Annotated in this window: 43 protein-coding genes and 1 rRNA gene (1 of these 44 running past the window's edge); 19 read left to right on the top strand and 25 right to left on the bottom strand. The window is 28.9% G+C overall.

Annotated elements, in window-relative coordinates:
* Window positions 1-1,351 (bottom strand): 16S ribosomal RNA (locus tag AMN80_RS01715); the annotation flags it as partial.
* A 295-nt stretch (window positions 1,352-1,646) separates the two neighbouring features.
* Here AMN80_RS01715 and AMN80_RS01710 point away from each other — a divergent pair.
* Entirely contained in the window at window positions 1,647-2,948 is a 1,302-nt protein-coding gene (locus AMN80_RS01710) for a M23 family metallopeptidase (protein ID WP_075520287.1), read from the top strand.
* Here the strand turns inward: AMN80_RS01710 and AMN80_RS01705 are convergent, their stop codons facing one another.
* From AMN80_RS01705 to AMN80_RS01685, 5 genes are read right to left on the bottom strand one after another with little or no spacing between them, the layout of a single operon-like run.
* Complete coding sequence (locus AMN80_RS01705; RefSeq protein WP_075520286.1) at window positions 2,949-3,269, bottom strand: DUF4167 domain-containing protein; 321 nt, start codon at window positions 3,267-3,269, stop codon at window positions 2,949-2,951. It lies immediately after the preceding gene.
* Window positions 3,270-3,276: 7 nt separating this feature from the next.
* On the bottom strand, window positions 3,277-4,116 hold the full coding sequence (gene prmC, locus AMN80_RS01700) for a peptide chain release factor N(5)-glutamine methyltransferase (protein ID WP_075520285.1): 840 nt from the start codon (window positions 4,114-4,116) through the stop codon (window positions 3,277-3,279).
* The gene (prfA, locus tag AMN80_RS01695; protein WP_075520284.1) at window positions 4,113-5,189 is read right to left on the bottom strand and encodes a peptide chain release factor 1; all 1,077 of its coding nucleotides are present in this window, start codon (window positions 5,187-5,189) and stop codon (window positions 4,113-4,115) included. The genes prmC and prfA overlap by 4 nt, the downstream gene beginning before the upstream one ends.
* Window positions 5,190-5,192: 3 nt before the next feature.
* The gene (gene ispG / locus AMN80_RS01690) at window positions 5,193-6,293 is read right to left on the bottom strand and encodes a flavodoxin-dependent (E)-4-hydroxy-3-methylbut-2-enyl-diphosphate synthase (RefSeq protein WP_075520283.1); all 1,101 of its coding nucleotides are present in this window, start codon (window positions 6,291-6,293) and stop codon (window positions 5,193-5,195) included.
* Complete coding sequence (locus AMN80_RS01685) at window positions 6,290-7,510, bottom strand: aspartate kinase (RefSeq protein ID WP_075520282.1); 1,221 nt, start codon at window positions 7,508-7,510, stop codon at window positions 6,290-6,292. The genes ispG and AMN80_RS01685 overlap by 4 nt, the downstream gene beginning before the upstream one ends.
* A gap of 64 nt (window positions 7,511-7,574) precedes the next feature.
* Between AMN80_RS01685 and ubiG the strand changes: the two genes are divergently transcribed.
* Window positions 7,575-8,303 carry a bifunctional 2-polyprenyl-6-hydroxyphenol methylase/3-demethylubiquinol 3-O-methyltransferase UbiG gene (ubiG, locus tag AMN80_RS01680; RefSeq protein ID WP_075520281.1) on the top strand — a complete coding sequence of 243 codons (729 nt, stop codon included), beginning with the start codon at window positions 7,575-7,577 and terminating at the stop codon, window positions 8,301-8,303.
* Here ubiG and AMN80_RS01675 read toward each other — a convergent pair.
* Window positions 8,300-8,728, bottom strand: a complete 429-nt coding sequence (locus tag AMN80_RS01675; protein ID WP_075520280.1) for a DUF1178 family protein — start codon at window positions 8,726-8,728, stop codon at window positions 8,300-8,302. The genes ubiG and AMN80_RS01675 overlap by 4 nt on opposite strands.
* The gene (gene argJ / locus AMN80_RS01670) at window positions 8,729-10,030 is read right to left on the bottom strand and encodes a bifunctional glutamate N-acetyltransferase/amino-acid acetyltransferase ArgJ (protein WP_075520279.1); all 1,302 of its coding nucleotides are present in this window, start codon (window positions 10,028-10,030) and stop codon (window positions 8,729-8,731) included.
* A gap of 68 nt (window positions 10,031-10,098) precedes the next feature.
* Between argJ and secA the strand changes: the two genes are divergently transcribed.
* Window positions 10,099-12,534, top strand: coding sequence for a preprotein translocase subunit SecA (gene secA / locus AMN80_RS01665; protein ID WP_075520278.1), 2,436 nt, complete (start codon window positions 10,099-10,101; stop codon window positions 12,532-12,534).
* 47 nt (window positions 12,535-12,581) lie between these two features.
* Here the strand turns inward: secA and AMN80_RS01660 are convergent, their stop codons facing one another.
* On the bottom strand, window positions 12,582-13,694 hold the full coding sequence (locus AMN80_RS01660; RefSeq protein ID WP_075520277.1) for an acetyl-CoA carboxylase carboxyltransferase subunit alpha: 1,113 nt from the start codon (window positions 13,692-13,694) through the stop codon (window positions 12,582-12,584).
* A gap of 107 nt (window positions 13,695-13,801) precedes the next feature.
* On the opposite strand from AMN80_RS01660, the gene AMN80_RS01655 reads away from it, so the two are divergent.
* Complete coding sequence (locus tag AMN80_RS01655) at window positions 13,802-15,958, top strand: malate synthase G (protein WP_075520276.1); 2,157 nt, start codon at window positions 13,802-13,804, stop codon at window positions 15,956-15,958.
* Here AMN80_RS01655 and recR read toward each other — a convergent pair.
* From recR to kdsB, 5 genes are all read right to left on the bottom strand, one after another.
* Window positions 15,955-16,551 (bottom strand): recombination mediator RecR, encoded by a 597-nt coding sequence (gene recR, locus AMN80_RS01650; protein WP_102133614.1) that lies wholly within the window; start codon window positions 16,549-16,551, stop codon window positions 15,955-15,957. The genes AMN80_RS01655 and recR overlap by 4 nt on opposite strands.
* Window positions 16,552-16,554: 3 nt before the next feature.
* A complete protein-coding gene (locus AMN80_RS01645; protein ID WP_075520274.1) occupies window positions 16,555-16,872 on the bottom strand; it encodes a YbaB/EbfC family nucleoid-associated protein in 318 nt (105 codons plus the stop codon).
* The gene (dnaX, locus tag AMN80_RS01640) at window positions 16,865-18,538 is read right to left on the bottom strand and encodes a DNA polymerase III subunit gamma/tau (RefSeq protein ID WP_075520299.1); all 1,674 of its coding nucleotides are present in this window, start codon (window positions 18,536-18,538) and stop codon (window positions 16,865-16,867) included. Before dnaX ends, AMN80_RS01645 begins: the two co-directional genes overlap by 8 nt.
* Before the next feature lie 143 nt (window positions 18,539-18,681).
* On the bottom strand, window positions 18,682-19,512 hold the full coding sequence (gene pheA / locus AMN80_RS01630; protein WP_075520273.1) for a prephenate dehydratase: 831 nt from the start codon (window positions 19,510-19,512) through the stop codon (window positions 18,682-18,684).
* Window positions 19,509-20,255, bottom strand: coding sequence for a 3-deoxy-manno-octulosonate cytidylyltransferase (gene kdsB, locus AMN80_RS01625; protein WP_075520272.1), 747 nt, complete (start codon window positions 20,253-20,255; stop codon window positions 19,509-19,511). Before kdsB ends, pheA begins: the two co-directional genes overlap by 4 nt.
* 94 nt (window positions 20,256-20,349) lie before the next feature.
* On the opposite strand from kdsB, the gene AMN80_RS01620 reads away from it, so the two are divergent.
* Window positions 20,350-20,895, top strand: coding sequence for a c-type cytochrome (locus AMN80_RS01620; RefSeq protein WP_075520271.1), 546 nt, complete (start codon window positions 20,350-20,352; stop codon window positions 20,893-20,895).
* On the opposite strand, the gene argF is transcribed toward AMN80_RS01620, so the two are convergent.
* From argF to AMN80_RS01605, 3 genes are read right to left on the bottom strand one after another with little or no spacing between them, the layout of a single operon-like run.
* Window positions 20,887-21,816: an ornithine carbamoyltransferase gene (gene argF / locus AMN80_RS01615; RefSeq protein WP_075520270.1), complete on the bottom strand. Its 930-nt coding sequence runs from the start codon at window positions 21,814-21,816 to the stop codon at window positions 20,887-20,889. The two genes, AMN80_RS01620 and argF, sit on opposite strands and share 9 nt — an antisense overlap.
* Window position 21,817: 1 nt before the next feature.
* Window positions 21,818-22,984, bottom strand: coding sequence for an aspartate aminotransferase family protein (locus AMN80_RS01610; RefSeq protein ID WP_075520269.1), 1,167 nt, complete (start codon window positions 22,982-22,984; stop codon window positions 21,818-21,820).
* Complete coding sequence (locus AMN80_RS01605) at window positions 22,981-23,793, bottom strand: ABC transporter permease (protein WP_075520268.1); 813 nt, start codon at window positions 23,791-23,793, stop codon at window positions 22,981-22,983. The genes AMN80_RS01610 and AMN80_RS01605 overlap by 4 nt, the downstream gene beginning before the upstream one ends.
* Before the next feature lie 123 nt (window positions 23,794-23,916).
* Between AMN80_RS01605 and AMN80_RS01600 the strand changes: the two genes are divergently transcribed.
* A complete protein-coding gene (locus tag AMN80_RS01600; RefSeq protein ID WP_075520267.1) occupies window positions 23,917-24,408 on the top strand; it encodes a GcrA family cell cycle regulator in 492 nt (163 codons plus the stop codon).
* Window positions 24,409-24,641: 233 nt separating this feature from the next.
* On the opposite strand, the gene AMN80_RS01595 is transcribed toward AMN80_RS01600, so the two are convergent.
* Complete coding sequence (locus AMN80_RS01595) at window positions 24,642-25,604, bottom strand: complex I NDUFA9 subunit family protein (protein ID WP_075520266.1); 963 nt, start codon at window positions 25,602-25,604, stop codon at window positions 24,642-24,644.
* A gap of 25 nt (window positions 25,605-25,629) precedes the next feature.
* Between AMN80_RS01595 and AMN80_RS01590 the strand changes: the two genes are divergently transcribed.
* From AMN80_RS01590 to AMN80_RS01530, 13 genes are all read left to right on the top strand, one after another.
* A complete protein-coding gene (locus tag AMN80_RS01590) occupies window positions 25,630-26,235 on the top strand; it encodes a ribonuclease D (RefSeq protein WP_075520265.1) in 606 nt (201 codons plus the stop codon).
* On the top strand, window positions 26,235-27,215 hold the full coding sequence (locus AMN80_RS01585) for a KpsF/GutQ family sugar-phosphate isomerase (protein ID WP_075520264.1): 981 nt from the start codon (window positions 26,235-26,237) through the stop codon (window positions 27,213-27,215). The genes AMN80_RS01590 and AMN80_RS01585 overlap by 1 nt, the downstream gene beginning before the upstream one ends.
* On the top strand, window positions 27,216-27,815 hold the full coding sequence (gene lptC, locus AMN80_RS01580; RefSeq protein ID WP_075520263.1) for an LPS export ABC transporter periplasmic protein LptC: 600 nt from the start codon (window positions 27,216-27,218) through the stop codon (window positions 27,813-27,815).
* A complete protein-coding gene (locus AMN80_RS01575) occupies window positions 27,802-28,578 on the top strand; it encodes an ATP-binding cassette domain-containing protein (protein WP_075520262.1) in 777 nt (258 codons plus the stop codon). Before lptC ends, AMN80_RS01575 begins: the two co-directional genes overlap by 14 nt.
* A gap of 6 nt (window positions 28,579-28,584) precedes the next feature.
* Window positions 28,585-29,910 carry a 3-phosphoshikimate 1-carboxyvinyltransferase gene (gene aroA / locus AMN80_RS01570; RefSeq protein WP_082256534.1) on the top strand — a complete coding sequence of 442 codons (1,326 nt, stop codon included), beginning with the start codon at window positions 28,585-28,587 and terminating at the stop codon, window positions 29,908-29,910.
* 114 nt (window positions 29,911-30,024) lie between these two features.
* Complete coding sequence (locus tag AMN80_RS01565) at window positions 30,025-31,752, top strand: S1 RNA-binding domain-containing protein (RefSeq protein WP_075520261.1); 1,728 nt, start codon at window positions 30,025-30,027, stop codon at window positions 31,750-31,752.
* A 15-nt stretch (window positions 31,753-31,767) separates the two neighbouring features.
* The gene (locus AMN80_RS01560; protein ID WP_075520260.1) at window positions 31,768-32,055 is read left to right on the top strand and encodes an HU family DNA-binding protein; all 288 of its coding nucleotides are present in this window, start codon (window positions 31,768-31,770) and stop codon (window positions 32,053-32,055) included.
* A complete protein-coding gene (pyrF, locus tag AMN80_RS01555) occupies window positions 32,045-32,716 on the top strand; it encodes an orotidine-5'-phosphate decarboxylase (RefSeq protein WP_075520259.1) in 672 nt (223 codons plus the stop codon). Before AMN80_RS01560 ends, pyrF begins: the two co-directional genes overlap by 11 nt.
* Window positions 32,713-33,330, top strand: a complete 618-nt coding sequence (locus tag AMN80_RS01550; protein ID WP_075520258.1) for a phosphoribosylanthranilate isomerase — start codon at window positions 32,713-32,715, stop codon at window positions 33,328-33,330. The genes pyrF and AMN80_RS01550 overlap by 4 nt, the downstream gene beginning before the upstream one ends.
* A complete protein-coding gene (locus tag AMN80_RS01545) occupies window positions 33,327-34,559 on the top strand; it encodes a pyridoxal-phosphate dependent enzyme (protein ID WP_075520257.1) in 1,233 nt (410 codons plus the stop codon). The genes AMN80_RS01550 and AMN80_RS01545 overlap by 4 nt, the downstream gene beginning before the upstream one ends.
* On the top strand, window positions 34,559-35,356 hold the full coding sequence (gene trpA, locus AMN80_RS01540; RefSeq protein WP_075520256.1) for a tryptophan synthase subunit alpha: 798 nt from the start codon (window positions 34,559-34,561) through the stop codon (window positions 35,354-35,356). Before AMN80_RS01545 ends, trpA begins: the two co-directional genes overlap by 1 nt.
* Window positions 35,353-36,282 (top strand): acetyl-CoA carboxylase carboxyltransferase subunit beta, encoded by a 930-nt coding sequence (locus AMN80_RS01535; protein WP_075520255.1) that lies wholly within the window; start codon window positions 35,353-35,355, stop codon window positions 36,280-36,282. The genes trpA and AMN80_RS01535 overlap by 4 nt, the downstream gene beginning before the upstream one ends.
* On the top strand, window positions 36,233-37,498 hold the full coding sequence (locus AMN80_RS01530) for a bifunctional folylpolyglutamate synthase/dihydrofolate synthase (RefSeq protein ID WP_075520254.1): 1,266 nt from the start codon (window positions 36,233-36,235) through the stop codon (window positions 37,496-37,498). The genes AMN80_RS01535 and AMN80_RS01530 overlap by 50 nt, the downstream gene beginning before the upstream one ends.
* Here the strand turns inward: AMN80_RS01530 and trxA are convergent.
* From trxA to hisS, 7 genes are all read right to left on the bottom strand, one after another.
* On the bottom strand, window positions 37,495-37,812 hold the full coding sequence (trxA, locus tag AMN80_RS01525) for a thioredoxin (RefSeq protein ID WP_075520253.1): 318 nt from the start codon (window positions 37,810-37,812) through the stop codon (window positions 37,495-37,497). The genes AMN80_RS01530 and trxA overlap by 4 nt on opposite strands.
* Window positions 37,813-37,878: 66 nt before the next feature.
* On the bottom strand, window positions 37,879-39,309 hold the full coding sequence (locus AMN80_RS01520; protein ID WP_075520252.1) for an exonuclease domain-containing protein: 1,431 nt from the start codon (window positions 39,307-39,309) through the stop codon (window positions 37,879-37,881).
* A gap of 98 nt (window positions 39,310-39,407) precedes the next feature.
* Window positions 39,408-40,091, bottom strand: coding sequence for a hypothetical protein (locus tag AMN80_RS01515; RefSeq protein ID WP_075520251.1), 684 nt, complete (start codon window positions 40,089-40,091; stop codon window positions 39,408-39,410).
* Between the two features lie 35 nt (window positions 40,092-40,126).
* A complete protein-coding gene (locus AMN80_RS01510) occupies window positions 40,127-41,176 on the bottom strand; it encodes a DNA recombination protein RmuC (protein WP_075520297.1) in 1,050 nt (349 codons plus the stop codon).
* A gap of 7 nt (window positions 41,177-41,183) precedes the next feature.
* Window positions 41,184-41,867 carry an ATP phosphoribosyltransferase gene (gene hisG, locus AMN80_RS01505; protein WP_075520250.1) on the bottom strand — a complete coding sequence of 228 codons (684 nt, stop codon included), beginning with the start codon at window positions 41,865-41,867 and terminating at the stop codon, window positions 41,184-41,186.
* Window positions 41,860-42,912: an ATP phosphoribosyltransferase regulatory subunit gene (locus AMN80_RS01500; protein ID WP_075520249.1), complete on the bottom strand. Its 1,053-nt coding sequence runs from the start codon at window positions 42,910-42,912 to the stop codon at window positions 41,860-41,862. The genes hisG and AMN80_RS01500 overlap by 8 nt, the downstream gene beginning before the upstream one ends.
* Window positions 42,890-44,218, bottom strand: partial view of a histidine--tRNA ligase gene (gene hisS, locus AMN80_RS01495; protein WP_075520248.1) — the 3' portion only. It continues 6 nt past the right edge of the window; the window shows 1,329 of its 1,335 coding nt (coding positions 7-1,335); its start codon lies beyond the right edge, outside the window; its stop codon occupies window positions 42,890-42,892. Before hisS ends, AMN80_RS01500 begins: the two co-directional genes overlap by 23 nt.

Genomic DNA, 44,218 nt, shown 5'->3' with positions numbered 1-44,218 from the left:
TGACGGGCGGTGTGTACAAGACCCGGGAACGTATTCACCGCGGCGCGCTGATCCGCGATTACTAGTAATTCCAGCTTCATGTACTCGAGTTGCAGAGTACAATCCGAACTGAGGCATTTTTTTAGGATTTGCTTAACGTCGCCGTCTTGCTTCCTATTGTGAATGCCATTGTAGCACGTGTGTAGCCCAACACGTAAGGGCCATGAGGACTTGACGTCATCCCCACCTTCCTCCAGCTTATCACTGGCAGTTCTTTCAGAGTGCCCAACTAAATGATGGCAACTAAAAGTGAGGGTTGCGCTCGTTGCGGGACTTAACCCAACATCTCACGACACGAGCTGACGACAGCCATGCAGCACCTGTGTTTCGTCCGGCCGAACCGAAAACTTTAATCTCTTAAAGTCGCGACGAACATGTCAAGTGTTGGTAAGGTTCTGCGCGTATCTTCGAATTAAACCACATGCTCCACTACTTGTGCGGGTCCCCGTCAATTCATTTGAGTTTTAACCTTGCGGTCGTACTCCCCAGGCGGTGTGTTTATTGCTTTCGCTGCGACACTGAAAATAAATTTCCAACGTCTAACACACATCGTTTACGGCATGGACTACGAGGGTATCTAATCCTCTTCGCTACCCATGCTTTCGTTCCTCAGTGTCAGTAATGATCCAGAAAGCTGCCTTCGCAATCGGTATTCTTTCTAATATCTACGAATTTCACCTCTACACTAGAAATTCTGCTTTCCTCTATCATACTCTAGCTAAAAAGTTTTGATGGCAGTTCCAGAGTTAAGCTCTGGGATTTCACCACCAACTTTTTTAACCACCTACGAACTCTTTAAGCCCAGTAATTCCGAACTACGCTAGGTCCCTTCGTATTACCGCGGCTGCTGGCACGAAGTTAGCCGGACCTTCTTATTCGGGTACAGTCATTTTCTTCCCCGACGAAAGAGCTTTACAACCCAAAGGCCTTCTTCACTCACGCGGCATCGCTGCATCAGGGTTTCCCCCATTGTGCAAGATTCCCTACTGCTGCCTCCCGTAGGAGTTTGGGCCGTGTCTCAGTCCCAATGTGGCTGATCATCCTCTCAAATCAGCTATTGATCATTGTCTTGGTAGGCCATTACCCCACCAACAAACTAATCAAGTGCAGGCTCATCCAATGGCGCATAAAGCTTTCTCTGTAAAGACTTATGAGGTATTAGCACAAGTTTCCTCGTGTTATTCCTCACCATAGGGAAGATACCTACATGTTACTCACCCGTCTGCCACTAAGTATTGCTACTTCGTTCGACTTGCATGTATTAGGCGTGCCGCCAGCGTACGTTCTGAGCCATGATCAAACTCTCAAGTTTAAAAACGGCGCACACTAGCTTCCATATAAATCTAAGAATAAATTTATATGTGTTTGAAGTGTGTACGACAAATTTTGGTAACCTTAACCGTCCACACTTCTCTTCTTAAATTTCACGTTTAAAATAGCTAATTAGGTAAAACCTAATAATAACAATAATTTTATTGTTTGGAAAAAATGCTTATAGTACAAATTACTACTAAATCAAGAATTATGATCAAAAATATAACTAAAAATATCAGTAAAAACGGGCTTTTTTGATGTCAAAACTAGTTATAATAAAATAATTAAAAAAAATGGATTTTATTCAACTAAAAATTGTTAGTTTTTTAAAAAAAAATATTGAGATTTTTTTACTAATATTTCTACTTATTATCACAATCTTTATTACACAAATATACAATTTTAACACTAAAAAAATTCAAAAAGATTATATCGATATTTTAAGAAATTCATATTTTAAAAAAACGGTAAATTATTTATTCTCAAATTTAAAACCTAAATTTGTAAATATTGAACATAAAATAAAAAGTGGAGACTCAATTATAAATATCTTGAATGATCTTTCAGTAAACGAGAAAGAGGTACAAAAAATTTCTAAAATAGTAAATGATAATAATGCGCAAAACTTAATTCAAAATCAAACACTAAAACTTACATTAGAAAATACTTTAAATTTAAGAGAGGTATCTAGTATGTTAATACCAATAAGTAAGTCAAGAAAATTAGAGATATATAAAGATGTGGAGAATAATACTTTTTTTGAAAGAGAAATTATAACAAATTTACAAAAAAAAATAATTTTAAAAGAAGGTGTTATTAAATACAGTTTATACAGAAGTGCAACTAAAGAAAACATTAACTCAAATATTATAATAGAATTTGCAAGACTTTATGGATTTCAAGTTGATTTTCAAAGAGACATACGAAAAAATGACTCTTTTCAACTTGTGTATGAAATTTTTGTTGACGAAAATGATGAGATCTTTGAGACTGGAAATATTATATATGCTAATTTAATATTACGAGGACAAAATAACCAACTATATTATTTTCCCAAAAAGAATTTTGATGGACATTACGATGAAAACGGTAAGAGCATCAAAAAAGCATTGATGAAAACTCCAATTAATGGAGCTAGATTATCTTCGTCTTTCGGGATGCGAAAACATCCAATACTTGGTTATAATAAAATGCATAAAGGAACAGATTTTGCTGCACCGGAAGGAACTCCTATTATGGCTTCAGGTGATGGTGTAATAATGAAAGCTGGATGGTGTGGTGGTGGTGGAAATTGTGTTAAAATTAAACATAACAAAACCTATCAAACTATTTACGCTCACATGAAAAATTTTTCAAAACTTGCGATACCTGGTAACAGAATTAAGCAAGGACAAATAATTGGATATGTTGGTTCAACTGGTATGTCGACAGGACCTCATTTACATTATGAAGTGATAGAAAATGGAAAAAAAATTAATTCCCAACTTCTTAAATTACCATCAGGAAAATCTTTGGTTGGAAGCAATAGAGAACACTTTGAAATAGTTAGAATAAAGACAGATGTTCTGAAGTCTGATCTCGTTTCAAACTTTTAGTTAAACTACGTGAGTAGTTTGTGATTTTTCTTTTTGTTTTTCTTTTTGTTCAATTGAGATCCTTAAAAAATGATCCGCATATTGAAAATAATTTTCTGAGAGAATTTTATCTCCATTAGAAAGAGCTTCTCTCGCTAGCTCGTTATACTTTAATATCAATTTATCTACATTGCCATTATTTCTATTATTCATTCTTCTAAAGCCGTTTTCTCTATTACCAAATTCTGGATTTGACCTATTGAAACCATTAGATCTTTTAAATGACCTGTCTTGCATACTCCTGTTCCTAATTCTTTTTTGATTATTTCTGAAAGTTTTCATTTTTATACTATTGTAATTTTGTACATACTATGCATCTGTCATTATTTGATAGGTCTTTAATTATTTTGTTAATATAATAATTTTTATTTTTTAATATTTTAATCACTTTGTATTTTTGATTACTGCCAATTTCAATAATTAATTTTCCGTTAACTTTTAATAACTTCGAAGATTTTATTATTACCTTCGACAATATTTCAATTCCATTGACCCCTCCATTCAAAGCTTTCAATGGTTCATATTCACTTACACCCAAATACTTCAATTGATGCTTGTCAATGTAAGGAGGATTACTAATAATTAAATCATATTTTCCTGTATTAAAATTGTCAACATCTGTTTTTAAAATTTTTATTCTATTTTTTATGTGATGTAATTTTGCGTTAGTTTCAGCTATTTTCACAGCTTTTTGACAACAATCTATAGCTATAGCAGAACAATTTTTTCTATCTTTTAAAATAGATATTATCAAACATCCTGATCCTACTCCAATTTCTAAAAGTCTTTTTTTCTGATTTTTTTCGATAATGCTTAAGGTTTCTTCTATTAAATGTTCTGTTTCTGGTCTTGGGATAAGTACGTTCTTATTTACATAAAATTCATTTTTCCAAAACTCTTTTTTTTTCAATATATAAGCAATAGGTTCTTTGGCTTCTCTTCTTTTTAATTTTGACATAAACTTTTTATAACTACTTAAGCTTATTGATTGTTTAAGATTTAGTAGTAATTTTTCTTTTGAAATATTTAAACTAGCTGATAGTAAGAGCTCTGTGTCTATTTTATAACTATTTATTTTTTTTAATTTTAACAAGTTATATCCAATATCAAGTGCCTTAAAAAAATTCATTTTTCTAAAATTTTAAGTTCTTCTTCTTGTGCCCGCAAGTTCAGACTATCAATAATTTCATCAAATATTTCCCCTTCCATAAATTCTTCTAATTTATGAAGTGTAAGATTTATCCTATGATCAGTAACTCTACCCTGCGGAAAATTATAAGTTCTTATTCTTTCCGATCTATCTCCGGTGCCAATTTTACTTTTTCTATCTTTGGATCTTTTGTCTTCTAATTTTTTTCTCTCAAACTCATAAATTCTAGATCTCAAAATTTTAAGGCCTTTTTCTTTATTCCTTATCTGTGATTTTTCATCTTGCTGGCTTACAACTATCCCTGTTGGTATATGTGTGATTCTAACTGCAGAGTCAGTGGTGTTTACACTTTGACCTCCAGGTCCACTACTTCTAAAAACATCAATTCTTAAATCTTTATCATCAATTCTAACATCAACCTCTTCCGCCTCAGGTAAAACAGCAACCGTAGCAGCAGACGTATGAACCCTTCCTTGAGTTTCTGTTTCAGGAACTCTTTGCACCCGATGAACTCCACTTTCAAATTTAAGTGAAGAATAGATATTTTGCCCCTTGATGCTGGCTATAACTTCTTTTAATCCACCTGCATCACTCTTTGAAATACTTATTAATTCTAACAACCATTTTTTTTTATTACTTACTTTTTCGTACATTTTAAATAAATCTGCAGCAAATAAACTTGCCTCTAAACCGCCCGTGCCAGCTCGGATTTCTATTATTGCATTTTTTTTGTCGGCATCGTCTTTTGGAAGTAAAAATAATTTTAATTTTTTTTCATTAAATAATTTTTTTTTATTAAGCTCCTCTAACTCAGTTTTTGCTAAATCCCTTATTTCTTGTTCAGTTTCATTGTCACTTAAAATTTTCTCTAGATCACTTACCGTTTCGTCAAAAGACAAATATTGTTTAGCATTAATTAAAATTTCATTTAAATCAGAATATTCTTTAGAAATTTTGGCATAATTCTTTTTATCTATCTTATCTGAGGACAATTTGCTCTCTAATAACTCATGTCTAGAGATAATTTCTCTTACTTTATCGACTGGTATCATTATTTACTTTTTGTTAAGTATTTCTGCTTCTTTTTTTTCTACTAGAGAAACTACTTTGGATATGATTTCGTCATTTTTAATTTTTTTACTTTGGATGCCATTAAGGTATAACATATTGCTATCTTTGCCACCGCCAGTTATGCCTATTTCTGTCTGAGATGCTTCTCCAGGACCATTTACAACACATCCAATTATAGAGAGTGTTATGGGTGTTTTTATATGAGCCAATTTTTCCTCAAGTGTTTTTACAGTTTTTATGACGTCAAAACCTTGTCTCGCGCAAGAAGGACAAGAAATTATTTTAACTCCTCTAGATCTTAAATTTAAAGACTTTAAAATTTCATTTCCTATTTTAATTTCTTTAACAGGATCGTCTGATAGAGATACCCTAAGAGTATCGCCTATTCCCTCTAATAATAAAACACCAAGACCAATTGATGATTTTACACTTCCTGGAACAAAACTACCAGATTCCGTAATACCAAGATGTAAAGGATAAACTGTTTTTTTTGATAGTTGTCGGTACGCTGCTACTGATAAAAAAACATCAGAAGATTTTACGCTTACTTTAATTTGATCAAAATTATTATCTTCTATCAATTTTATATTTCTTAAAGCGCTATCAACCAGAGCCTCTGGACAAGGTTCTTTATATTTTTCTAATATATCACGCTCTAAGGATCCGGCATTAACACCTACTCTTATTGAACAATTATTATATTTCGCTGATTTAATAATTTCTTTTAACTTGCTATCGTCGCCAATATTACCAGGGTTTATTCTTAAACATTTGGCACCATTATCAGCAGCTTCTAGAGCTCTTTTATAATGAAAATGAATATCTGCAATTATTGGGACATCCGAATATTTACATATCTCTTTAAGGGATTTAGTAGACTCTTCATCAGGGCAAGACACTCTCACCAAGTCAGCACCTTCATTAACAAGCTCCTCTATCTGTTTTATTGTAGAGATGGTGTCAGTAGTAAGTGTATTTGTCATTGATTGAACAGATATGGGATTTGATCCCCCAACTTTAACTTTTCCAACATTAATTTCTTTGGATCTTCTTTTAATAATGTCTCTGTAGGGTCGTAAGCTCATAAATTGTGATTCAATTTAAATTCTTGGTGAAGTATTTCAACAGATTTTTTCAGATTTTTTTTGTTAATTAGAACAGATATCTTGATTTCGGATGTAGATATTACCTCTATATTTATATTTTTTTTTGCCAAAGCCTTAAACATTCTATAAGTAACCCCAGGAGTAGTTATCATTCCAACACCGACTATAGATACTTTTGATACATTTTTATTTACTATCAAATTTTTGAATTTTATTGATTTATTGTTTTGTAAAAGTTTTTTAGTTTTAATTAAATCTTCCAAATTAATAGTGAATGTCAAATCGGTTTCTCTGCTATTAGCCGATATATTTTGAACAACCATATCAACATTAATTGAATTTTCGTAAAGAGGTTTAAAAATAGATGCCGCTACACCTGGTTTGTCCTTAACTCCTATCAGAGTTATTTTTGCATCGTTTTTAGTAAAAGAAATTCCTCTTATTGTATTTTTATTAATTATATTTTTTTTTTTTGTAATTGTCGTTCCTAATTTTTTTGAAAAAGTAGATCTTACGTCAACTTCTATTCTATTGAGTCTAGCCTCTTGTATTGAAGCTGGCTGCATAACTTTTGAACCTAGTGACGCCATCTCTAGCATCTCCTCATAAGATATTTTATCAATTTTTTTTGCGGCCTTTGTTAGATTTGGATCTGTTGTAAACACTCCTTCAACGTCAGTATAAATTATACATTTTTCAGCATCAAAGAATTTTGCACATAATATTGCGCTTGTGTCTGAGCCACCTCTTTCAAGTGTTGTAATTCTAAAGTCAGAGTTTACTCCCTGAAATCCCGTAACTATTGGCACACCACCTGATTTAAGATAATTAATTATTTTTGTTTTTTGTATTTTTATTATTCTAGATGCATTATAGTTTCCCCTTGTTATAATCGGCAATTGCCATCCTAACCAAGATCTGGATTTATATCCAAGTTCGTTGAGTTTGCCGGCTATTAAAGCACATGAAATTTGCTCACCAGTTGATAAAATAACGTCTTTTTCGTCATTAGGAAAATTTTCAGATATTTTTTTCGTTTTGTCTAGCAATTCATTTGTAACTCCACTCATTGCTGAGGATACAACAATTACTTTGTATTTTTTTTTAACATATGAAGTAATTATCTTCGCAACTTTGACAATTTTTTTTAAGGTACCTACTGAAGTTCCACCAAATTTTAAAACAATTATTTTCATTGATATATTTAATTTAAATTTTATATTTAGATAAATATTATCATAATTAAAAAGTCAACTATCAATGAAAAATATTACTGTTAATAAAAAGGAAATTGATAAATTTTCAAAATTAGCCACTGAATGGTGGGACCCCAATGGAAAATTCAAACCTTTACATAAGTTTAATCCAATTAGGTTAAATTATATAAAAGAAAGTATAAAAGAAAAATTCGGAAAAAAAAAAGAACCTACCGTTTTAAAAAGTGTTAAGATTTTAGATATTGGGTGCGGTGGCGGTCTCCTATGTGAACCATTGTCAAAATTAGGAGCTCGAGTTGTTGGTATAGATGCCTCAGAAAAAAATATCAAAATTGCTAAAACTCATGCAAAAAAAAATGACTTAAAAATAGATTATTATTGCGCATCTCCAGAAAACTTTATTTCTAAAGAAAAGTTTGATGTTGTGTTAAATATGGAGATTGTAGAGCATGTGGAAGATGTTAATTTCTTTTTAAAAGAAAGTTCAAAGTTTTTAAAAAAAGATGGAATTATGTTTGTTGCAACTTTAAATAAAACTCTAAAATCTTACATCTTTGCAATATTGGGTGCTGAATATATTTTAAGATGGTTACCAATTGGCACCCATGATTGGAACATGTTTATAGAGCCTAATAAACTTGAGGAAATTTGTGAAAAAAATTCTTTAACTTTAGATGAGTTACATGGAGTTAAATATAATCTTTTTTCTGGTAATTGGAATCTATCTTCAGACGATAATGTAAATTACATCGCAAGGTTTAAAAAAACTTAATTTTTTTTATTTTCTATCCAGGGAAATATTTGGGTTTCTATGCCTTCGTCTTTTAACTCACTTATCTGTTTTTTTGTTGCATTGCCATATATTCCTTTGGTATTTGTTTTACTATTGTAATGAAGCGATCTAGCTTTATATGCAAAATCATCACCCACATTTTCAAAATTATCCCTAATGAAATTTTGAAATTCCAAAATTTTTTTTTGAATTTTTAGGTTTTTTTTATTTTTAAATTCGTTCTCTTTTTTTTGTTTTAAGTTCAATATGTTAGGAGCCATTAAAGTTTTTTTTATGTCTTTTGAATTACAAAAATGACAATCTAAAATATTTTTACTTTTCAATTTTTCAAATTCTGAAGAGGATGAAAACCAACTATCAAATAATTTGTCACAATTATTACATTTTAATCTATATTTTATCATTTAGCTTCTATAGTCAGAATTTATTTCAATATACTTCTTCGTAAAATCCATAGTATAACAAGTAAAATGTTTTTTTCCTGAGTTTATCTCTAGTATAATTTTTATTGTTTCATTTTTCATATATTCTTTTAGATCTTGCTCTGAATAATTCTTAGAAACCTGACCTTTTTCAAAAACCTTATAATCGCCAAACATTAAATTTACTGAATTTATATTAAATTCAACTTCTTTTTTTCCAGCGGCCATCATTATCCTACCCCAGTTAGGATCTTCTCCAGCAATAGCAGTTTTTACTAAAGGAGAATTAGCAATCGAAAAGGCTATTTTTTTTGCATCTTCCTCATTTTTACATTTAAGCACATCTATCTGAATAAATTTTGATGCTCCCTCACCATCACTAACGACTCTTTTAGCTAAGTTTAATAATACACTATTAACTCCTCTGTCAAATTCTTTTAATTTTGGGTCGTTTATATTTTTAATATATTTGTTTTTAGATTTTCCTGTTGAAAAAATTGTTATCATGTCATTTGTACTTGTGTCTCCATCACATGAGATTGCATTAAATGTATTATTAATATTCTTCTTTAAAATTTTTTGTAAAACACCTGAGGATAAATTTGCATCAGTGAAAATGTATGCAAGCGTAGTTGCCATATTTGGAAAGATCATTCCAGAACCTTTAGCAATACCATAAATCTTTATTTTCGTATTCCCTATTTTACATTCCTCCATCGCCAACTTGGGTTTTAAGTCTGTTGTTAAAATACTCATAGCAGATTTTATCCATAAATATTTATTTTGAGTATATTTAATCTTTTCTACGAGATCTTTTATTGATGATTTAATTTTTGTAAGCGGAAAAGGCTCTCCTATAGTTCCAGTACAACCAAATATTATATCTTTAGATGTGATTTTTACAGGATTATCCTCATCAGATTTTTGTTTAAGTGTTAATAGTCTTGCAGTTTCCTCTGAAATTTCTTTTAGGGAATTGTAACCTTTTGTGCCTGTTAAACAGTTAGCGTTTCGTGCATTAACTATTAAAGCTTTTATTTTTTTTCCTTTAATAGATAAATTCCATTTAATGTTTTCTGAAATTACTTTTGATTGTGTATAAACAGAAGCATACTCAGCTCCATCTCTAAAATAAAATAGTACTAAATCGTCCCTATTTGTATTGTATAGATTTGCTGAAGTAACAGAAATTGACAAACCATCAATATGATCCAAATCCTGAAAGTCTGCCATTTTTGACCTGTCTTTTTTAGAAATCAAGAAATTGCTTAAATTTATGGCCATAATATTTAAATTTATAGTTTAATAACTATATAATTATTTAATTATTAATGTATATGAAAAATTAACAAATGCTTAATCCTATTAGTTTTATTAGTAAAATTTTCAAAAGCAGCAATCAAAATGAAATTGATAAAATTCAATATCTTTTGAAAAAAATTAATAATTTAGAAGACGAAATTTCAAAATTAGAAGACAAAGACTTTCCTGAAAGAACTAAGCTTTTAAAATCTAAAATTGCTAAAGATTCTATAAATGATGAAATAATGTGTGAAGCTTTCGCCTTAGTTAGAGAGTCCTCAAAAAGACAAAGGGGGGAGAGACATTTTGATGTTCAGATACTTGGTGGGATAGTTTTACATCAAGGCAAAATCGCAGAAATGAAAACTGGTGAAGGAAAAACTATTACTATCGCATTAGCAGCATATTTAAATTCATTATCTGGCAAAGGTGTACATATTGTAACTGTTAATGATTATTTGGCTAAAAGAGACTGTGAAAATATGTCGAAAATTTATAACTTTTTAGGAGTGAGTTGTGGATATATTAACAACAATCAGGATGACGAAGAAAGATTAAAAAATTATTCTTACGATATAACTTATGCAACTAACAGTGAGCTAGGTTTTGATTATTTAAAAGATAATATGAAACTTTCATTAAATCAAATAATTCAACGAAAGCATTATTATGCAATTGTAGATGAGATTGACTCTTGCTTGATTGATGAGGCAAGAACACCATTAATTATTTCTGGACAGGCTGAAGATACTAGTAAACAGTATAAAGCTATAAACAAATTTATTAAACAATTATCAAATTCTGATTATGAAATAGATGAAAAAGATAGAACCATAATGCTAACTAATACAGGTATAGACAATGTAGAAAATATTTTGAGCAAGACCGGAATACTAAAAAATAATAATTTTTATGATCCTTCAAATCTTCATATAGTACATCATGTAAATCAAGGTTTGAAAGCGAACTTTATTTTTAAAAAAGATAAGGATTATGTTGTTGTAGATCAAAAAATCAAAATCATAGACGAGATATCAGGTAGAATATTAGAAGGAAGAAGATATGCTGATGGTCTACATCAGGCTATAGAGGCAAAAGAAAACGTTAAAATTGAAATAGAAAACCAGACTCTTGCATCTATTACTTATCAAAATTATTTTAAATTATATAATAAACTAGCTGGTTGCACTGGAACAGCATTAACTGAGAGTCAAGAGTTTTTTGAAATCTATGATTTAAAAGTAGTTTCAATACCAACAAATAAAAAAATGATTAGGAATGATCATAATGATAAAATATTTAGAACTGAGAACGAAAAAAAGAGTGCTATTGTAGATTTAATTTTAGAATGCAATCAAAAAGGTCAACCAGTTTTAGTTTTCACATCAAGCGTTGATAAATCAGAAGTTTACTCTAGTCTTTTAAGAAAAAAAAACATTGAACACAAAGTTTTAAATGCAAAAAATCATGAAAAAGAAGCTGAAATAATTGCAAATGCTGGCAAATTAAATTCAGTAATAATAACTACTAGTATTTCTGGTAGAGGTGTAGATATTCAGCTTGGTGGTAAAAAAAGTAGCTTGAATGAAGTTAATAATACTCTAACAACCGATGAAAAAGCAAAAGTTAAATCTCTAGGCGGTTTGTATGTAATAGGTACGGAAAGAATGGAGTCCAGAAGAGTTGATAATCAAGCCAGAGGAAGGTCAGGAAGACAAGGAGATGAAGGAAATTCTATCTTTTTTGTAAGCCTTGAAGATGACTTAATGAGAATATTCGGTTCTGAGTCTATCAATAAAATGTTAGAAAAACTTGGACTTAAGGACGGTGAAAGTATTGACCACCCGTGGATTAACAAAGCACTGGAAAGAGCGCAACAAAAAGTAGAAGCACGGAATTTTGATATCAGAAAGTCGCTCCTAAAGTTTGATAATGTCCTTAATGATCAAAGACAAGTAATTTTTAGTCAAAGAAAAGAGATTCTAAGTACTAAGGAAATAGATAAATTTATAAATAAATTACTAGATGATGAAGTTGACGAGCTACTTAAAAATAAAGATAAAACATTGAATCTTGAAAAGGATAAAGTTTTGAAAAGCAAATTTGAGGTTTTACTCCAAAATAATGACATAGAATACCTAAATAAAATTTTTTCATCTAATCGAAGTGAAGCAAGTCAAGCTATTAAAGATAAATTTTTTGAAAAAAGAAAACTAAGAATTTCTATTTTATCAGATATTGGTAACAACGATTTAGAGAAAAAAATATTTTTACAGATTATTGATTTAAATTGGAAAAACCATATTCAGTATTTAGAGCAATTAAGGCAAGTGATTGGTCTAAGATCTTATGGGCAAAGAGATCCATTAGTTGAATATAAAAAAGAGTCTTTTAACTTGTTCGAAAATTTATTAGCAAAAATTAGACAAGACGTAATATTTCTATTACTTAATATTAAAATTGTTAATCAAAGAAAACAAAAGTAATTATAAATTTGAAGCTACCAGAAAAATGTAAAAAATGCTGCGGTTTTTTAGCTAAAGTATAATAACGATAAAAACAAAAATAAAATTGTAAAAACTAAAGAAATAATTATAACTTTTTTATTTAAAATTTTATTTTTCACATGTAGTATTTTATTTTTATTGCTAGAGAACAAATCATCAGAAGATAAAGTATTTTTGGAAATGGCTTTTTCTCTTCCAATATTTAAAAACTTACTTTTTTTTTGTTCTATTATTTCTTCCCTAGACATTGCCGATAATTCACTTAAACTTCTACTTATTGAAGTTTTTAGGTCTTTAAGAATTTGATCTTTATCTCTGTGAGCTCCACCACTCGGCTCTAAAATTATTTCATCAATTATTTTTAATTTTAATAAATCTTTAGATGTAAGCTTCATTGCCGTTGCTGCCTCTAAAGTTTTTTTTGGATCTCTCCACAGAATAGAAGCGCATCCTTCTGGGGAAATTACTGAATATATAGCATTTTCAAACATTAATATTCTATTTGAGGAGGCTAAAGCAATTGCTCCCCCCGATCCTCCCTCTCCTATAATTATTGAAATTGTTGGTACTCCTAATGATAAAGAACACTCAATTGATTTAGCTATCGCTTCTGCTTGACCTCTTTCCTCAGCACCAACGCCTGGATAAGCGCCTGGTGTATCTATAAAAATTATAACTGGTAGTCCAAATTTATCTGCAATTTTCATTAGTCTTATAGATTTACGGTATCCTTCTGGCTTCATCATCCCAAAGTTTCTCTCAATCCTAGTGTTTAAATCATCACCTTTTTCTTGTCCAATAACTATAACAGAGTGCCTCTCAAAATTTGCAAGTCCAGTTATTGAAGATTTGTCCTCACCAAACAATCTATCTCCTTGTAAAGGAAAAAAATTTTCAAATAAATTATCTATAAAAAATTTTGATTTAGGCCTGTCCTCATGTCGAGCAACCAAAGTTGTTTGCCAAGGGTCAAGATTTGAATAAACATCCCTGAGTTTTTTATCCAGATCTGATTGTAATTTGTCAATTTTACCAGTATCAACAGTTGATATGCCCTCATTGTTGTAAGGATCTTGTAATTTTTCTATCTCTAATTCAATATCTTTTATATCGTTTTCGAAATTTAAATAGTTTTTCATGTATAATAATATTCATTATATTATAAAAAAAGGCAACAAAATGATCATGACAATATTATCAGAAATTATCCTTGTAAATATTGAATTAAATAAAATATTATAAAACGATGGATAAAATAAAAAATAAATATAAATCTGTAGGAAGATTATTTGTAAGTAAGAATTTATATAATTTTGTCCTCAATGAGCTTTTAAGAAAAACCAAAATTAAACCAAAACAATTTTGGTCTGGTTTAGAAAAAACTTTGTATAATTTAAGAGAAAAAAACGAAAATTTAATCAAAATAAGAAAGGATCTTCAAAATTCGATAAATTGGTGGCATTTAAGAAATAAAGGAAAAAAATTTAATCTTAACAAATACAAAAAGTTTCTTGTAGAAATTGGATACTTAAAGAAAAAAACTACTAACTTTAAAATTCAGACTAAAAATGTTGATGATGAAATTGCAAGGATACCTGGTCCACAGTTAGTAGTTCCCGTATCTAATGCCAGATACGCTCTAAATGCAGCAAATGCTAGATGGGGAAGTCTGTATGATGCACTTTATGGGACTGACGCAATTGGTTCGGAAAAATTAGACAACAGATACAATCCTGTAAGAGGTGGAAAAGTAATTAGATACTGTAGAGAATTCCTTGATGAAATATTTCCATTGAAAAATGGATCCTGGAAGAAAGTTAACACTTTAAAGATAATCGCAAACAAACTTGTGTTAAAAATTGATAATAAAAATATTAAACTTAAAAACATTAAACAATATAAAGGACATAGATCAGACAAAAAAAAATTAAAAGGGGTTTTATTGGTCAATAACAATCTACATGTTGAGTTAATTATAAATCCTTATGCTTTTAGTGCTAATAATGATCCTATAGGTCTTAGTGATTTAGTAATAGAGTCTGCAGTTTCCACAATTATAGACCATGAAGACAGTGTAGCAGCTGTTGATGCTGAAGACAAAGTCTTAGGATACAGAAACTGGTTAGGACTAATGAAAGGTGACCTTAAAGTAAAATTTGAAAAATTAGGAAAAAAATATGAAAGATTTTTAAATTCAGATAGAAACTATATTTCTTCAAATGGAAAAAATCTTAGATTGCATGGAAGAGCTTTATTACTAAATAGAAATGTTGGACATTTAATGAAGACCCCTGCTATCCTTTTTTCAGATAAATCCCCAATTCCGGAAGGAATTTTAGATGCATTCATGACATCAGCTGCTTGCCTTCACGATTTAAATAGAAAAAAAAATTCCAGGACAGGTTCTATCTATATTGTGAAACCTAAAATGCATGGTCCAGATGAAGTATCATTTGCCGATGAAATATTTTCTAAAGTTGAAGATGTTTTAAATCTTAAAAGAAACACAGTGAAGATTGGCATAATGGATGAGGAAAGAAGAACAAGCTCAAATCTTAAGGAATGTATTAAGAGAGTAAAAAAAAGAGTGGTTTTTATTAACACAGGATTTCTTGATAGAACTGGAGATGAAATGCATACATCAATGGAAGCAGGCCCTATGATGAAAAAAGGTGATATGAAAAATTCGAAATGGATCAAAGCATATGAAAATAATAACGTAAAGATAGGATTAGAGTGTGGTTTTTCAGGAAAAGCCCAAATTGGAAAAGGTATGTGGGCAGCTCCAGATAAAATGCAGAATATGTTAGTGCAAAAAATTAATCATCCAAAATCTGGTGCAAATTGTGCTTGGACACCGTCACCAACTGCAGCAACCTTGCATGCTATGCATTATCATAAAATAAATGTTTTTGATGTTCAAAAAAAAATTAAAAATAAAATAAAATTCGATTTAAACGGATTACTATCTATACCTATCATACAAAATCCAATTTGGAATGTAGATGATATCAGAAATGAGTTAGAAAATAATTGTCAAGGAATTTTGGGTTATGTTGTAAGATGGATTGATAGTGGAGTTGGCTGTTCAAAAGTTCCTGATATCAATAATATTGGATTAATGGAAGATAGGGCAACTTTAAGAATATCCTCACAACACATTTCTAATTGGCTTCATCATAACATATGCACTACGTTTCAAGTTTTAGAGACATTGAAGAAAATGGCCAAAATAGTAGACGATCAAAATAAGAATGACTCAAACTATGAAAAGATGTCAAAAAATTTTGAAAAATCTATTGCTTTTAAAACGGCATGCGATTTAATATTTAAAGGTAAGGATCAACCATCTGGTTATACAGAACCATTATTACATTATAACAGATATTTAAAAAAAAATTAAAGCTCTGTTCTATTTTTAAATGCAGAAAATAATGTACCATCATCCAAACTTTCTATTTCACCGCCTACTGGTAGACCTTGAGCTAATTTAGAAATTTTTACATTTAAATTTTTGAGAGTTTCTTCAATATAATAAGCTGTAGTTTGACCTTCAACTGTTGCACTTGTAGCTACAATAACCTCCTCAATATTTTGCTTTTTAACTCTCTCGATTAGAGATTCTATAAGTATTCTTTGATTTTTATCTACACTCCCAGAGATTGTCCCACCAAGAATGTGGAAATAACCACTAAATATATTAGTACTTTCGATACTCCATTGATCTGCAATATTTTCAACTACACAGATCTTTGAAAATTTTTTTTGTAAGTTCCTACAGTTATTACATTCGTCTTTTGAGGATTTTAATACTCCACAATAATTACATCTTGATATATTTTTATAAACATCCAATAAAGCATTTATCGTAGGTTTCATTAACTCATTTTTGTTATTTATTAATTTTAATATAATTCTTTTTGCAGACTTAGGGCCTAATCCTGGAAATTTAGATACAGCCTTTATTAGATCCTCAATTTCCTTAAGTTCCATAATTTTTTATAATGGCCATTTGAAACCTGGTATTCCAAAGCCTCCTGTTACTTTTGAAAGTTCATCAGAGGTCTTGGATTTAAGATTATTTTTTGCATTATTGTGTGCTGCAATTATTAAGTCTTCTAACAAAGACTTATCATCTTTAAACAGTCTATCTGAAATAAATAAATTTTCAATTTCACCATCTCCATTTAAAACTACAGTAACCTCACCTCCACCAGAAGATCCCTCGGCTTTAATATTTTTAATTTTCTCCTGACTTTCTTTAACTTTTGATTCTATCTCTTTTGCTTTTTCTAAAATTTTATTAAAGTCAGTCACTACTATCTTCCTTTATATCTTTAATATTAACAATTTCTAAGTCTGGAAATAAATTGATTGCTTCTTTAAATAATTCAGAATTTTTTAAATCATCTAATTTATTATTATTGTTTTGAACTTCCATTTCTTTCATAGTTTTTAATCCAGTTTTTTTTGATAACGTTATAATCCATCTCTCTCCTGTCCAGTTTAGTAGTTTAGTTGTTAAATTTTTAATAAAATTTTTATTTAGATTATCATTGAATGAAATTTCAATATTATTATTTTTGAAGCTAATTAAATTAACATTATTTTCTAATTCATACTTTAGCTCGATCTCCTTTTTGGAAACACAAACTGATATTAAATCAGAAAAAGAATTTATCTCTGTTTTATTTGAGATCTTTTTATCATCTATCGAAATTTTTTCCTCTTCTTGAGAAGAAAATTTAATTTGATCAATTGTTTTATTATTGTTTATATCTTTATATAAATTCTTTACATAATTTTCATTTATTTGATCTTTATTTTTATTCCCATCATTTGATAATATTGAATTATCTGATGTGCCCAAAACTTCTTTTTTTAAATACATCAATCTGATTAAAAACATTTCCACAGCCAAATGTTGGTTAGAGACCAAATTGATTTCACTTAATATATTGACAGAATATTCCCAAAATAAAAGTAATGATCTATTATCAACACTATTTGATAAATTCTTTATTCTTTCAAAATCTGAGTCTGTAAAATCTAAAGATGAACTTAAATTATCTATATTTTGGTTGTTTTTTAAATAATATATTATCTCAAGAAAATCGTTGATAAACAATTTTGGTTCTACTCCTTGATTATAGATATTCTTATATAATTCTAAAACTTTTTTCTCATTACCTTTAAATATTTCAATAATCAGATCTAAAAGGTAACCTTTACCAAAGTAACCAAAAATTTTTTGTACTGACTTTAAGTTAAGTTTTTTGCCGTTATCGTTATCACTTAAAAATACCCTGTCGAGTAAAGACAAAGAATCTCTAACAGAACCTTCTGATATTTTTACTACGAGTTTTAATATTTCTTCATCTAATTCCTTTTTTTCTAACAAAGTTACTTTTTTTAAGAAGGTTAATAATTCATCAAAACTGATTCTCAATAAATCGAATCTTTGGCATCTGGAAAGCACTGTTACAGGTATTTTGTTAACTTCAGTAGTTGCAAAAATAAATTTTAAATACTCTGGTGGCTCCTCTAGAGTTTTCAATAAAGCATTGAATGCTTGCTTGCTGAGCATATGAACTTCGTCAATTATAAATATTTTATACTTAGAAGATGTTGGTCCGTATCTTGAAAATTCAATAAGGTCTCTAACATCATCTACACCTGTTTTGCTTGCTGCATCCATTTCAAGAACATCAATATGCCTCGACTCACTGATTTGAGAACAATTACTGCAACAATTATTTAAGCAATTATTTTTTTTTGGATCTGCACAATTAAGTGCTTTCGCTAAAATTCTAGCAATTGTAGTTTTTCCAACACCTCTAATACCTGTGAATAAAAATGCGTTAGGAATTTTGTTTAATGAAATAGATTTTCTTATTGTTTCTACAATTATACTTTGACCAACTAGCTCATCAAAAACTTGAGGTCTGTACTTTATTGCTAATACTGTTTTGTTAGTGCTCATTTCAAAGGGACCAACCAACCTGGAGAATACTCATTACCCTTGCTCTTTTTCAAGTCTGGGGGAGTTTATGGTAATACCACCTGATTGGCCCCAATTTATTATAACAGTTATATTTTCTAGTCTACAATAAAAGTTTTGAAATATTAAATATTTCTGTAATCGCTTGCTTCATAAACACCAAGTATATCCAGATTGACTGTGTGGAAACCTAGTTCTTCTAAAGATTTCTGGATTTTTGGATCTTCAATGTGGCCGTACATATCACAAATAAACAAATATTGTTCAAAACTATTTTGGTCTGAAAAGCTCTCTAACTTACTTAAATTAACATTGTTGGTTGCAAAACCACCTAGACATTTGTACAAGGCAGCAGGTTTATTTTTGACTTTAAATATACAACTTGTAATATAATTTTTATTTTCAAATTCTGGATGAGATTTCTTCTTGCCCATTATTAAAAATCTGGTCACATTACTTCGATTATCCTCAATATTTTTTTTTACAATTTTTAAGTCATAAATTTTAGCAGCAAGTTCTGATGCAATAGCAGCTTCACTGTGAATTTTTTTTTCACTAATATACTTTGCGCTACCTGCAGTATCGGCAGCAATTATAGGTTCAAATTTATTGGAATTGATTAATTTTCGACATTGAGAAATTGCTTGAGAATGTGACCTCACTGACTTAACGTTTTTAAGTTCATTATTTTTTAAAATCATTAAATTGTGTTTTATTTCCTGAAAATGTTCCGCGTAAATTTGTAGTTTGTATTTATTAATCAAATACTGAATGTCAGCAACCCTTCCTGCTATAGAATTTTCTACTGGTATTATTGTTTTATGTTCTTCATTTTCATTACAATGCTTAAAACAATCTTCAAAAGTATTATAAGCTACGAACTCATATTCTGGATAAATTTTCTTCGCAGCTAAATGGGAATAGGCACCGGGAGATCCTTGATAAACAATTTTCATAATTTCTTGATTTTATATTCCATAATTTTTTTTATTTCCACATAATCCTCAACTGTATCAATACCAAAAAACTTATTTTTACTATATACAACATCAATATTAATACCATTTTCAATAGCTCTTAACTGTTCAAGTCTATGTTTAATTTCATTCTTGGATTGTTTTAAATTTACAAATTTTTTTAAAATGGATGTCCTAAATTGATAAATCCCAATATGACCATAAATATTTTTTTTGGAATGTTTGCATTTCCTTAAAAATTTTTTTGCTCTAGATATTTTTTTTTTTTCTATGTTGTTATTGGTAATTACTTTAACAATACTTTTATCTATAAAATCAACCTTGTTAATTTTGTTTCCGAGCGTACCAATATCTGAATTTTTTGAAATTATATTATTATTTAAATTAACAATATCTTTAGGATTGATAAAAGGTTCATCTCCTTGAAGGTTAATAATATATTCACAATTGAATTTTTTACTGATTTTTTTATATGCTTCAAATATTCTATCTGTGCCAGTTTTGTGTTTTTTTTTGGTTAAAATAAATTTACCTTTTATTTTTAAAATCTCATTTGCAATTTCCTTATCTCCTGTGGCTACATAGACCTCGCCAACTTTAGACTCTATTGCTCTTTTATAAACATGCTGAATTATTGATAAATTGCCTATTTTTAGCAAAGGTTTATTAGGAAGGCGAGTTGCGCTTAATCTTGATGGTATTATAACGATAGTTTTAGACATAAATTGTAAAATTTGTGCGTCTATGAGACGCAAACTTTTTTTTAATTAGCATTTTTTTCAATTAACATGTTATACGTTATTTATACACAGAATAATGGACTCGTTTGAGATAAACAAAATTATTGCTTCAATACTACTCGTAGCACTATTAATAATTGGTATTAGTAAAATTTCAAATATCATATTTAAAGTAGATAAATTAGATAGCTCTGCTTATAAAGTAGAGCTTCCCGATGATGGTGCCAAACAAATAAGTGAGGAAAGTACCATGAAAGCTGATGATAAAGTTGATATCTCGGCTCTTATGGCGTTAGGTGATATCACTCATGGTGAAAAGGTTTTTAAAAAATGTTCAGCTTGTCATTCAATCGAAGCCGGTGGAGGTAATAAAATCGGACCAGCATTATATAATGTGGTAGGTAGAAAAATTGCAGCTGTGGGAGATTATAAATATTCAAAAGCATTAGTCGAATACAAAAAAAATTGGTCTTTTGAAGAACTTAACGGTTTTTTGATAAAACCCCAAAAATGGATCAAAGGTACAAAAATGGCTTACGCTGGATTAAGAAAAGAAAAAGATAGAGCTTCAGTTATTTTATATCTAAATAAATATTCAGATAATCCACTACCTTTACCTTAATTTTCCAAAACAATATAATAATATACTTTTTTGGACGTGAACTCTATTTAAAGCTTGTTGCCAAACGCAAGATCTTTTACCTAAAAAAATTTCATCTGTAACTTCATTACCACGAGGTAAGCAATGTAAAAAAATACAATCTTTTTTTGCATAGCTAAATAATTTCTTGTCAATTTTAAAGTTTTTAAATTCTTTTAATTTTTTTTTTTTATTAACTTTATCATTAAGAGATATAACTTTATCAGAAAATATTACATCAGCATTTAAAGCTGCTTTTTTTGGGTCTTCATAAATATATATTTTTTTCTTATTTTTTTTAACCCAATCTAAAACATCTAAATTTGGTTTAAACTTTTTAGGGCAGCCTATTCGTAAATTAAATGAAAATTTTACAGAGGCTGCAATTAAACTATTTAAAACATTATTTGAGTCTCCAATCCAGCAGATATCTAAATTTGAAATAGATTTTTTTTTAATTTCTTCAACTGTGAAGATATCTGATAGTACTTGTGTTGGATGAGACGATGGGCTTAAACCATTAATTACTGGTATTGATAAATATTTTTTGAAATTTTCTACTTTTTCATCATCATCAGTTCTAAGCATAAATCCATCACCATATGTAGACAAAATTTTAGCTGTATCTGCTATACTTTCTCCCCCCTGTCCAAGATGTAGTTCATTTGATCTCAAAGTAATTGTACCACCACCCAATTGTTTGATCGCTAAATAAAAACTTAGTCGAGTTCTTAAACTTGGTTTTTCAAACATCTGTACTAATATTTTACCTTTAAGAGGAGATCCTTTATCAACTTCTAATGTATTTAATGTCTTTCTTAAATTTTTTCTTTTTTTAGCATCTAAGATAATTTTTCTGAGATCTTTGGTTTTAATATCTTTTAAATTTATAAAATGATTCATCTTACTTAAGATCTTTACAAACTTTGGAGATGATTTTTACTGCAATGTCTATTTCTTTTTTTTTGACATTTAAAGGGGGTAATATTCGAATAACATTCTCAGCAGCACGAATAGTTAATAATCTATGGTCCATTAATTTTTTTATAAATAAAGTTGGATTATTATGAAGTTGAATACCAATCAATAATCCTCTTCCTCTTATTTCTTTTATGATATCTGGGTGTTTAGATTTAATATTATTCAATTTTTCTAAAAAATATTTAGACAATTTTTTTATGTTATTTAAAAAACTTTTTTTTGAAACTATATCCATAACTGTATTGCCAACAGTCATAGCTAAAGGATTTCCTCCGAAGGTTGAGCCATGAGAGCCAGCAATCATGCCTGATGCAACTTTTTTGTTCATTAAAACTGCTCCTATGGGAAATCCTCCTCCAATTCCTTTAGCAATTGGAACAATGTCTGGTTTTACCTTGGATTTTTCAAAAGCAAAAAAATCACCAGATCTTGCTACTCCACATTGTACTTCATCAAGAATTAATAAAATTTTTTTTTTATTGCACAATTGTCTTAATTCTCTCAAACACCAATCAGGTATCACTTTAATTCCTCCCTCTCCCATAACAGTTTCCACCATTATTGCGGCAGTATTCTTGTTTATTTTTTTTTTTAAAGAATCATGATTTCCAAATCTAAAATGGTCAAAACCTGGTATTTTAGGACCAAATCCCTCTGTCATTTTTTTTGATCCACTAGCAAAAATTGCAGCCAATGTTCTTCCATGAAATGAATTCTTTACACATAATATTCTATTTTTTTTTGGTTTTCCTATTGAATAAAAATATCTTCTTGCAACTTTAACAGCAGCCTCAGTTGCCTCCGCACCACTATTTTGAAACATTACAAAGTCTGCAAAAGTTTTTTTACATAGCTTTTCAGCAAGTTTTTCACCTTCTGGAATTTGAAAAGCATTTGAAACATGCCAAAGCTTCTTGGATTGGATTTTAATTGTTTTAATAAGTTTAGGGTGTGAATGTCCCAAAGAATTTACAGCTATACCCTGAACAAAATCAAGATATTTTTTTTTGTCAGTTGAAAACAAATAACTGCCTTTTCCAAATTTAAAAGAAATTTTTTTTCTATTATAATTTTTTGCTAAATAACTCATGATTTTATTTTATAACCTTTTTTGTATAAATAATATGCAGTACACCAGAAGATTAAATTAAAAAATAGTAAATACAATAACCCAAATATTGTTGACCCATCGCTAGTTCCTATCATAGAGAATCTTAATCCATCTATCATATGAAAAAAAGGGTTGTAATTACTGATTGATTTCAAGAAATCTGGTAATCTTTGGATTGAGTAAAATGCACCAGATAAAAAAGATAACGGTACTATAATAAAATTAGTAACTGTCGCCATATTATCAAATTTTTCTGCCCAGATACCAGCTATGAAACCTAATGAGCCCATAAAAAAAGATGAAAATATTAAGAAGGCAAAAAAATAATAATAATTTAATACTTTTACATCTACCAATAAGTTGAAGCAAATTATTGATGCTATACAAATAATAAATGATCTTGTAACTGATGCCAAAACAATAGCCAAGGTAACTTCTGCAGCAGACAATGGACTTCCAATTAAATCAACAATATTTCCCATAACTTTACCCATTAGTATAGACGATGAGGAGTGTGAGAAAGCTTGTTGGATTACTTGCATGGATATAAGTCCAGGGGCTAAGAATTCTATAAAAGGTAAGCCTAAAACCACCCCCCTATCATCACCCCATGCAATAGATATTACAATCAAAAATAGAATTCCTGTTAACACAGGTCCTGCAATTGTTTGACCAAACACAATTAAAAATCGTAGAGTTTCTTTTTTGTATAAAGAATAAAAACCTATCCAATTTATTAATCCAAATCTTCTTTTTCCAATTTTGTATTTACTATTTAATTCAACCATAAATATAATTGTTAATAATTTAAAAAAATTTTTAGAAAATAAAATATTATGCTTGTTATAATATTAAATTTACCTAAGCTATATATTGTATCTAACTAATATAAAATAACAAAATATAGTTTAATGAGTTGGACAGATGAAAAAGTTAATAAGTTAAAAGAACTTTGGGGTAGAGGTAATACAGCAAGTCAGATCGCTGAAATATTAGGTGGAGTCAGCAGAAACGCTGTGATTGGTAAAGCGCACAGATTAAATTTATCAGGAAAAATTTTTACAAAAAAAGGGTCATCTAACCAGTCAAAAAATAAAACAAAAAATTTGCAATTAAATAAAAAAGCACGAAGAGGAAAATTCAAATCTTTAGTTATTGAAAAAGATTTTGAGCCGGAAAATCCAAAGCAACTTGAGGAACTTGATGAAAATTCTTGCAAATGGCCCATAGGACACCCTAACGAAGAAAATTTTTATTTTTGTGGAAGGACTTCATTAAAGGATTTTTCTTATTGTAAGCTTCACTTGTTATACGCATTTCAACCAAAAAATAAAAAGGAAGAAATTGTTGATAAAGATAGTGAGGTGCCAAAATTTATTCAAAAAAAAATTAAGTCAGCTTAATAATATTTTTTCACGGCACTAAACTCTTTTTATCGATTAATTAATTCTATAAAGATTTATTTATTTTTTTTTTCAATCGATACATGTTTTGAAGATTTGTTATTACGTTTTAATTTTATTAACTTATTATTATTTTTTGCCTTTAAGCCTATTTTAACCCCAATCAATCCCAAATACAAAACAAATAGTAAAATAAAAAATACAATAATGTAAACAAACCAAGCAATCATTTTTTAATCAATATTTTTTTTTGCATATTGTCCCGTTTCTTTCCAAGTATAACAATATTTTTCTACCTCTTCCTCAAAATTTAGCTTAAAGTTTTTGCCTATATCAAAGTTAGTTTTGTATTTTCCTGACGGGACATTATGGTAATAAAGTAATTTTATTTGATCCTTCGTGATCAGTGGTTTAGGTAAAATCTGAAAAAAAGTTGCCATCACATTTGCAATGAATATTGGTACTGGTACAAATAATCTTTTTTTTTCAATCAATTTGAGTAATTTTTCAACAATTTGTTTAAAAGTTAATTCCTCAGGTCCAACCACCTCTATTGTTTTATCTTTGATAATATTGATATCGTTTTCAATTAAGTCTAAAATTAAATTACATAAATCGATACAATGTAAAGGCATAAATTTAGTTTTGCCCCCGTAATATAAGGGGAAAATCGGTGACAAGTTGAGTAAACCCATTAACATGGTTGTAAAATTATCATCAACAGAATAAACGATAGATGGTTTTAAAATAATTGCGTCTTTAAATTTTTCCCTGACTGCAATTTCACCTTTTAATTTGCTCGATGCATATTTTGAATTTACTGCATTTTCAATACCTAAGGCAGAGAGATGAATAAATTTACTTGTTCTATATTTTTTACAAATCTCAGCTAAGATATTTGGAAACTTTTCATGTATATTATTAAAATTGTTTGGGCCTTTCTCAAACAAAATACCAACTAAATTTATGCATACATCTGCTTTCTTTATAAGTTCCTCAATTTTTTCGAGATTAAAAATGCTTGTTTCTACAATATCTAGATAGCCTGGATTTCCTTGTGTTTTTAATACATAGCCCTTTTGATGTAAATTTCTTGTGACAGCAGTAACTTTTAGATTTTTCTTGGTGAGCCCTCTAATTAAGTTTCTACCAATTTGACCACTGGCGCCAAAAATTAGACAATTTTTTGGTTTCATATATAAACTAATTATAAATGTTATTATGGATGTAAAGCTTCACAAAAATGATTTACCAAAAGATTTAGAATTTGGCAATAAGATTGCTATAGATTGCGAATTTATGGGACTAAATTTTATGAGAGATAAATTATGCCTTGTTCAAATCTCCTCTGGTAACTCTGATGCCCATATAATTCAATTGGATAGGTCTAAATATGATGCCCCAAATTTAAAAAAGATTTTATCAGATAAATCGAAAATCAAAATATTTCATTATGCTAGATCTGATTTGGTTTTTATTAAAAAATATTTAAAAATTAATGTTGATAATATTGAAGATACCAAACTTCAATCAAAACTTATTAGGAAATATACCGATAAACATGGGTTAAAAGACTTAGTTAAAGAATTTATTGGTTTGGACATTAGCAAGCAGTATCAAAGTTCAGATTTTGGAGGTGAGTTATCATCTGCTCAAATTAAATATTGTGCAAATGATGTTGTATATTTACATAAAATAAATGATGCTCTAAATAGAATGCTTATTAGAGAAAATCGTATAAATCTTTATAAAGATTGTTTAAAATATTTAAACACTAGAGTAAATTTAGATTTGGAATGTTTTCCTGATGATATCTGGTCACACTAATGCAAAGTAATAAATTTAAGAAAATTGCTCAAGAAGTTATTTTATATGAAATAAAATCTTTGCAAAAATTAAGGCGATCAATTGGTAAAAATTTTTATAAGGTAATAGAGGCTATAACTAATTGTAAAAAGGGTAAAATAATATTATCAGGTGTTGGAAAATCAGGAATAATAGCAAAAAAAATATCCTCTACACTTTCATCCGTTGGAACTCCTTCTTTTTTTGTTGATGCTAGCTCATGTTCCCATGGTGACTTAGGTCAAATAAGCTCTAATGATGTTCTAATACTAATTAGCAATAGTGGAGAGTCTGTGGAATTAAAAAATATAATACAGCACGCTAATAGAAATAAAAATATTATATTAATAGGTGTAGTCTCAAAAAAAAATTCATTACTTTACAAAAACTCAGACATTAAGATTTTATTACCAGAAGTTAAGGAGGCTGGGCCTGGTAATATAGTGCCAACTTCTTCAACCATAATGCAGCTTGCTATTGGAGATGCCATAGCTATCTCAACAATGAAACAAAAAAAATTTGGAGAAAAAGAATTTAAAAAATTCCATCCTTCTGGAAGCATAGGTGCTAAACTTAAAACGGTGGATGATTTGATGCTTAAAGGCAAAAAAATTCCATTTATAAATGAAAATATTAAAATGCAAACTGCTTTAAAGATTATTACTAAAAAAAAACTGGGTGTATTGGTTGTTCAAAATAATGCTAAAAAGACAAATGGTATTATAACAGATGGTCAAATTAGAAGGGTAAGTGAAAAAAAAGGAAATTTGGATAATCTTAAAGTTAAAAACGTCATGACAAAAAACCCCATATCTATAGATAAAGAAGTTTTAGCTGCAAAAGCCCTCTCATTAATGAACTCAAAAAGAATTACTTCTTTGTGTGTGCATCAAGGAAAAAGCAAAAATAGAACCATTGGTATAATTCATATTCATAATATTTTAGAAAATAACATTCAATAAATGAATAAAAAAATTTATATTCAAATCTCTCTTATATTTTTAGTAATTTTTATAATAATCTTTATCTATATATATTATTTTAGTAGCTCTAAAACGAAGATAACAGAAAACGATAAGGAAAAAACAGAAGTGAATACTGTACAAGGCACTGATGATTTAATTAAAGAAATGTTTTATTATTCTGAGGATAATAAAGGTAATAAATACGAAATAAAATCTGAATATGGTATTATTAGTCCAGATAAATCAAATTTAATATTAATGGATAAAGTAACAGCTATAATTTATTTATTGAATGGAGAAAAGATCTTTATTAGCTCAAAAAAGGCAGAGTATGATGATGATAATAATAATACAAGTTTTAGCGGTTCAGTAGAATTGTTGTATGTTAATCATGTGATTAAATCTGATAATATGTATCTATCTTTTAATGAACAAACAGCATCATTGTATGATAATGTAGAATATAAGAGTACTTTATCAAATTTAACTGCGGATAGAGTATTTATAAACTTAATAAATAAGAATACAAAAATACAAATGAACGACGCAAACAATAATATTCTAGTAAGGAGTATAATAAATAATGGCAATAATTAAAAAGTTTCGTATTAAAAGCTTTAAACAAAAAAAGCCTATATTAAAATTACAGAATATAAGTTTATCTTTTCAAAACAGACAGATTTTAGAAAACATTAGTTTCGAAATAAATCAAGGAGAAATTTTCGGAATGCTAGGGCCGAATGGAGTTGGCAAATCAACAATTTTTAATCTGGTTACTGGTCTAATAAAGCCAAATAAGGGCGATATAATTATAAAGAACGAAAAAGTAAATGAGTATCCAATATTTATGAGAACATCAAAATTTAAAATTGGATATGTTCCTCAATATGGTGGCTACTTTTATGATTTAACATTATATGAAAATTTAAAGGCTGTTGCAGAAATTCTTGTAAATGATCAAAGAAAAAGAGCTGAAAGAATTAATTATTTAATATCAAAATTTGACTTAAGTCAAATTAGAGATATCAAAGCAAAATTTTTATCTGGAGGACAAAAAAAAAAATTAGTCATTGCAATGGCCTTGTTAGGTGACCCAGAGTTACTTTTGCTTGATGAGTGCTTTGCAGCACTTGACGTTATGACAATAAAAATGTTGCAACAAATAATAGTCAACCTACAATTTGAAAACCAGATTACAATATGTATATGTGACCATCAAGCCAGAGATTTGTTGACTTGTGTTGATGTTGCAATGGTACTGTCTGAAGGGAAAGTAATTGCAAAAGGCACCCCTACTGAACTGATACAAAATCAAAATGCCAAAACTGCTTATTTTGGCGACTCTTTTAAATTTAATTAATTTTAAATGGTTAAAATAGTCATCAAAAAAAGAATAAAAGATTTTAATAAGGTTATAAGCGTTGATGGAGATAAAAGTTTATCTATAAGGTCGCTGTTAATAGGTTCGCAATCGTACGGAATATGTAAAATAAATAACTTGCCTAAGTCAGAGGATATCTTAAGTACAATAAATGGTCTAAGAAAGTTAGGTATTAAAATATTTTTTAAAAAAAAAATCTGTTATCTTCATGGAAATGGATTAAACGGTTTTAATTATAAAAAAAATATAGTCATAGACGCGGGAAACTCGGGAACTTTCGCAAGACTTTTGCTTGGTCTATTGGTCAAATCTCCTTACGCAATAAAAATTGTAGGAGACGAAAGTCTTTCAAGACGAGATTTTCAAAGGATTGTAGATCCATTAGAAAAATTTGGTGCAAAATTTGTTTCAAAAAACATAAAAAATCTTCCTCTTAAAATTATAGGTTCTGAGTATTTAAAACCAATTAATTATTTTGAAACAAAAGGGTCTGCTCAATGTAAAAGTTCAGTTATTTTAGCGGCTTTAAATACGCCCGGGAAAACAATTGTTACTGCAAAAAAATCGAGAAATCATACTGAATTATTTTTGAAAAATTTAAATTTGCCCCTAAAAGTGATAAATAAAAAAAAAGTAGATAAAATTGAAGTGGTAGGTGAAAAACAATTTAAATCTTTTGAATACGTTATTCCAGGTGATATAAGCTCAAGTGCTTTTTTTGTAGTACTAACTCTTCTTTCTAAAAATTCTAGGCTTAAAATAAAAAATGTGAATATAAATTCCTCTAGAACAGGATTCATTAAGATTGTTAACAGAATGGGGGCAAAAGTAAAATTTATTAACAAAAGAAATATTTGTGGAGAACCAGTTGCTGATATTTTTGTAAAAAGTCAAAAAAATTTAAAATCAATAAATTGTCCAGTTGAACTTAATAGTAATGCAATAGATGAATTTTTGATAATTTTTTTGTTGGCATCAAGAGCTGATGGAATATCTAATTTCAAAAAGCTTGAAGAATTAAATAAGAAAGAGAGTCCAAGATTAAAGTTGGCAACAATGATACTTAGAAAAATTGGAGTAAAAGTAAAATCTAGTGAAGATTCAATAAAAATATTTGGAAATCCCAAACTGCATATAAACAAAAAAATTCTTATAAATAACTACAATAAAGATCATAGAATTTTTATGACCTCTGTGATAGCAGCCTTAACATTAGGTGGAAGTTGGACAATTCATGATATGGATTCACATATGAGCTCTTTCCCCTCATTTCTAAGTATTTTAAGAAAAATTGGTTATAGATTTACATGATATGAAGATAACAAAAAATAACCTTTAAAATAGCTGAATTTTTAAGCCATTTAACTTTTTTTTGTTTCTTGATTAATTTAATAAATTTCTCTAAAAGCTTTTTTTTAATAATATATGGAAATATATAAAGAAACTAACACTGCTGCTTCTAAAGAATTCGAAAAACTTCTAGATAATCAGATATCTAAAACCAAAAATTTGATAGAGGGAAAAATTATCGAAGGAGTTGTGACTAAAGTTGGTGAAAAATATGTATTTTTATTTATAGAGGGTCTTAAATCTGAACCTTTAGTTGATATAAATGAGTTAAAAACAATAGGTCAAGAAAGTAAATTAAAAATTGGTGAAAAGATACAAGTATTGTTGGAAAGAATAGAAGATAAAAATGGTGAAGTTGTAGTCTCAGCAACCAAAGCCCAAAAAATAAAAGGGTGGGATATTTTGGTAAAAGCTTTTGAAGATAATGAACCTATTATGGGTAAAATAACGAGTAAGTGTAAGGGCGGTGTAATTGTTGAACATATTGATACCGGTTCACTTATGTTTTGTCCAGGTTCACAAATTTCTGATATTCCAGTTAAAGATATTTCGCACTTAATGAATGAACCGCAAAAATTTGCACTAATTAAAATGGATAAATTAAGGGGGAATGCCTGTGTATCTAGAAGGCAAATTATTTCTTCAGGTAAAAAAGAGGATAAAGCAAAGATTATTGCAAAATATAAAGAAGGTGACATAATTAAAAATGCAGTCGTAAAAGGTTACAGTTCGTTTGGTTGTTTTTTCAATGCGAACAATGAACTAGATTGCCTCGTTCATTTACAAGAGATTAGTTATTCTAGGATAAATCATCCTGAGGAAGTATTTAACATTGGTGATAAGCATGACCTTTTAGTAATTTCGGTTGATAAAGAAAAATTACAAATTGGATGCAGTATTAAACAACTTTCTCCAGATCCTTTTGAAAGAATTTCAAATTATGAATTAAATAAAAAATATGAGGTAAAAGTAATCAAAATTATGGACTTTGGTGTATTTGCTGAATTAGAACCAGGGCTTACAACTTTACTTCACTCAAGTGAGATTAGTTGGTCAAGGAAAAATGTTTCTCCAAAAAAATATTTCAAAGTTGGTGATAAAATTAATTGTGTGATAACTGAAATCGATAAAGAAAAAAGAAGGATAGCGATCTCTTACAGATTGACAACAGAAAACCCTTTTGATCGAATAGAAAAAAATAATCCAGTGGGTACAGAGATCACTGGAACAATAAGTAGTATGAATGAGTATGCTATTTATTTAAAATTAGATGATTATGAAATTGATGCATTTCTTCATTTTAATGATCTTAGTTATACAGGAGTTCCAGAAGAATTAGCTAAAAATTATAAATTAAATGATAAGATGAAAGTAAAGGTTCTTGAAATAAAAAAAGATACTCAAAAAGTTCGAGTTGGCCTGAAGCAGATACAAAAAGATCCATTCGACTACTTTAAAGATAAAAAAGTTAACGACACTGTTACGGTAAAAGTAATTTCCTCGGATAATAAGGGTTTAATGGTTAAACCTGAGGGAAGCGATATAAGTCTTATTATCAAAAAATCCCAAATAGCTGTAGCATCTTCTGATGCGAGACCTTCAAGATTTGTTGGTGGAGAAAGGATTGACGCAGCAATTTCTGAGCTAAATTTCGAGAAAAGGAAAGTTTCATTAAGTATTAAACTTTTAGAGGAATTGCAAAATAAAGAAGCAGTATCTAAATTTAGCTCTCCATTATCAGGAAAAAACTTACCTTTTTCTTCCTTGTCTGATAAGTTGACTGGTAAAAAAGAAAAAAAATAGTATTTACAAACTAAATTGTCAGTATCAAAATCAGATTTAATTAAACAATTAAAGTTAATTTATCCAAATTTACTTAAAAAAGATTTGTTAAAAGTTTTTAATATATTTTTAGATGAAGTAAAAATTGCATTAAAAAATAATGAGAGAGTTGAGTTAAGAGGATGGGGTATATTTTACCAAAAAACCCAAAAAGAAAGAAATTCAAGGAATCCAAAAACCGGCGAAAGAGTTTATACACCAGAAAAGAAAAATATAAATTTTAAAATGAGCAAAGAACTATTTAAAAAAATCAATGAAGAATAAAATATTTTTAGCAATTGATACAAAAAGTATGAAAAAAGCAAATTCAATAATTAATCAAAGTGAATTAAATAATTTCAAAATTGGTTATAAATTTGGTCTAGAGTTTCTAAATTCAAAAAATGGGAGAAAATTTATATCAAAACTAAAAAAAAAAATTATTTTTATTGATCTTAAACTTCACGATATACCTAATACTATGCAATCGACTTTAATTGCTTTGAGAGATTTAGAAATAAATTATTTAACAGTTCATATTTCTGCAGGTTTAAGGGCCTTAAAAGACGTAAAGAAAGTTTCAGGAAAAATTAAAATAGTTGGAGTTACAACTTTAACTTCTTTAGATAACAAAGACTTAAAAGATATAGGTCATAACAGACCTTTAAAAGATATTGTTAGTCTTCAAGCTAAGCTTGCTAGTAAAGCTAATCTTGATGCAATTGTTTGTAGCCCTCATGAAGTAAAATTTGTAAAAAAATATTTTTACAAAGAGATTATAACACCTGGTATAAAAATTTCTTCAAAAGTAAGTGATCAAAAAAGAGTAATGTCTCCTAAAGATGCACTTAAACAAGGAAGTGACTGGTTAGTAATAGGTAGGGATATAACTAAAGGAAATATTAAAAAAAACTTTAAAAAATTAAGTGATCATCTAGGTCAATGACACTAGAATGTAAAATCTGTGGTGTATCTGAAGATAAAATATTAAATTTTATTATCAATCACAAGTTTCCTCCAAAATTTATTGGTTTTATTGTTAACTACCCCAAATCAAAACGTTTTGTAGAAATTGATAAACTTAAAAATTTGATAAATATTGATAAAAAAGAATCTAAATTTGTTGCAGTATTGGTTAAGCCCACAGATGAAATATTAAAAAAAATACAATATTTAAAATTTGACTACTATCAAATATATGATTGTACACCAGAGGAGATTAACCAAATTAAAAAAAAATATAACAAAAAAATTATATCGGCTATAACCATTGAAAATAAATCTGATTTAAAAAATTATAAAGATTTTTTGCCATTCTCTGATATAATATTATTTGACTCCAAAGGTTACGAAAAATCTTTAGGTTTTGATCATAACTTATTGAATGGCATGCCTAATAATTTTAAAAAAATGGTTGCGGGGAATCTTAAAATTAATGATATATTAAAATTTAAAAGCAAAGAATATATTATTGATGTAAGTGGAGCTTTAGAAGATTCTACTGGAAAAAAAAGTCTAAAAAAAATTGACCAATTTTTAATTGAGGTTAACAAAGTATGAAATTAAAAAAAAAAATTTCTGTTATAGATCAACATGATAAATTTGGATTTTGGGGAGGTAAATTTGGGGGAAATTTTGTTCCAGAAACCCTAAAAAAACCAATTAATGATTTAGAATTATTATTTAATAAACTCAAAAAGGATAAGAAGTTTTTAAATGAAAGAGATAATTATTTTAAGAATTGGGTAGGAGCTCCTACTAGATTTATAAAATTAAGTAATCTGACAGAACATGTAGGTGGAGCTGAAATATGGTCCAAAGTGGTATCTGATGCTAATGGGGGCGCTCATAAAATTTATAATGCTACAGTTCATTGTCTGTTAGCCAAAAAATCAGGTAAAAGAATTATTTGTGGGGATACAGGAGCTGGTTATGCAGGAAAAATGTTAAGTATGGCTGCAAAAAAATTTGGCCTTAAGTGTAAAATTTTTATGGGTGCAAAAGATATTAAAAGACAACAACCAAACGTTAAAGCTATTAAAAGTAATGGCGCTGAAATTGTGCCAGTTTATTCAGGTAGTCAAACCTTGGTGGATGCTGTCTCTGAATGTATGAGATTTTGGGTTGCTAATTGTGATACAACAGCAATGTGTGTGGGCTCAACAGTTGGGCCCAATATATTTGTTAAAATTTGTGGCTGGTCAACAAGTCAAATTTCAAGAGAATTAAAAATTCAAATACTTGATGAATTTGGAAAAATACCAAGAAGATTGAAACTTTATAATTGTGTTGGTGGGGGAAGTTCAAGTTTTGGATTTTGGAACGAATTTATGGATTATGATAAAAAACAGGTTGAATTTATCGGAGTTGAAGCAGGCGGACCATCTAAAAGTAAAAAACATGCAGCACCATTAACTTATGGATCTAAAATAGGTATATTACACGGGGCAGCTCAATATGTTAATCAAAATTTAGAAGGTCAAATTGAGGAAACAGAGTCAATTTCAGCTGGTCTAGATTATCCAGGAGTTTCACCTCTTCATTGTTTTTTGAAAGATTCTAAAAGAGCAAGATATACTGCAGCAAGTGATGAAGATGCTCTTAAAGCTTTTAAAATTGTTACCAAATATGAAAGTATAAGACCCTCTTTAGAGCCAAGTCATGCTTTTTCAGTTGCGATTTCAGAGTCCAAAAAGCTTTCTAAGGATACAATAGTTATTGTTAATAGTTGCGGTGACGCACAAAAAGATAGAAAAATTTTAAAAAAGAAATTAGGCATAAAGCTCTGATGAACTCTATTTCAAAAGCTTTTAGTTTAGCAAAAAAGGAGGGTAGACCCGCATTGCTTACATATACAGTTGCTGGAGATAACTCAAAAAAAAATTCTTTAAAAATTTTAAAGTCTATATCTAAGTACGCTGATATTTGTGAACTTGGATTTCCACATAACACTCCAATTGCAGATGGCGGTCAGATACAAACAAGTTCTTATAGAGCAATAAAGAATGGCACCAAGATTCAAGATGTTTTTAAAATTGTTAAAGATTTTAAATCTAGTAAATTTTCAAAGCCGGTTATTTTAATGGGATACTTTAATATAATATTGCAGTACGGGCAAAATAAGTTTTTAAACGATTGTAAAAAAAATAAGATAGATGGTTTAATAATTGTTGATTTACCTTGGCCAGAAAATAAAAAGTTTGCAAGCAAATGTAGAAAAAAGGCTATTTGTTTTGTTCAACTTATATCACCTACCACATCAAAAAGAAGATTAAATTCAATTGTAAAAGACTCTCACAATATGATTTATTATATTTCAATGCTGTCAACAACAGGTGGTAAACTTAAAGTTTCACCTAAAAAAATTATATATAATTATAAGAAAATAAAAAGAATCAATCCAAGAAAGAATTGTGTAATTGGTTTTGGTATAACTGAGAAAACAATTTCAAGCCTAAAATCTGCTGATGGACTAGTTGTAGGTAGTGTTATTTGTAAAGAAATAACTAGTAGTTTGAATAAGAGACAAAATCCTGTCACAAAGGTTAGCAATATGGTAAAAAAACTTAAAAATAAAATTTTATGAATTGGTTAAAAAAAACACTAGATTTTGGTCAAAAAATAAAAAAATTACTCAAAAAAAGACCATCCCGTAAGGATATAGAAGAGAGTGATTGGACATCTTGTTGCAAAGGTCCGATTTTAAAAAAAGATTTGGAAAATAATTTATGGGTTTGTCCCGAATGTAGTAAACATCATCGAATTAATCCTAAGCAAAGATTTGATTTGTTATTTGGAAAAGATAATTACCAAGTGCTTAAAACACCAATGCCACCAGATGATCCTTTAAATTTTACTGACTCAAAATCGTATAAAGAGAGGCTAAGAGTTGCAAGAAAAAAAACAGGTTTAAATTGCAGTATGGTTGTAGCTGATGGTTTAATAAAAAATATAAAATTAACAGCTGTTGCTTCAGATTTTAATTATATGGGAGGTAGTATTGGAGCAGCAGAGGGAGAGGCTTTTTTGTTTGCTGCTCAAAATTCTATTTCAAATAAACAACCTCTGTTGGTTGTTGCAACAGGTGGTGGAATGAAAATGCAAGAATCTATTATTTCGTTAAACCAAATGACTAGGACAACGCTAGCTATTAATGAACTTAAAAAAAACAAAATTCCCTATATTGTATTATTTGCTGATCCAGTCGCAGGGGGTATCACAGCTTCATATGCGATGCTCGGTGATATCCAAATTGCTGAGCCAGGTGCTTTAATTGCTTTCGCTGGAAGACGTGTAATTGAGGGAACAGTTAAAGAAGAATTGCCAGAAAATTTTCAAAAATCAGAACACGTCCTAAATTGTGGTTTTGTAGACACAATAATTCAAAGAAAAGACTTGCCAGAAAAAATTGGTATTCTTTTATCTATCTTGCTAAAGAAGCAATCTGAGGTAAAAATAGAAGATGGTGACAAAACTTCAGAAAATAATATCGAAAATAGAGAAGCGTCATAGTAAGAAGATTGATCTATCTTTAGACAGAACCTTTAATTTATTAAGCAAACTGGGTAATCCACAAAACAAAATAGAAAATGTTGTAACTGTAGTTGGAACGAATGCGAAAGCCTCTATGGCTACAGCTCTAGGAATTATTTTAAAAGAATCTGGCTATAAATGCAATTTATATACATCTCCTCATTTACAATCCTACACAGAAAGATTTGTTTTTAATAACGAAGAAATAGATGAAAATAATCTTGCTATTTTATTAGAAGATGTTGATAGAATATTAGGTAATGATAATGCAACAGTTTTTGAAATATTAACATGCGCATTTATAAAATATGCTGAAAGCTTCAAAGATAATGTAAATATTATAGAAGCTGGTCTATTTCATAGATTTGATAGTACTAATGTATTTAAGAAAAATTTGCTTACCCTTTTAGGAGTGATTCACTTAGATCATCTAAATTGGTTGGATAATAAATCGATAGATGGTGTAATTTATGAAAAAACTAGCTCATTACCAACATCCAGCATATTCATTAACAATCAAATGAACTCAGAAATAAAAACAAAAATTAAAAAATCTTTAATAGAAAATAAATCTAAAAAATATTTCTTTGGGGATAACTTTAACGTAGCAAAATCTGAAAACAATTTTATTCATTATCAAGATGAATTAGGAGAAATGATGCTACCTCAGCCTAATTTGATCGGAGATCACCAAATTTATAATATCAGCACTTCAATTGCGGCTAGTAGAAAAATATTTAATATATCTGATGCTAATATCAAAAATAGTATGAAAAAAATGAAATTAAAAGGACGTTTACAAGAAATAAAATCTGGTAAATTAAAAAATTTAATAGGTGAAAATAGGCTCATAATAGATGGGGGGCATAATATGAATTCAGCAATTTCAATTTCTAAATGGGTTAAACAACAAAACGAAAAAGTGCATCTTATTTGTGGGATGATGAATGACAAACCCCATAAAGAGTTTGTTGATCAATTTGAGAATTCCGTAAACTCAATAACTTTAGTAGATATTCCTAATCAAGAAGGTTCGATTTCTAAAGAAGAATTTAAAAAGAAGCTTGGTAAAAAAAATATTCATACTGCAAAAAGTATTGAAGAATCTTTAATGTTGAATAATAAAGATAAAAATTGTATTTTTTTATGCGCTGGAAGCCTTTATTTGGCTGGTGAAGTTTTAAATCTTAATTAAATATTTTCTTTAATCCAAGATACAATATTAGATTTTGTAGTTGCTCCAACTTTAGTCGCTTTGAGTTCGCCACCAGAAAATAGTAACATAGTAGGAATTCCTCTTACTCCATACTTAGTAGGGGTATTGGGTTCATTATCAATATTGTGTTTAGCAATTACCACTTCTGAGATTTCATCAGAAATCTCCTCTAGTATGGGTCCAATCTGCTTACATGGCCCGCACCATTCTGCCCAAAAATCAACAACCACTGGTTTTCCAGACTTGATAACTTCTGATTCAAAATTTTCATCTGTAAGGTTTACTGTTGCCATATATTTCTTATATAAAATTTTTTTTTATATTCAAGTTCTTAAATAATTTAAATAGTTTTATCCACATCAAATATTTTTATATTTTTTTTCAATTGACATTACGTAATTATTTAATTGATCGAGAAACTTTAAACTTAGCTCATTGCCTTCATTAGTAAATTTATCTCTAAGATTATCGCATTCATGGTAAAATTCTTTACAAGTCCACCATTTTTCCTTTTTTTCACTTAAAATTCTTTTGGCAATTTCCATCTTGATTTTCTTCAACATAGACTCTGGTAAAACATGGGGTGCTTCTTGAAATATTATTTTTTTTCCAAATTCTACCATTCTTTGATCTTCGAATTTATCTAGCAATTTTAACTTATCATTCCATGGTGCTTCATGCCATTTTTGAAATAAATTAGTATCTTTATTGGGTGTAAATTTTACATAAATACTTTCCTCTGGCTCTATATCTTCTTGAGATTTTGATTGCTCTTTTTCCTCAGCAATTTCTCTTAATGCAGTTAAGATATTCTCAGAAAATTTTTCATTTGTGTTTACTAATTCTGCTCTTTTGTTTATTAAAGAGACGTTCATAGCGCTATAAGGTTCGGCTTTCATGCCATACTCTTTACCTATTATTATTGGCGCTTTATTTGATCTAATAGTCCTTAAAAATTTTGGTGTTTTTTTCATCTGAGATTTTAGTTCACTGATAGACATTTTTAGGAGAGGTTCAACGTCAACTCTCAAATCAACAGCCTGGCCCCATTGATATATTGGGTGGATACAGAATTTTGGATGAAGAGGTGCACATAGGTATAATCTCGATTTTCCGTAAAAGTACTCATTAAGAGTAATAATCTTTTCTTTTTTTATTATTGTTTCTGTATCTAACTTATTTGAAGTCTTTAAAAAATTGTCCCATGTATCTTGTTGTTTATTTTTTATCAGACCTAAAACTTTATGAGTTAGTTCTGCATCAAATAAGGCACTATGAGCTCCTTTAGTCTCAAAACCGTTCATTCTGGCTAAAGACTCTAGCTTCATTACAGCATTACCTTTTTCGTTAGTCTCAGTTTTTAATATCTTATTATCTAAAGCAAAAGCACCGCGAGCAATGTTTAGCCCATCATGTCTTTTGTTAGGAGATGAATTTGTGATGTATGGATATCTTAATCCTTTAAAAAACTCTTTTCTTATCATTTCGTCATCAAAACCTATATTAGACCACCCTAAGAATATAGCTGGGCTCCATTTTTTAAAAATCATCTCAACTTGAGATAACATTTGATAATGACTTAGATTTGCTTTTGTTAGCATGTTAACATCAGTTTTGTTAACAAGAAGAGCCATACATTGAGGAATTTCTCCTTCTGGAAGTCTACACCTTAAATTAAATCTTTCTTTTTCTACTAAGTTTTGATCTACTAAAATTCCACCTATTTCAATAATACTTCCAAAGTCTGTACTAGAGCTTGAGGATTCTATGTCCCAAATTACTATGTTCATAAATTATTAATTAATGCTAATCGAAAAGTATGAAGGCTCGCATCTAAACAAGTAGCAAGTAAGTCCGTAGTATATTAATTTTGAATAAAGTCAAATAATTATTTATTTATTAAGTGATAAAATTTTTCAACTCTCTCAAGAAATTTATTCTGAAAATTTATTAGTTCATTACCTTCAATTTTAAAATCCTGAAACAATCTATCTACAGTACACAATAAAATTACGCCTTGGGTAATATTAGAATTATAAACAGTATTGTGAGCTAAAGAATAAGCTCCAATTTGTAAAAAATAATCTTCTATATATTCCACTTTTTTTGGTTTATTACTTTGTTTAAAATCTAAAATTGATTCTTTGCCTTCATAAACTCCTATACAATCTGCAGTACCTGCATATTTGCCAGGATAATATATTGTAGCTTCGGATCCCCATATCTCTAACAATTTATTTTTCAAACCATTATCAATAATTTCTTCTGCCATTTTTTTTGACTTATTGTTGTCCTCTAATAGTTCTTGATTTAGTTTTCCGTATAAAAACTGTTCTATATAAGAATGCATAGAACTTCCTCTTGCTGAGGCCTCTTTCTTAATTCTTTCCGCTTCAACAGTCCCTACTCTTTGTTTCCAAGCAAGAATTGCAGCTTTGTCTTCTTCGCTTTTAGTAGCTGACAAAATTGTTGTCACAGAGGGTAAACTTGATCCATCTAGAGAGTAATGTCTTGAACCATTTATCAAAGATCTTGTTGATTTTGGATAAGAAAATTTGGTGTTCCACTTCATCAAGTCATTTATAGAGCTATTTAAAATAATTTAAATTAGTTTTTAGCTTGTTTTGAAGTTGGTATATTTAATTTTTCAACATTCTCATTTTTTGACGCTATTTCAACTTGTTCGGGATCTTTGATATTTCCTAAGGTATTCATTATAGATCTTGCATCTCTTCCAAAACTATCGGTGGCTTGCATAGCTTGCTCCAGTTTTTTTCTAAGTTCTTTTATTCCATCAAAATGTTTTTCAAATCTAGAACTTATATTTCTTAAATCATTATAAATTTGTGTAGCATGTTTTTGAACTTTTAGTGTTTGAAATCCTAAATAATAGGATTGTAATAAAGCAGACAAAGTGTTAGGGCCAGAAATTGTAACCTTATATTTGGTTCTTAATTCCTGCAAAAGCAGCTCTTTAGTTTTAGGATCTCTGTAACTAGAGAGTTCTGAGAATAAACCCTCAGTTGGAACATAAACTATTGCAAAATCTGTACTTTTCGGGGGTGCTATATATTTTGCGTTAACATTTTTAGCTTTCAATCTAAACGCTGATGCTAAATCTTTTCTTGCCTCTGCTTGTGCATCTTTGTCATTAGCATTATATGCATCATCAATTGCTTTATATTTTTCAACAGGCCAGTGACTATCAATTGGCAACATTACATCTTGAAGCTTAATAGCGAACTCTACTGTTTCTGAGGTGTCCTCTTTCATTTTAGCATTCGCGACATATTGAGATGCTGGTAACAAATCTTTTAGGAGTGCACCTAATCCAAATTCCGCAAGAGTTCCGTATGATTTTACCCCACTTAAAATTCTACTAAAGTTATCTTGGCTTTTATTTAATTCGCTTACTTGTTGATTAAAAACTGATACTTTTTCATCAACTTTTGTAAGAGCTCCTGTCATATCTTTTGCTATTTCTTTACTCATTGACCCAAAAGATTGGCTAAATGTATTTTTTAAAGAACTTAATTCATCTTTAAAAATTTGCTCATTATTAACAAGATAAGGGTATTTACGCTTGATGAGAAATAAAATTGCTAAAAAATTAGCAAGAAGCAAGATAATAATTAAAATTGTAAGTAACGAATCCATGCCCATACTATACAATTTTATTAAGTTTATTTATAATATTAAAAACACCTTTCTTTTTTTGGCTTTTTTGGGAAATCATTAAACATGCTTGAGATTTAAGTATTACTCCGTCTTTCAATATTCTTAAATTATTAGCTCTTAAAGTTTCACCTGTAGAGGTGATATCTGTTATAATTTCTGAAGAACTTGTGAATGGATATATTTCTGTTGCACCAAGACTCTTTACAATTTTAAATTGTGTAACACCTCTTTCAAACATAAAATTTGTTGTTAAATTTGGATACTTTGTAGCTACTCTTAATCTAGTTTTTTTTTTTTCTTTAAACTCAAATGCAATTTCTTCCAAGTCAGCTATTGTTTGAACATCAATCCAATCATCAGGAATAGCAATTACTAAATTGGCTTTACCAAAAGTATATTTTTTTTTCACTATTATTTTTTTTTGTACATTAATTGTACTTTCTTTTAATAAATCAAACCCTGAAAAACCAATATCCAAAGTTCCATCTCCTAATCTTTCAACAATTTCTCTCGCATGTAAGTAAGTAATATTTATATTTTTATATCCTTTTAAAGATCCTAATAAGTCTCTCTCTCCTCTTTCAGATTTAAGTTTTAAATTATTTTTAGAAAAAATTTTTAATATATCTTTTCTTAATCTACCTTTACTGGGAATTCCAATATTAATCATTTAAATTTATAGCTGCTCCAACTGCTGGTATTTTTTTATTTGATCCAAGATCACCAATAAGATTATCGTATCGTCCACCATTAATAATGTTAATTTTATTTGATTTAATTTTAATATCAATTTTGAAGACTAAACCTGTGTAATATTCTAATTGTCTGCCAAAAGAAGCTGAATATTTTACATTTAATCTTGAAAATTTATTTTTAGAGATTGGGAAATATTTTTTTTCTACTCTTAAATTAATTTTATATTTTTTAAAAAAAAGATTTAATTTGTTAAATGCTTCACTGATTGGACAATCTATTTTAAGAAACTCTTTTATTATTTTTACGACATTTTTGCCTTTTTGGGGCCTTCTTGGATCATTTATCTTATTATTAAATCTGTTTAGAATCTCATTTAGTGACCTTCCAGCAATAATTTTTGATTGTTTTTGTTTAAGCATTACTTCATATTTTTTTTTATCTATTTCAACAATTGTTGGATCTACATCAGAATTAGTTTCTAGTCTTTTTAACAAATCGTTAAAATATTTTTCTCTCCAAAAATGTCTTTGTAGTCTCAATCTCCATCTTTTAGGAATATCCAATTTATTCAATAGAAGTTTAAATATTTCGATATTTCCGATAGTTAAAACACCCGATGAAAATTTTACTTTTGATAATGATTTAACTGCTGTGTTAATAATTTTTTTATCATCATCTTTTTCCTTCTTAGAGCCGATAATTTCAAAACCAATTTGATTTCTTATTATATTATCTGATAATCTTTGAGTTTTTCTATAAGCTTGTCCACTGTAGAATACTTTTTTGGATGCTTTATTTTTCTCATTTAAATATTTTAGACATGATGCAATTGTTAAGTCTGGTCTAAGACAAATTTCATTACCTTTCTGATCATTAAAAGAGAAAATGAAACGTCTAAATGACTCACCAGATCTTTCAACAATATGGTTAGTTTCTATTACAGTATCTAAATTAATATACTTAAAACCTTCTGATTTTATTAATCTTAATATATTTTCAGATAATTTTTTTGATTTCATTTACCATTTTCTCATTTTTAATATTAGTTTCTTTTCCAGTTCTAAGATCTTTTATTTTGACTTCTGAGTTTTTAATTTCTTCTTCGCCGGCAAAAATTACACATGGAGAACTAATTCTATTAGCGTATTCCATTTGTTTTTTTATTTTACCCTCACCAGGATAAATCTCTGAACTGATATTTTCTGATCTTAGTTTCTTAAGTATTTCTATGTATTTTTTCATATTATTTTGATCAAAGATACTAATCATTACAGGGCGCGTAACTTTTAAATCAAATTCTTTTTTTTGCATCAGTGCAAACACAAGTCTATCTATACCTACTGATATGCCAGTTGCTGGATAATCAAGATTACCAAAATTGCTTACTAAATTATCGTATCTCCCTCCACCACCTATTGATCCAAATTGAATAACTTGTCCCTTTAAATTTTTTACACTGAAATTTAGATTAACTTCAAATATTGGGCCTGTGTAGTACTCTAAACCTCTTATTACCGAAGGATCAAACTTATAGTTATCAAATTTATAATCTTTAAAGATTTTTATTATTTGTTTTAAATCCTCACTCTGAGGTGAGTTAACATTCAAAGAGCTTTCTATAGCTTTTATTTGTTTAACGTCTAATTCTGCCCCTTTTGTATAATCTCCTGATTTATCTTTTCTGCCTTCGCCCAGTAATTTTTTTGCCTCTGTCCACCCTAGTCTATCTATTTTATCTAAAGCTCGAAGAATTATAGAAATTTTTTCCTGAGACTGAATTTTTAGTTTTTTAAATAATTCATCTGTAATTTTCCTAGATGATATTTTAATTGTATAATCATTTTGAGTTAAGCCGCAATTTTCTAAGATTTCTGATATCATTACACATAGTTCTGCATCTGCCTGTAAATTTTTTGTGCCAACATAATCAGCATCGAACTGAAGAAACTCTCTATATCTTCCTGGTCCTGGCTTTTCATTCCTCCAAACAGTTCCTAATTGATAGCGTTTAAACGGTTTTGGTATTTCATTAAAATTTTTTGCAACATATCTCGCCAAGGGTGCTGTTAAATCATAACGTAAAGATAACCACCTATTTTCGTCTTTAAAAGAAAATACACCTTCTCCAGGCCTTTCTTTATCAGGTAAAAATTTACCTATACTTTCAGTAAATTCAAAACTTGGGGTTTCAAGATATTGAAAGCCATACTTAACCATTACCTCTTTAATCTTTGAAATTATGAAATCTCTGATTAAAAGCTCTTTTTCTTTTCTGTCTTCAAAACCTGAAGGTAATTCCTTTATAGGTTTTATTTTTTTTTGTTT

Origin of the sequence: Candidatus Pelagibacter communis (assembly GCF_001179985.1) — a bacterium.
GTDB lineage: Bacteria > Pseudomonadota > Alphaproteobacteria > Pelagibacterales > Pelagibacteraceae > Pelagibacter > Pelagibacter ubique_J.
The sequence above is the reverse complement of the archived record's forward strand: the minus strand, read 5'-3'. Positions and strand labels throughout refer to the sequence as shown.

Bases quoted from the DNA above. Each gene is read 5' to 3' on its own strand.
- AMN80_RS01620 (WP_075520271.1), top strand. From the start codon at position 20,350: ATGGACTCGTTTGAGATAAACAAAATTATTGCTTCAATACTACTCGTA.
- AMN80_RS01520 (WP_075520252.1), bottom strand. From the start codon at position 39,309: ATGAACATAGTAATTTGGGACATAGAATCCTCAAGCTCTAGTACAGAC.
- trpA (WP_075520256.1), top strand. From the start codon at position 34,559: ATGAACTCTATTTCAAAAGCTTTTAGTTTAGCAAAAAAGGAGGGTAGA.
- AMN80_RS01595 (WP_075520266.1), bottom strand. From the start codon at position 25,604: ATGAAACCAAAAAATTGTCTAATTTTTGGCGCCAGTGGTCAAATTGGT.
- pyrF (WP_075520259.1), top strand. From the start codon at position 32,045: ATGAAGAATAAAATATTTTTAGCAATTGATACAAAAAGTATGAAAAAA.
- AMN80_RS01605 (WP_075520268.1), bottom strand. From the start codon at position 23,793: ATGGTTGAATTAAATAGTAAATACAAAATTGGAAAAAGAAGATTTGGA.
- AMN80_RS01575 (WP_075520262.1), top strand. From the start codon at position 27,802: ATGGCAATAATTAAAAAGTTTCGTATTAAAAGCTTTAAACAAAAAAAG.
- secA (WP_075520278.1), top strand. From the start codon at position 10,099: ATGCTTAATCCTATTAGTTTTATTAGTAAAATTTTCAAAAGCAGCAAT.
- AMN80_RS01610 (WP_075520269.1), bottom strand. From the start codon at position 22,984: ATGAGTTATTTAGCAAAAAATTATAATAGAAAAAAAATTTCTTTTAAA.
- pheA (WP_075520273.1), bottom strand. From the start codon at position 19,512: ATGAAAATTGTTTATCAAGGATCTCCCGGTGCCTATTCCCATTTAGCT.
- argF (WP_075520270.1), bottom strand. From the start codon at position 21,816: ATGAATCATTTTATAAATTTAAAAGATATTAAAACCAAAGATCTCAGA.
- AMN80_RS01600 (WP_075520267.1), top strand. From the start codon at position 23,917: ATGAGTTGGACAGATGAAAAAGTTAATAAGTTAAAAGAACTTTGGGGT.
- argJ (WP_075520279.1), bottom strand. From the start codon at position 10,030: ATGGCCATAAATTTAAGCAATTTCTTGATTTCTAAAAAAGACAGGTCA.
- trxA (WP_075520253.1), bottom strand. From the start codon at position 37,812: ATGGCAACAGTAAACCTTACAGATGAAAATTTTGAATCAGAAGTTATC.
- lptC (WP_075520263.1), top strand. From the start codon at position 27,216: ATGAATAAAAAAATTTATATTCAAATCTCTCTTATATTTTTAGTAATT.
- AMN80_RS01500 (WP_075520249.1), bottom strand. From the start codon at position 42,912: ATGAAATCAAAAAAATTATCTGAAAATATATTAAGATTAATAAAATCA.
- AMN80_RS01660 (WP_075520277.1), bottom strand. From the start codon at position 13,694: ATGAAAAACTATTTAAATTTCGAAAACGATATAAAAGATATTGAATTA.
- AMN80_RS01530 (WP_075520254.1), top strand. From the start codon at position 36,233: ATGGTGACAAAACTTCAGAAAATAATATCGAAAATAGAGAAGCGTCAT.
- ubiG (WP_075520281.1), top strand. From the start codon at position 7,575: ATGAAAAATATTACTGTTAATAAAAAGGAAATTGATAAATTTTCAAAA.
- AMN80_RS01685 (WP_075520282.1), bottom strand. From the start codon at position 7,510: ATGAAAATAATTGTTTTAAAATTTGGTGGAACTTCAGTAGGTACCTTA.
- AMN80_RS01705 (WP_075520286.1), bottom strand. From the start codon at position 3,269: ATGAAAACTTTCAGAAATAATCAAAAAAGAATTAGGAACAGGAGTATG.
- prmC (WP_075520285.1), bottom strand. From the start codon at position 4,116: ATGAATTTTTTTAAGGCACTTGATATTGGATATAACTTGTTAAAATTA.
- AMN80_RS01655 (WP_075520276.1), top strand. From the start codon at position 13,802: ATGGATAAAATAAAAAATAAATATAAATCTGTAGGAAGATTATTTGTA.
- AMN80_RS01510 (WP_075520297.1), bottom strand. From the start codon at position 41,176: ATGGATTCGTTACTTACAATTTTAATTATTATCTTGCTTCTTGCTAAT.
- aroA (WP_082256534.1), top strand. From the start codon at position 28,585: ATGGTTAAAATAGTCATCAAAAAAAGAATAAAAGATTTTAATAAGGTT.
- AMN80_RS01550 (WP_075520258.1), top strand. From the start codon at position 32,713: ATGACACTAGAATGTAAAATCTGTGGTGTATCTGAAGATAAAATATTA.
- AMN80_RS01675 (WP_075520280.1), bottom strand. From the start codon at position 8,728: ATGATAAAATATAGATTAAAATGTAATAATTGTGACAAATTATTTGAT.
- AMN80_RS01535 (WP_075520255.1), top strand. From the start codon at position 35,353: ATGAATTGGTTAAAAAAAACACTAGATTTTGGTCAAAAAATAAAAAAA.
- prfA (WP_075520284.1), bottom strand. From the start codon at position 5,189: ATGATACCAGTCGATAAAGTAAGAGAAATTATCTCTAGACATGAGTTA.
- AMN80_RS01590 (WP_075520265.1), top strand. From the start codon at position 25,630: ATGGATGTAAAGCTTCACAAAAATGATTTACCAAAAGATTTAGAATTT.
- AMN80_RS01565 (WP_075520261.1), top strand. From the start codon at position 30,025: ATGGAAATATATAAAGAAACTAACACTGCTGCTTCTAAAGAATTCGAA.
- AMN80_RS01585 (WP_075520264.1), top strand. From the start codon at position 26,235: ATGCAAAGTAATAAATTTAAGAAAATTGCTCAAGAAGTTATTTTATAT.
- hisG (WP_075520250.1), bottom strand. From the start codon at position 41,867: ATGATTAATATTGGAATTCCCAGTAAAGGTAGATTAAGAAAAGATATA.
- AMN80_RS01710 (WP_075520287.1), top strand. From the start codon at position 1,647: ATGGATTTTATTCAACTAAAAATTGTTAGTTTTTTAAAAAAAAATATT.
- kdsB (WP_075520272.1), bottom strand. From the start codon at position 20,255: ATGTCTAAAACTATCGTTATAATACCATCAAGATTAAGCGCAACTCGC.
- ispG (WP_075520283.1), bottom strand. From the start codon at position 6,293: ATGAGCTTACGACCCTACAGAGACATTATTAAAAGAAGATCCAAAGAA.
- AMN80_RS01545 (WP_075520257.1), top strand. From the start codon at position 33,327: ATGAAATTAAAAAAAAAAATTTCTGTTATAGATCAACATGATAAATTT.
- dnaX (WP_075520299.1), bottom strand. From the start codon at position 18,538: ATGAGCACTAACAAAACAGTATTAGCAATAAAGTACAGACCTCAAGTT.
- AMN80_RS01515 (WP_075520251.1), bottom strand. From the start codon at position 40,091: ATGAAGTGGAACACCAAATTTTCTTATCCAAAATCAACAAGATCTTTG.